The organism is Micromonospora sp. NPDC047740 (assembly GCF_043204735.1).
In the GTDB taxonomy this organism is placed as follows: domain Bacteria; phylum Actinomycetota; class Actinomycetes; order Mycobacteriales; family Micromonosporaceae; genus Micromonospora.
Genome location: NZ_JBIDCT010000019.1, coordinates 115344 through 161586, shown reverse-complemented (window position 1 = coordinate 161586; position 46243 = coordinate 115344). Strand labels below are relative to the sequence as shown.

The following is a 46243-nucleotide window of genomic DNA, read 5'->3' as shown; positions in this document are numbered from 1 at the left end:
TCCGGAAGAGCACGTGACCGCAGGCACGGAAATCTCATGTCCGCCAGCCCGGAGCAAACTGTCCGCCTACCCGGAGCATGCCGTGTCCGCTGGCACGAGTGTCAGTGGGCGCCGATACTCTTCGCCGTGCGGAAGGCCGGGGTCCGAAGGACTTCTGCACCGGGCCGCCCCAGGCAGTGAATCGCCGAGGGCAACGACCCCGGGCCTTCCGTCCAGGCATCTATCCGGGACTCGACCCGGTGCGAGGCGCAGCCCGATTCCCCACAACGGGCGGCGCCCGGCGTTTTAGCGGGTCCGCTTCGCGGCGTACGCCTTGCGCCCTGCGCGGAACCGCTCTCCCGCCGGTCCCCCGGCCGCACTCCGCGGCATGGCATTCCCGTCAGGTACGGCGCTAGTCGGCGCGGGGAAGCATGATAGTGAATGTCGTCCCGGCGCCGACCTCACTCGCGACCGTAATGATGCCCTGGTGATCGGCGACGATCTGCCGGGCGATGGCGAGGCCGAGGCCACTGCCTCCGGTACGGCGGCCCCGTGCGGCGTCGGCCCGCCCGAACCGGTCGAACGCATGCGGCAGCGCGTCCGCCTGCGATTCCCGAGCCGGTGTCGACGACCCGGACGGGCCGGGATCGCTGATCCCGGCCCCTCGCCCGTCCGGCTGACGTCGGCGAAAGATTCTTCCCACCGCCCTCCCGGCGTTCACGCCGCCGCCGCTAACATCGGTGACCATGAATTCACAGAGCATCACCCGCTCGCGATCCGGGCGGTTGGTCACGGCGTTCGCGCTCGCCGTGGCTTTGGCGACCGGCGTCGCAGTGGCAAGCACCTCCGCGTCGGCCGCGACCGCGCTCACCGTCGCCCAGGCGCTGGCTGCCCAGGACGGCCGCACCGCCACCGTCACCGGTTACGTCATCGGTCAACCGACGGCGACGAACACGGTGATCACCTCCGGCTACACCGCCGACACCGCGATCGCCATCGCCGACACCGCCGGCGAGACCAGTACGGGCAGGATGCTCTACGTCCAGGTCACCGCGCCATACCGGAGCGCCTTCGGGCTGCTCACCAACCCGGGCCTGCGGGGCAAGCTGGTCACCGCGACCGGCACCCTGACCGCGTACTTCAGCCACGGCGGGCTGAAGGACCCGACCGCGATGACCCTCGGCAGCACCACCCCCAGCCCGACGCCGACCGCCTCACCCACCCCGACCGGCGGGCCGTATGACTCGACCTACTACGCGAGCGCGATCGGCAAGACGGGTACGTCCCTGCGCGGCGCCCTGCACTCGATCACCAAGGTGCAGACGAAGCTCACCTACGACCAGGTATGGGAGGCGCTGAAGGACACCGACCAGGACCCGGCAAACCCCAACAACGTGATCCTGCTCTACAGCGGCCGCTCGCAGAGCAAGGCCACCAACGGCGGCGCCGCCGACGACTGGAACCGCGAGCACGTCTGGGCCAAGTCGCACGGCGACTTCGGCACCGCCACCGGCCCGGGCACGGACGTGCACCACCTGCGCCCCGAGGACGTCACGGTCAACTCGACGCGCGGCAACAAGGACTTCGACAACGGCGGCAGCGCCGTCGCCCAGTGCCCCGGCTGCTACACCGACGCGGACTCGTTCGAGCCGCGCAACGCGGTCAAGGGCGACGTCGCCCGCATGATCATGTACATGGCGATCCGGTACGAGGGCGACGACGGCTGGCCGAACCTGGAGATGAACAACTCCGTCGCCAACGGCACCACCCCGTACCTGGGCCGACTGTCGGTGCTGCTCGCCTGGCACCAGCTCGACCCGCCGGACGCCTTCGAGAAGCGCCGCAACCAGGTCATCTACGACCGCTGGCAGGGCAACCGCAACCCCTTCATCGACCACCCGGAGTGGGCCACCGCCATCTGGGGCTGACCCCTTCGCCGGGCCGCCCGGTACGTCGCAGGTCACCGGCTCGGGCCGTACGGACCCGACGGGTGACCTGCGACGTCCGACAACCGGGTGGCCCGGCCCGGCCCCGCCGCGCGGCGGCTGCCTCCCACCGGCAGGCGCCTCGATCCTCGGAGATCCGCAGCGAGCTGGCTCTCTTGCTGCCGGGCAGTGCGCCCTTTGACGACCCGACGCAGGTCTCATGCTGCTGTCGGCGCGTTGCCTGTCGCACGGTTACACCGGGCTCGACACGATCGCGCCGGAAGCTCCGGCCAGGGTCGACGTTCAGTAGCACACCGCTGCCGGCCGAGCAGAGTGCCGGTTGTCACGACTGCTCGAACCGGCGGCGTTCGGCATCGGCGTGGTTGCCGAGCCCGACCGCGTTGACCTCGCCATTCCCGATGCGGCGGTGCCTTATTGGCGGTCAGCCCCTCCGGCGCGCGGATCCGGGTCTGGATTCCGTGCTGCGGGACAGGTAACGGGACTTCCGCCGCCGACGTGTGACCCGGCGGCGGCGCCAGTGCGGCGGCGCCGCGGGCGCCCGTAGCCGGCGGCGCCTTTACGGTAGTTCCCGCGCTGCGGGGCATTCGTGCGCCTGGTCACGAGTGGGGCGGTGTCTGGCGCGGGCCGCGATAGGGCAGGGTGGCGCTGTAGACCACGTTGGTGGTGGTGCTGCCGAACGCGGCGAGTTCGTTGACGACCTGTTCGAGGTGTGCCATCGACGTCGCGGCCACCTTCAGCAGGTAGCAGTCCTCTCCTGTGGTGCGTAGGCACTCCAGGATCTCCGGTCGTCGCTCGAGCAGCCGGTGCAGCGGTGCGTGCTGGCTGCCGGGATACTTCAGCCGCACCACCGCGAGTACGGCGAAGCCCGCCTTGGGTAGGTCGACCTCGGCGCGGTAGCCGGTGATCACACCGATCGTCTCCAGTCGCCTGACCCGCTCGCTGGTGGCCGAGGCGCTCAGCTTGACCCGGCGGCTGAGCTCGGTGATCGGCAGGCGGCCGTCGCCCTGCAACTCGGTCAGGATGGACCAATCGACGGCGTCAAGATTCTCGGCCATTACGCCAATCTACCGGCGGATCCACGGCGAAAGCCAGCAAAGGCAGGGAACAAGGTATTCCACGCCGGATCCAAGCTGGCTAGCCTGGGTAACGTGCAAATCGGCGTGAACGTACCGAACTTCGCCCCGGGTACCGACCCCGGCATGCTGCGACAGTGGGCGCAGACGGTCGAGGATCTCGGCTTCGACCTGCTGATGGTCTCCGACCACATCGCGGTGACCCCAGACGTGGCCGAGAAGTATCCCGCGCCGTTCTACGAGCCGTTCACCACGCTGTCCTGGCTGGCCGGGGTGACCCGCCGGGTCCGGCTGGGCACGACCGTGCTCATCGTCCCGTACCGGCACCCGCTGCTCACCGCACGGATGGCGGCGAACCTCAACCGGCTCAGCGGCGGCCGGCTCGTCCTCGGCGTCGGCGTCGGCTGGGCCCGGCAGGAGTTCGAGGCGCTCGGCGTGCCGTTCCGGCGGCGCGGCGCGCTGACCGACGAGTACCTGCACGCCATGTACGAAGCCTGGCGGAACACCGACGACTACGATACGGGCCCGATCCCGATCTGGGTCGGCGGCAACAGCGACGCCGGCATCCGTCGCGCGGTACGGCTCGGTGACGCCTGGCACCCGCTGCGGGTTACGCCCGGATGGCTGGCGGACGCAGCCGGGCGGCTGAAGGCCACCGCCGATGAACTCGGCCGCCCGGTGCCCGCGTTGACGCCGCGCATCAAACTCCTGGAGACCCGAGAAGTGGTCACCGCCCCGGACCGGCTCGCCGGTGTCGGCACCATCGACCAGATCATCGCCGACATCGACCAACTCCGTCTGCTCGGCGCGGAGACGGTGGTACTCGACCCGTTCAACGGCGACTTGACCGAGATCCGCCAGCCCGAACGCGCCTGGCAGACCCTTGCGGCCGTGGCCGTGTACCACAAATCCCAGGAGGACCGATGACCCCCGATGACGAGAAGTTTCTCCGCCGAGCCATTGAACTCGCCAGCAGGGCCGGGGCGTCCGGCGAACGGCCGTTCGGCTCGTTGCTGGTCGATGCGGACGGTACCGTCCTGATCGAGGACCACAACACCGTGGTCTCCGACTCGGACATCACCGCCCACCCGGAACTGAAGCTGGCCCGCTGGGCCGCTCGGGAACTCGCCCCCGACGTGGCGGCCGCCACCACTATGTTCACCAGCTGCCAGCCCTGCCCGATGTGCGCGACCGCGATCGCCCGGTCCGGCCTCGGCCGGGTGGTGTACGCCCTGTCCGCGGAACAGTTCGAGGAGGTCAAGCCAGCCACTCCGCCGCTACCCCCGGTGCAGTACGAGGGGCCGGCCCTGTTCGACGAGGCGCGCCAGCCGATCGACAACTATTACTAGACCGCACGCTCCTACCCAGGGGCGACGCGGTGAGGAACTCGTCGAAGGTGCGGATGGCGCAGCTTGCCCTCGGCGGTGTGGCGCTCGGTGATGTCGGCTAACCACAGCTCGTTCGCCCGCTGGGCGGTGAAGTCCCGGCGCACGAGATCGTCATGCACCGGTGGGCCGACCTTGCCGCCCTTGCCGCGACGCTTCTTCTTGCCGAACGTGCGTGACTGACGAAACAGCGACAGCCCGGAGAACGCCCGGGCTGTCGCTGCCAGGCCGGGCTCACCCCTCCAGCCCCGGTCCGGCGACACCGTGAGCGCCACGCATATGCGTCCGTGCCTCGCCATCGTCGGGCAGCGGGATCGGGGCCCCGGCCGAAGATCAGGCACAACGAATGCATGGGATCTGCGGCAATTGCGAGTCGCTTCCCCGGCGCTGGTCCACCGCCTGGTCCTCTTGCCCAACGTTGGGCAGATGGAGCCTTCAATATGGACACCGTGACGATAGCGTGACAAGATCTCCGATTGAGCTGGCAGGCTCGCATCATCATGGAGCTTTGGTGGGCTATTTCGGCATTTTTGGTCCAGGAGGATCAGAAAACGAGAGAAGGCCATAAAGATCAGGGCCTCCTCATTTTCGCCACGGATGTAGCACTTGGCCGCTGCCACCCCGTCAGCCAGTTGGTGAAAAGTTCAGGCGTTGACTTGTCATCGCCATGCGAGCACCATCAGTGACGCATTCAGAGTCGACAGAACTAGGCGGCCCGGGTAAAGGACCCCGAGAAGTAGAGACACGATCGTTGACAAACGACCTGTCAACACGCTCGCGCAGTTCCTGTCGACACATCCTTCCGTGGGATCCACAACCAGCGGAGGGCAGTGACACCAGATGCCGCTCGGCGCGCATCGTGACCCGATTGCGGAAGCGGCACCGTTCCTTATCCAACGCATACTCCGCGTCCCAGGAACGTTCCGAGGTGAGATCCCGCATCCTGGTCGCCGTCGCGGCCTTGTTCATCCTGCTCGCCACGCCCACGCCCCGCCCCTCGGAATTAGGCGGGTGTGGCCACGTGTCACGACTACGCGAAGTGCGCGTAGCACTCCCATTAAGGAGACCCCATGTCCAAAGCAAAGCGAAGACTCAGAGGAGCGGCATTCACGATTGTCGCAGTAACTGCGCTGACTGCCGCATTCTCTCAGCCGCTCTCCGCAGCAAAGCCCTCATCGACGGCCGCTGTCAGCGGCGCGGCTGCGGCCGCGGCCTGTGACAAGGTGCCGACCGGCGTGCAGGTCAGCGATCACTTTCTGCCCTTCACCGTCCCCGCCGGGCTGATGCCCGACCCGCAGTTCGACGGGCTCTCGGCTGAGCTGCAGGTGCATCGTGTCCAGCCCATCTACGCCCACGGGAAGTGCCACTCGGTGCCCAACCGGGCCGCGGTGCTGATCCACGGCCGTACCGTGTACGGCCCGGCCGTGTTCGACCTTCGACAGCCCGCCCCCGAAGGCGGCGAGCTCAGCATTCAGAAGGCGCTCGCCCGGGCAGGAATCGACACCTTCGCCCCCAACCTGCTCGGCTACGGCCGCTCGACGCGCTTCGCCCACGGCCTGGACGACCCGGGAAACGCAAGCCTGCCCGCCTACAACACCGACGGCACCTGCTCGTACCCGGCGGGATGCGATCGCACGCATGTCCCGGTCTTCCCCCTCGATCAGCAGGGGGCGGCGCAGGATCCGACGTTGTTCACCAATCCGCTTGGCGGGCAGCGGCGGGCCCATTCGAGCAACGTCCGGTTCGCCCGTGTCGACACCTTCGTTCGCGACATCCGTCAGGTCATCGACGACGCCATCGCGCGGGCGCAGCCGTCGGACGGCAAGGTAACCCTTGTGGGCTACTCGGCTGGCGGGCAGCACGTCGGCCGGACACTGTATGCGGCCAACCCGAACCCGCTCCTTCCCCACAGCGACCAGTACATCGCCAAGGTTAACCGCGTCGTGTTCGCGGCGTCGCTGTTCGGTTTCCCGACCGAGGAGACACCGCCGCCGACGGGCTTCGCCACCTTCCCGCTGCACGTCTTCACCGGTGGCGGACCCGGGAACCTGCCGCCCGATCGCGAGGCGGCGTGCACAGGCCGTGTGGTCCAGGGCAGTCGGGAGCAGGTCGCGGCGCAGATCCGCGAGGAGGATCCTGTCGGCGCCCAGTGGGGAGGGACCATCCCCGGGCACCCGACCGGCCTCGGCCGCAGTCCCGTCTTTTCCAGCTACGGCTGGAACACCGAAGTCGTAAGACAGCTGACCACACCCACGCTCGTCATCCACGGTCTTGAAGACGAGGTGACGCCGGTGGCGAACGCGGACACCATTTACAACAACCTCCCGGTGACGAACAAGGTGCTGGTGAAGGTTGCGTGCGGAAGCCACACCTTTGTGTGGGAGGGCTGCTCCGGACACCGCTGCACCCCCACCTCGGGCACCCCCTACGGCGGCGCACCCGGTGCCCCCTGGGCTGGTCCCCATTCCACCATCAAGGCGGCGCTGATCGAGTGGATCAAGAGTGGAACCTTCAATGGCGCCTCTAACGGAAAGTTCACCGTCAACGAGAGCGGGGTGGCGAGCGCCGGGCCCTGAGATCGGCTGGCGTTCGACGGTATGAGGAAGGCCCGGGTCACGATCGGCGATCAAGCCCGTGACCCGGGCCTTCCTGTGAAGCCGCCAACCGAATCGAACCGTCGCCCTACACATCACGATTCCGTCCATGGTTACTGCATTCGAGTTCACCGTTAGCAGAGTCTCTGATGTCATGGGGTCACGCGCTCCCCGGATTGGATCACGGCCGTACCGCCCTTTCAGCCGAGCCGCAGGCTTCGCCGTGCCCGGGTCAGAGCAAGGGGCCTGGCCGCGCGGCCAGTGCGCCGACCGTGTCGTCGACGGACGGCCGCGGGATTTGCCGGAACGCGGCGCTGGCCCGCGGGTGCGAGCACTAGGGTGGGCCTGGAAGGCGATGATCGCCTCTGGCCGGTAGCCAACCGTGTGGATCATGGGGGTGTCCATGCGTGGGCCGAGACGTGGTCCGGTCTGGGCGGCCCAGTTGTGGATGCGCCAGCGCCGGCGCCGGTGGCGTACCCGACGGGAACGGCAAGCCGAGCGGAATCGCCGCCGGCGGACCGACGAGCGGCCCGACCACCGGATGAGCTGGCGGCACCACCGCGGGCTGCGGTGGGGGATCGTCGCCACCGGCGGGGTGCTCGTGGTGTGGACCGTCTTCTCGCTGGTTCTGACGGTCCTCAACATCGAGCCCGATTTTCTGCCGGTGTCGCAGTGGTGTGCGGGGGATCCGCCGAGGTCGTACTACTGCGGACAGGTGGAGGGCTTTGTCAGGGGACCACTTATTCTGGCGTTGGGCCTCGCAGTCTTTTTGTTCTGGCGGTACGTCCCGGTCCGGCGCTGGTACGACCGCAACGCCATGCGCAACCTTCGGATGGTGCTTCCCACCGCCGAACGCGACAGCAGTGCGAGCTACGTGGTGGGCCGGGACGAACTGTGCGAAATGATGGTCCAGCGGCTCCGCGACGAGCACCGCCGACGGCCGCTGCTGCTGGTCGGCGGCATCGGCACTGGCAAGACCGCGACCCTGGTACGTCTCGCGGAGATGCTGATGGCCAGCGACGTCGTGCCGGTCGGGATCGATTTGCGCACCGTCACGGACCCGGCGAAGCTGAACTTCCACCAGCTCGCCCTCGAACAGTTCCAAAGGACCATCGACAGCCAGTTACGCGCCGCCGGCGAGGCCGACAAGGTGTGGCGCCGGCTGTGGCTGGAGAACCGCATCGTGGTGCTGGCCGACGGCCTGGAAGAGGTGCTCGCCGACTCCGACCAGCCCGCCGACCGGGACAGCGTGCTCCGCGAGGCGGTGCGGGGCGCGGTCCGCGAACGGCTCCCTCTGGTGGTCGCCTCACGGCCGGACGATCCGCTGCGCGGGTTGGACGCGCTGCTGCTGCAACTCGAGCCGCTTTCCAACGGTGCCGCGTTGGAGTACGTGCAGGCCCGCAGCCACCGCTCGGACGCTGGCCAGCAGTGGGATCGGATCACTGAGCTGGTCAAGGACGCCGACGTCGCGGACTCACCGTTTTACCTGCGGGTAATCAGCCAGCTCCATGAGGTGGACCGCCTGGACCGGGTTGGGCCAGCGGGCCAGGGCAGATCCGCGCTGCGCTGGTGTCTGCTGGAGGAATGGTGGGCTGCCATCGTCGCCGGGGATCTGTTCGAGGACTACGGGATGCCGCAGACCGAACGGACAGACGCGATCGAAGTGCTCTCCGCGCTCGCCTGCATTGGGTTGCGCGACAACCGGCTGTCGGTGCGTACCACCGAGATCATGAGCGCCGACGGCGCGAAGGACGCTGGCCGGCAGTGGATCCTGGCCGAGCTCCGGGCCCGGCTGCACAAGCTCAGCGCCGACAACCCGCAGGACCTCGGGCTCGCCGAGACCACCGGAGAGGAGCTGAACATCGTGGTGAAGCGGCAGGACGGGGTGCGTTTCCAGAACGGGATGGTCCAGGCGTACCTCGGCTCGCGCTACCTCGCCGCGGCCCTGCGCGACGACGACTTTCTGAAGCACGCCTTCACCGAGAACCACGGCCCTGGGCGGGAGCTGCTCGCCGCCCTCACCCTCTACACCCACAGCGGGGGCGCGTTCGAACGGCTGGACGGGCGGCGGAGGCCACCGGTGCCGCACGGAATCCTCCGGCTCCGGGACGCCCTTCGTCAAACGGTGGGAGCGCCGCCGAGCGCCCGCGACACGAGCACCACCCGGGTCCGGTCCATCGCTCTCGTCCACCGTCTCTGTGCCGCAGCGACCGGGACACGCAACCGCACCCGAGCACTGGAGCTGTTCGCGGCCGCGCTGGAGATGGACGCCGCCAGCGGACACGCGGCGCACCGGAAACTGGCCGAGGCGATCCTCGGCGCCTGGCCGAACTATCAGGGGGACGGCTCGGTCACCGACCGCCCGCTCGAGGACGCCAAGATCGCACTGGTGCATCGGTACGGCGACGCCGCGCGGCAATTGCGGGACCGGCCCCCGGAGCCCACCGGATTCCGGGGACAGTCGCCCACACCGCAGTACCGGCGGCTGTTCCAGATGATGGAGCACGAGACGTCGTACCTGCCCCGGCTGACCGCGGCCCGTCAGATCGCCAGCGGCGGCAACGCCGCCGTCCGCTCCCTGCGCGGCCTGCTCGACCAGCCGCCTCAGGCGGCCGATACCCAGGGCCGGGAGCGCCTCGAGGAGCTGCGGACCTGGCTCGCCCCGTCCCTATTCCTCTTCACCGACGCCGCACACCCTCCCGGCGAACCGGACTGGCAGGGCGTGGCCCGGGGTACCCTGCACCGCTGGGTCGACCGCCTGGCCACCGACTTCCGCGAAGGGGCCCGCGTCTATGAGATCACCCTGGCACAGGGGTTCCGGATGGCGGCCAACTGGCGCACGTATCCGGCGCACCGCAATGTGCTGATCGAGGAAGCCGAGAAGGCGTTGCGGCACTCCCGGTTCTGGTACTCCCACCTGGTGCTCATCCAGGCGCTCACCCTGCTCGCCCTCCCCCGTGATCCCGGCGAGGCGTTGCGCGAACGGGGTCACGGTTCAGACCCGCGCGGCCTGGTGGGCTTCTGGACCTCCATCGCCGGCGGCGGGCTCCGCGCCCCGCAGCCCGGCAGCGGTACAGCCCACCCCCTCGTCCTCGAGGTCGCGGACCTGTGCGTCGAGGCGCTCATCGACCGCCATCCGGAACGGCACTGCTGGCTGGACGAGCGGGAGATCGTCGGGCGGATCGGGTCGGACAGCCCCCAGCCGGGCATTCGCCGGCACCAGGCCTCCTGGCTGCCGCCCTGGCACGGCTGGGCCGTCCTGGAACCGCGGGCCCAACGGCTGCTGGCCGACGTGATGCTGCTGCTCAATCTCGCCGACCGGGGACGGGACAACGACCAGCGGGCCCGCCGGCTCACGCGGGCCAGCCGGGCCGAGCTACCCCCGTGCCTCACCATCGACCGCACCGCCATGCGGGTCAACCTCAGCCGCCGCCAGGCCCACGACGTACTACCCGGGGCGACCTGCATCGACGACTGCCCCTTCCGACTGTGCCCGCTGCCACCAAAGGGCGACGAACTGCCGTACCAGATGGACGAGGCTTTCTGCGCCCACCAGATCGACCTCGTCGGGCGCGCGCTCCGGCCGTCCGGGCGGGCGGACTGGCAGGCGGTCAACCGGCAGGACCTGCGGACGTTCTGGCGGGAGATGTCCGAGCGGATGGCCCCCGCCTGGCGGAAGTAGTCAGACCTAACTTGCGAGCGGCGCTTTACACCGCAGCTTCTCGAAGGATGATGTCCATTGACAGACATCTTTGTGAAAAGGCGCCGACCCTTCGTGAAGATCGACCGGTAGTCGCGTCGGCGCGCCAGACGATTCAACGCTGCGGCCCCGCGCGGTCCCGAGGCAAGCGGGCAGGGCGGGTGCCGATGCGACGGCGGCAAGCGGCACGATGTCAGCCATGACCGTGCCAGCCCGTCCGCCGCTTGCCGTACTGGACGCGGTGCTGGAGCGGTTGACATATGTCAACGAGGAGACCGGGTACACCGTTGCCCGCGTGGCCACCAACCGTGGCAGCGATCTGCTGACCGTGGTCGGGGCGCTGCTCGGCGCGCAGCCGGGTGAGACGCTGCGGCTGCAGGGGCGGTGGTCGTCGCACCCGAAGTACGGTCGGCAGTTCGAGGTCGACTCCTACTCCACGGTGCTGCCTGCCACGATTCAGGGCATCCAGCGCTATCTCGGCTCGGGCCTCGTGAAGGGTATCGGCCCGGTGTTCGCCGAGCGGATCGTCGCCCATTTCGGCCTGGACACCCTGCGGGTCATCGAGGAGGAGCCCGCCCGCCTGGTGGAGGTGCCGGGGCTGGGGCCGAAACGCACGGCGAAGATCACCGCCGCGTGGGAGGAGCAGAAGGCCATCAAGGAGGTGATGGTCTTCCTGCAAGGTGTGGGCGTCTCCACCTCCCTCGCCGTGCGGATCTACAAGCAGTACGGCGATGCCTCCACCGACGTGGTCACCAAGGAGCCGTACCGGCTGGCTGCGGACGTGTGGGGCATCGGCTTCAAGACCGCCGACACCATCGCCCAGGCCGTCGGCATCCCCCACGACAGCCCCCAGCGGGTCATGGCCGGCCTGCAATACACGCTGTCCGAGGCCACCGACTCAGGCCACTGCTACCTACCTGCTCCCGAGTTGGTCGCCGACGCGACGAAGATCCTCGACGTGCCCGCCGACCTCGTCACCCGCTGCCTCGACGACCTTGTCGCCGACGAAGGAGTCGTCCGCGAGACGCTCCCCGCCGGGGACGGGGAGGCGGTGCAGGCGGTGTACCTGGTGCCGTTCCACCGCGCCGAGCAATCCCTCGCCAGTTCCCTACACCATCTGCTCACCACCCCGGCCGACCGGCTGCCTCACTTCACGAACGTCGACTGGGGCAAGGCTCTCACATGGCTGAAGGCACGCACCGGCAACGACCTCGCTGCCGAGCAGGAGCAGGCGGTCCGTCTCGCCCTGACTGCGAAGGTGGCGGTGCTGACCGGCGGGCCGGGCTGCGGCAAGAGTTTCACCGTCCGCTCGATCGTCGAACTCGCCGCCGCCAAGAGAGCCAAGGTCACCCTTGTCGCCCCGACCGGCCGGGCCGCAAAACGCCTGTCCGAGCTCACCGGGCATCCCGCCGCCACCGTGCACCGGCTGCTCCAGTTACGCCCCGGCGGCGACCCCTCCTACGACCGGGACAATCCCCTCGACGTCGACCTGCTCGTCGTCGACGAGGCCTCCATGCTCGACCTGATCCTGGCCAACAAACTCGTCAAAGCCGTCCCACCCGGCGCCCATCTGCTGCTCGTCGGCGACGTCGACCAGCTCCCCTCCGTCGGTGCTGGCGAGGTCCTGCGCGACCTGCTCGCCGCCCCCACTATTCCGCGGGTGCGGCTGACGCAGATCTTCCGCCAGGCCGCCCAGTCCGGTGTCGTGACCAATGCCCACCGCATCAACGCCGGCCGCCCACCCGTGGTTCAGGGCCTGCCGGACTTCTTCCTGTTCGCCTGCGACGACACCGACGCCACCGCCGCCCTCACCGTCGACGTCGCCTGCACTCGCATACCGGCCAAGTTCGGCCTTGACCCGCGCCGGGACGTGCAGGTTCTCACTCCCATGCACCGCGGTCCGGCTGGTGCCGGCGCGCTCAACACGCTGCTGCAACAGCACCTCACCCCGCACCGGGAGGGGCAGCCGGAGCGGCGCGCGGGTGGGCGGGTGTTCCGGGCCGGTGACAAGGTCACCCAGATCCGCAACAACTACGACAAGGGCCAAGCGGGCGTCTTTAACGGCACCCTCGGAATCGTCACCGCGCTCTCCACGGAGGAGCAGACCCTCACGGTGCGTACCGACGAGGACGAGATCATTGACTACGACTTCGACGAACTCGACGAACTCGCCCACGCCTACGCCATGACCATCCACCGCTCCCAAGGCTCGGAATACCCCGCCGTCGTCATCCCCCTCACCACCAGCGCCTGGATGATGCTCCAACGCAACCTGCTCTACACCGCCGTCACCCGCGCCAAACAACTCGTTGTCCTCGTCGGCTCCCGCCGGGCCCTCGCCGCAGCCGTCCGCACCGTCAGCGCCGGCCGCCGTCACACTGCACTCGACCACCGCCTCAGTCGCCTGTGACGGGAGTATCTGGGCGATCGAACGGGCCGCTGGCCTGGACATGGGCGAGGACCTGGACTGCGTGTGGTGGTCGGCGGTCTGGCGCTCGCCGCGTTGGGCTTGGGAGCGCGTCCGACGGCGGTCGCGGATGCCGTTGGGCGGCCAAGGCCCGGCCAGGGGCTTTCAGGTCGTCAGGGTCAGACGGCTGCGCCGGGGCCTGGCAGCGGGTCGATGTCGTTTGCGTGCATCGGCTCGCCGCAGTGGGTGCAGCGCAGGTCGACACCGCTGACTTCGCCGCACGCGTGGTGGCGGTAGAGCACTGGCGGGCCGGTCTCGCCGGCGAGCCATTTGTCTCCCCAACGGGTCATGACCATGAGCAGGTCGACCAACTCGGTGCCCTTCTCCGTCAGGATGTACTCGTAGCGCGGTCGCCGGTCGTAGGGGCGGCGTTCGAGCACGCCCTGGTCGACGAGGTGGTTCAGTCGCTCGGTCAGGACTTTGCGTGAGATTCCGAGGTCGGCCTGGAGCTGCTCGAACCGGTTGAGCCCGACCCATACGTCGCGCAGGACCAGCGGTGACCAGGGCTCCCCGATGACGTCGAGCGTGCGTGCGATCGAGCACGCCATTTTGCTGAAGTCCGTGCGTTGCATGGAACCAGCCTACCAATTGGGGTTCCCTTAGGGAACTGAGGTTGCTATGGTCACAGCGTCTCTTGAAGGAACCCCAGGGAGGATCACGGAGATGAGCAAGGTCATCAGCGCCCACGCGGTGTCGGTCGACGGTTACATCACCGGCCGCGGGCCCGGCGCCGGGCGTGGGCTCGGCGACGGGACGATGCTCTTCGACTGGTACTTCGACGGCGACACACCCAGCCAGGTGTTCGACGGCTTCAGGCTGAGCGAGCCCAGCACACGGGTCTTCGACGCCCTCGCCGGGCGCGTGGGCGCGGTCGTGGCGGGCCGCAACACCTATGAGGACTCCGACCATTTCGGAGGGGGCAGCCCCCACCCGACGGCCCGGCTGTTCGTCCTCAGCCACCGGCCCGCACCGGAGATCAGCGAGCGGCAGACCCTCGTCACCACCGGCATCGAGGACGCGGTCGCCGCGGCGCGCGAGGCCGCCGGCGACAAGGACGTCGGCCTCATGGGCGGCGGCGTCGTAACCGAGGCGTTGATAGCGGGGCTCGTCGACGAGATGGTCCTCCACCAGGTGCCAGTCCTACTCGGCGGCGGCCGGCCCTTCTTCCAGGCGCTGCCCGGGCATGTGCGACTCCGCCTCGTCGACGCCGTTCCGGCGCCCGGCGTCACCCACCTCCACTACAAGGTCGAGCGATGACCCTCGTCACCGGCAACGTCGCGTCGCGCGCCGACAACCACCGCCACAAGCCCACCCAGAACCCACGCCAGGAGATGACCACGATGCTCAACCCCGACGTGCGCCGCGTGCTCGACGGCACCCCGATCGCACACCTCGCCAGCGTCCTGCCCGACGGCGCCCCCCACTGCGTCCCTGTCTGGATCGGCACGCACGGCGACCACATCGCGATCCTCACCGGCCCGAGCACCCGCAAAGCCCGCAACCTACGCCGCGACCCGCGGGTCGCGCTCTCCCTGACGCCCACCGACAACCCGTTCCAGCCGGTCATCATCCGCGGCCGCGTCATCGAGTGGCTCGAAGACGACGCCGCCTGGACGATCGTCGACCAACTGGCCACCAAGTACACCGGCCAGCCGTACCCGCGAGACGAACGGCGGGTCGTTGCGGTTATCGAACCCGAGCGGCAGACGATAGGCGTCGCATGAGCCGACGCGGGTCCGTGGCGACTGTCCATCTCTTCACACGTCCGAGTGAATGCCGGGCATGCGGACGAAGTGGAGGGCAGGGCGTGGTCGGCGCCGTTCGGGTCGCCTCCGCCAAGGGCGGCTGGCTCTTCAAACGCCGCAGACTACCCGGCTCCGCCGCCGTGGCGGGCGGCCGGTCGCGAGTAGACCGGCCGCCGTAACGGCGAATCGGATCAGGCGCGGCGCAGCCAGAACCTCAGGCCGAGGTCGGCGTCCTGGTGCGGCGTGGCTGCCCAGTCCGGCTCGCCGGGGCCGAACCGCACCGCGAGCACCTCGTCGGCGACCATGTCGCGGTGCTCGTCGAGCGCCGCGGCGACGTCGTTCTGGGCCGCTGCGTAGCGCAGCTCGATCCGGTCGGAGACTTCCAGCCCGCTGGTCTTGCGGGCCTCCTGGATCAGGCGGATCGCCTCGCGGGCGAGCCCGGCGCGGCGCAGCTCCGGGGTCAGCTGCAGGTCGAGCGCGAGCGTGGCGCCGGCCTCCGAGGCGACCGCCCAGCCTTGGCGCGGCGTCTCGGTGATGATCACGTCGTCGGGGCCGAGGGTCAGCGGCTCGCCACCGACGATCACGGTGGCCTCGCCGGCCGCGAGGCCCCGCTTGATAACGGCGGCGTCGGCCGCGGCGATGGCCTTGGCCACGTCCTGCACCGCCTTGCCGAACCGCTTGCCGAGGGTCCGGAAGTTCGCCTTAGCGGTAGTGTCGACCAGCGACGCCTCTGAGGCACCGAGCGGCAGGACCACGGCGACGTTGAGCTCTGCGGCAATCTCTGCGATGAGCTGCGGATCCAGGTCGGCGAAGCCCTGTGCCGAGGCGAGCGAGCGGGCCAGCGGTTGGCGGGTCTTGACCCCGGACTCGGCGCGTGCCGTGCGACCCAGTTCCACCAGGCGTCGGGCCACCGTCATCTGCTCACCCAGTCGGGGATCGATCAAGCATTCGTCCACCTCCGGATACGCCGCCAGGTGCACCGACGGGGCGGCCGTCGGGTCCACCGCCACCACGATGTCCTGCCAGACCCGCTCGGTGATGAACGGGATGAGCGGCGCGAGCAGCAGGGTCACCGTTCGTAGCGCCTCGTGCAGGGTGGCCAGGGCGGCCGGGTCGCCGCGCCAGAAGCGGCGGCGGCTGCGCCGGACGTACCAGTTCGACAGGTCTTCGACGAACGCGGCGAGCAGCTTGCCTGCCTCCTGGGTGTCGAACGCGGCCATCGCCTCGTCGACCTGACGCACCAGGACGTTGAGCTCAGAGAGCAGCCACCGGTCGAGCACCGGCCGGTCCGCCGGCGCCGGGTCCTCAGCGGACGGCACCCAGTTCGCGGTGCGGCCGTAGAGCGCCTGGAAGGCGACCGTGTTCCAGTAGGTCAGCAGCGTCTTGCGGACCACTTCCTGCAGGGTCGTGTGACCCACCCGGCGGGATGACCAGGGCGAGCCTGCGGCGGCCATGTACCAGCGCACGGCGTCGGCGCCGTGCTGCTCCATCAGCGGGATGGGCTCGAGGATGTTGCCCAGGTGCTTGGACATCTTGCGGCCGTCTTCGGCGAGGATGTGCCCGAGACAGACGACGTTCTCGTACGAGGACCGGTCGAAGACCAGCGTGCCGACGGCCATGAGGGTGTAGAACCAGCCGCGGGTCTGGTCGATCGCCTCGCAGATGAACTGGGCCGGGTAGCTGCGCTCGAACAGTTGCTGGTTGCGGTGTGGGTAGCCGAACTGGGCGAAGGGCATTGCGCCCGAGTCGTACCAGGCGTCGATGACCTCCGGCACGCGCGTCGCCGTCGCGCCGCAGTGGCAGGTGAGGGTGACGTCGTCGACGAATGGGCGGTGCGGGTCGAGGTTCGACAGTTCCCGCCCGGTCAGCTCGCTGAGTTCGGCGAGCGAGCCGACACAGGTCAGGTGTCGCTGCGGGCAGCGCCAGATCGGCAGCGGGGTGCCCCAGTAGCGGGACCGTGACAGGGCCCAGTCGACGTTGTTGGTCAGCCAGTCACCGTAGCGGCCGTGCTTGATGGTCGCGGGGTGCCAGTTGGTGCGCTCGTTCTCGCGCAGCAGCTGGTCGCGGATCGCCGTGGTGCGCACGTACCAGGACGGCTGGGCGTAGTAGATGAGCGGCGTGTGGCAGCGCCAGCAGTGCGGGTAGCTGTGCTCGTACTGCTGCTCGCGGAACAGCAGGCCGCGGTTCTGCAGGTCGGTGACCAGCGACGCGTCGGCGTCCTTGAAGAACATCCCGCCGACCAACGGGATCTGCGTCTCGAACGTGCCGTCGGGGCGCACCGGGTTAACCATCGGCAGCCCGTAGGTCCGGCAGCTGGCGAGGTCGTCGGCGCCGAACGCGGGTGCCTGGTGGACCAGGCCGGTGCCGCTGTCGGTCGTGACGTAGGTCGCGAGTATGACGAGGTGCGCGTCCGGCACGTCGACCAGGTCAAACGGCCGCCGGTAGGTCCAGCGCTCCAGCTCCTTGCCGGTGAAGCTGTCGCCGGTGCGGGTCCAGCCGTCGAGGACCTGCTCCAGCAGCGGCTCGGCGACGACGAGCCGCTCGGTGCCGTCGGTCGCCACCACGTAGGTGACGTCCGGGTGTACCGCCACGGCCGTATTGGACACCAGGGTCCACGGGGTCGTCGTCCACACCAGTAGTGACGCCTGCCCGGCGAGGGGTCCCGAGGTCAGCGGGAATCGCACGAACACTGAGGGATCCGTGTCGTTCTCGTAGCCCTGCGCCAGCTCGTGGTCGCTCAGCGCGGTCTGGTCGCGTGGGCACCACGGTGCCACCCGGAAGTCCTCCACCAGCAGGCCCTGGTCGAAGATCTGCTTGAGCGACCACCAGACGGATTCCACGTAGTGTGGGTCCATGGTGCGGTACGCGTCGTCCATGTCGACCCAGTAGCCCATGCGCTCGGTCAGCTCGGCGAAGGCGTCCGTGTGTCGGGTCACTGATTCCCGGCATTTGGCGTTGAACTCGGCGATGCCGTAGGCCTCGATGTCCTGCTTGCCGGTGAAGCCGAGTTCCTTTTCCACCGCGAGCTCGACCGGCAGGCCGTGGCAGTCCCAGCCCGCTTTGCGGGGGACGTGGAAGCCCTTCATGGTCTTGTAGCGCGGGAAGATGTCCTTGAACACCCGCGCCTCGATGTGGTGGGTTCCCGGCAGCCCGTTGGCGGTCGGTGGGCCTTCGTAGAAGATCCAGTCGGGCCGCCCCTCGGTCTGCTCGAGGCTGCGCTTGAAGATGCTGTTGCTGTGCCAGAAATGCAGCACCTCATGGTCAAGGGTGGCCAAATCGACCTGCGCGGGCACGGTTCTGTACATCCGGTCGGTCCTCCGTCGGGCGTGCTGTCCAACGGAGGGACGAGGCCGGGCCCCGCGGTACCACCCTCCTTGGTCGCGTGAAACGCACGACCCGCTCATTCGGATGCAAGGTCAGTTCTACTCGGCCCGCGGGCCTTTCTTCCGACGGCTCCGGGGTGATCTTCCCGCCGTGCACGCTCCCGGGCTCACACCGCCCCCGAGTCGCTCCGAGCTGCGTCCGGTGGTACTCGTCCCCATCAACGCCTCTTGCGGCACGAACTTTACAACAGGCCGCTCCGCGCGGTCGTAAACGCCACCAGCCCGGCTGCCGTCCGGCCGTTGTCCTGGCTCTCATGGCCGTCTGCCGTCACTGTCGAGCTCTGTGGCGGCGGCACGGGCAGCCGGATGCGGAGGCCGGGATCTCGCTGGCCGGTCCTACGGGTGTGGGCTACGCCCGCCTAAGTTCGAGCACAGGAATGGTGCGGACTCCAGCAGTTTGGCGTGCATACTCGGCAAAGCCAGGGTAGCGCCGCGCTTGCTCGGCGTAGATGCGGTCGCGTTCAGCGCCGGTCAGTTCGCGGACGGTCACCTTGTATGTCTCGGTTCCGCGTTCGACACTCCCGACACCGGCGGCGGCCAAGTTGTGGTACCAGTCCGGGTTGGTGGGTGCTCCACCCTTGGTTGCGAAGACGTAGATGATGCCCGGCTCGGTGTCGTGCGGGAGGTACATGGTCGGGTTGACGTGCTCCCGCCCGCTTTTGCGGCCGCGGTGATGCAACAGGACCAGCGGAGCGCCCTCGAAGTTCCCGCCAACCCTGCCCTCGTTTGCTCGGAACTCCGCGATGATCTTCGCGTTCCAGTCGAGCGTGTCGCTCATGTCGAACTCCAGTCGTTCACGATCTCGGGAGATCCGCTGAGACCGGATGATGGAGAGGCCCGGCGGCCGTTCCCGGCGATCAGGCCTTTGACCTGGCACTTCATGGTAGGTAGGCCCTCATCCCGGAACTGGGTGGAGACGAGCAAACCGGCCGGCTACGACACCTTTGCGTGGGCGTTCACTGCTCAGATCGTTCGGCGAGGGGGCGTCGGGCGGCACGGCCGCGCCGGCGATGTTCCCGCCCACGTGGGCAACCGACGAGGTGCCCGGGATCAGCATAATGCTCGGCGAGTGCTGCTGCAGCCAGGACCGGACGACCGCGATCGAGGTCGCGCCACCCGCTTGGCGACCGACTCCAGCACGTCGACTGCAGCGGGAGAAGCCGCCGGGCGGGAAGTACGGCACGGACACGATGTGCTGCTCGGGCGTCAACGCCAGCACTGGCTCGTCCGCCCGGTGGTCGTGGCCGAGGTGCCGGGCGACGACGCCGGGGATTGCGTGTATCGCGGGCGTATCCAAAAGTGCATACGCCACTGCAGCGGCCCTCCGTTTCTAACGGGTGCATGAAGCAGAGTGCATCCGTGTCAGCGCCGCCCCGCCGTACGCGCGGGATCGTGCTCGTCAGCCTGCTCTGCCGCTGACTCGACCAGATGGTCAAGAGCATCTTTGCTGCCCGCATCGGCTAGGTGTCGCAGCAGGCCGAGGTCACCGGTTTCGGCGGCTTGTTCGATCAGCAACGCGATGTCGTCATGGCCAAGCGGCTGGTTCATCGGTGTTTTTCCACGGCGGTTGCGGCGGAGCTGGCGTCGAGGCAGTGCCTCAGTCGCCGACATACCGCGATCCACCAACTACCTTGACAGCCACAGTACCGCGACCTACGGTGTAACCCGGGAGGTGAGGTATGAGCACCAACAAGATCACATCCGATCTGCTACGCGGGAACACCGACACGATGATCTTGCGGCTGCTGACGGAGTCCGACCGCTACGGCTACGAGATCGTCAAGCTGATCGCTGAACGCTCGCAGGGCGAGTACGAGCTCAAGGAAGCCACTATGTACTCCAGCGTCCGGCGCTTGGAGGCCGAGGGCGACATCACCTGGTACTGGGGCGACGAGTCTCAGGGCGGACGGCGCAAATACTTCCGGATCACCGACAAGGGCCGCGCGACCTACGCGCACAACAAGACCACCTGGGACTACGCCAAGCGCGTACTGGACACGCTGCTGTAAAGGGGACGAACACCAATGAACGACAGACTCAACGAGTACGTGGACGGCGTCTTCGCCCCTTACGAGGGCACCAAGAGTGTTGGCGAACTGAAGACGGACCTGCTCGCCGATCTGCAGGAGCGATATCGCGAGCTGCTCGCCGAGGGCAAAGATGAGGCGGCGGCGTTCGAGCTGACCGTCGACAGCATCGGCGACATCGAGGAGACGGTGCGGGAGGTGTCGAATCTCTCGCGGGTTCTCGAGCGGCAGGTGGTTACGCGATTCGACGCGAGCGCCCTGGAGGGCAGCGACTTCGCCGGCGTCGCGGCGCGACAGGGAAGGTTCGGAGCGAGCGCGCTGCGCGGCTCCGACTTCTCCAACGCCGACCTCACCGGCAGCAAGTTCAAGAGCAGCGACATGAGAGACGTCAACTTCGACGGCGCCAACCTGACCGACGCGAACTTCACGACGTCCGACCTGTCGGATGCCAGCTTCCGCCGCGCAAAGCTGGTCCGTACCGACTTCAGCATGTCCGGGCTCAACGGCGTCCGGTTCGCCGACGCCGCGCTTACCGACGTCGCGTTCCGCAAGACCGACCTGCGGAAGACCGTCTTCGAACGCTGCACGTTCACCGGCGTGGACTTCTCCGCGTCCGATCTGCGCGGCCTCAACTTCGACGGGGCGGCCTTCACCGGTGTGAAGTTCGACCGGGCAGGGCTTGAGGGCCTGTCGATGCGCGGGGCGATCCTGCGCGACTGCTCTTTCCGCGGCGGCTGGAGCAAGAGGTACTACAAGGCCCTACGCACCGTGAACTTTGACGGGGCGCGCATGGACAAGCTCACCTTCGCCGCGCTCAAGGGCTTCGGCGTCGAACCGGCCAACGTGACCGTCGAATAAGGAGACGTCACCATATGCAAACCCCGCCCCTCGCGATCCAGGTTATGGGATTGCACAAGTCCTACGGCAAGCTCGAGGTCCTCAAGGGCGTGGACTTCGCCGTGGCCAGTGGCAGCATCTTCGCACTGCTCGGCTCCAACGGCGCCGGCAAGACCACCGTCGTGCGCATACTGTCCACGCTACTCAAACCCGATGGCGGCAGCGCAAGCGTCAACGGATTCGACGCCGTTTCCCAGCCCGAAAAGATCCGGGAGTCGATCAGCCTGACCGGACAGTTCGCCGCAGTCGACCAGATCCTCACCGGCCGCGAAAACCTGATCATGGTCGCCAAGTTGCGACAGGTGAAGAACCCCGGCCAGGTCGCCGACGGCCTGCTCGAACGATTCGGCCTCTCTGACTCGGGCGCGCGCCGGGTGGCGACCTACTCGGGCGGCATGCGCCGGCGCCTGGATATCGCCATGAGCCTCATCGGCGACCCGCCGGTCATCTTCCTCGACGAGCCGACCACCGGCCTCGACCCGGAAGCCCGCATCGAAGTGTGGAAGGAGATCAAGAGCCTTGCCGGCAAGGGCACGACGGTCCTTCTGACCACCCAGTACCTGGAAGAAGCGGAGAAGCTGGCCGACCGGATCGCGATCCTGCACCAAGGCACGATCATCGTGTCGGGCACCCTGGCGGACCTGCGCCAGCTGTTGCCGCCCGCGAAGGCGGAACTCGTGGAACGCCAGCCCACCCTGGAGGAGATCTTCCTGTCGATCGTCGGCACCAAGAAGATGCAGCGATGAGCTCGCATGTCGTCAGCAACACCAGCGTCATGCTCGGACGGTCCATCCGCCACGTTACCCGCAGCATGGACACCATCATCACCGTCACGATCATGCCGATCGCGTTCATGCTGTTGTTCCGCTACGTGTTCGGCGGCGCCATCCAGGCCGGTACCGACAACTACACCAATTACCTGATGCCCGGCATCCTGCTCATCGCCATCGCCAGCGGCATCTCCTACACCGGCTTCCGGCTGTTCAACGACATGCAGAGCGGCATATTCGAACGGTTCCACTCGATGCCGATTACACGGTCGTCCGTCCTTTGGGGACACGTGCTGACCTCGATGGTGTCCAATGCCATCTCCGTCGTGGTCATCATCGGGGTCGGGCTCATCATGGGCTTTCGCACCTCGGCCGGTGTGCTGGCCTGGCTTGCCGTCGTCGGGATCCTAGCGCTGTTCACCCTCGCGCTAACGTGGGTCGCGATGATCGCCGGCCTGGCGGCGTCCTCGCCAGACGGAGCGTCCGCCTTCTCCTACCCTCTTGTCTTCCTACCGTTCATCAGCTCGGCGTTCGTCCCCACCGACACCATGCCCGGGCCGGTGAAAGCCTTCGCCGAACACCAACCGGTCACCTCCATCGTCAACACCATCAGGGCGATGTTCGAGCAGCAGCCGGTCGGCAACGACATCTGGATCGCCCTCGGCTGGTGCGCCGGCATCCTCGTCGTCGCCTACGCCTTCGCCATGCGGGCCTACCATCGCAAAATCGCCTGACACCACAGGAAAGATGTCGCCCGCGGCGACCGCCAAGCGGCCGCCGCGGGCCCGGCAACGAGGAGGGGAAGCCGACCATCCAGGCATAACGCACACGGGCCACAACGTCGCCCCCGGCGGGCCGCCAGTTCACCAACTAAAGGTAAGCCGTAGCCGTACCGGTTGGTCAATCTGTAGGGGCGGGTTCTCGATGGCGAAGACGAGCGAATCGTCCGTCGATCGACCCCTCGCTTGTAAGAACTGCGCGCTTCGTCTAGGCGTCCGTCCGCGTCCGTGACCTCGGGCTACGATCCAGGCTCGGTCGCCGCCGACTGTCCTCATCTCGGGCCGTTGCTGTCGCCGTTGCTGTCGGCTTCGGTTATGGGAAGGCGTGACTCGCCCTTCGGATCCTAGAGTGGCGTCCATGTCGGGCCGGCGGGAACGCATGCGTCGGGAGCTGGGTGGCTTCCTCAAGGAGTATGGCCGCAGCTCTCGGTCTCGCAATGGGATGGATCCGAACGATCGCCAGTACAGCCGCAAACTGGAGACCCAAATCAAGCGGATGCGCCCGGAGGACCTCGACCGCCTGATGCGGGACGACGAAGACGACGACCAGTAGCCACAGACCGTCAGGTTTGGAACGTGCGTTGCGTCGCTCTGACCGACGGTTTGGTCGAGGTGCTGACCAGCCACGGCGGCGGACCGGGGCAATGCCTCGCGGTCATGCTGCTGCCATCCAATGTCCCGCTGTTGGCTGGTAGTGACCGCTGCATCGGGCACGGATCGGACACGGACTCAGGTGAGGCCGAGAGGCATGAACCCCTATGCCGCGAGGCGACGGCAGATCCACCGAAATTGGACCCATCGGCACTCTGGCCTGGCTTGCGATCGTCGGTGTCTCTCGACCTTTCGCATGCGTTTCGCTGTCGGCTGCGCCGGATCCGCGTCCGATGCCCTTCGCGGCGGCCGGGAATTTAGCGCATTGTCAGGTGTCGTAGGACCCATCCCATGGCTCGTCAAAGCCAAGGCCCGGATACAGCTCGACCCGGTCGACCTTGTCCACGCCCCCTTTCGGTGCCGCGAGTGGGCACCGTGCACAGTTGGCAGAGGAATTCGAGCATCGTGCACGGTGGCACCGGCAGGAGGCCACGTCATAGCGTCTGCCGCATCACCACCGCGGCTCGCCGAAGGTCCGCCCGGAGCGGGCGTGCCGTGGATCAACCTGTCGATCACCGGGAAGGGACCTCATGAAATCTCGACGCATCCTGTCCGGTCTGGCCGCAGCGGCGCTCGCCGCCGCCGCGTCCCTGACGTTCGCGGCCCCGGCCTCCGCCGCCACCTGGGACCACTGGATGTACACCGATGACGCCGACCCGGGCGGGATCGTTCGCTTCCGCGCCGACGGCGACGTCGTGCAACTCTGCGACATCGAGGCCGACGGGTGGAAGGTCTATATGACGGTCTCCGACTGGACCCAGAACAACCTTCACAAGTACAACCTGAGTGTCGGCGGCAATGGCAACTGCATCGAGGCCCGGGCATCGTTCGGCAGCCCGTACGACCTTCGTGAGGGCAACGTGTTCAGGTTCGCCATCTGGTTGGACAAGGACGGTAGCGTCCCGAGTTACCACGACGTCGCATACTGGTCGAACGTGAACTGACGGGCGCGTGCGACGAAGGGCCGGTCCCAGTGGGACCGGCTCTTCGCAGGGTGGCGGAGGTACGAGATTCGAACTCGTGAGGGTGCTAACCCCACACACGACAAGGCATACAACTCCCGCGCCAACCCACTGCACCTGGCCCGTCGAGGGGGCCGTCAAACGAACGGTGTAACTCGGGTTGTTGACGACTACTTCCGGCCCGCGGACAATCCGGGGCGCTGTCGCGGCCACGGACCTGAATCACGACGGTCACGGCGCTGCTCGGGCACACCGCATTCAGGGGTTGGGATGGTCGAGGAGGCCGTCAGCGTCACTACGCGCGTGTAGGTAGTCGGCGAAGGTGACCGTGCCGCGGTCACCATTGGTGAGCAGGTGGCCACCCACGCCGAACCCCGCGCCCAGCCTGCCCCAGAGGGGGATCTTGATGACTGGGCGGCGGCGCTGTGCAGCGGCGAGATAGGCGCGCATCAGGGCCGCCATCGACTCGACCTTCGGCCCGCCGAGTTCGCGGACGCGGCCTGCCGCAGGCCCCATGACGAGTTCGGCCATTCGATCGGCGACATCGCCCACGTCGACTGGCTGCAACAGTGACTTCCGCGGCACCACGGCGGCCGGACCTTTGGAAAGTCGCGTCAAGTACATCAGCATCAGATCATGGAACTCGGTGGCCCGCAGGATCGTCCATGGCAGCCCGGAGTCTTCGACGAGCCGCTCGTTATCTAGCTTGGCCTGGAAGAACCCGAACCGAACCCGGTCCACTCCGACGATCGAGACGTACACCAGGTGCGGCCGTGCTCCACTTGTCGCATTGAGCAGCTGCCGGAGCTGGGTCACGTCCCGTTGCGGTCGCCGGTAGTCGGCCGCACTCGCGCAGTGGGCGATCACATCCACATCCTCGACCGCTGCGGCCAGGCCATCGCCGGTCTCGAGATCACCCTGGACGAACCCAGGTCCCTGAGATGGGCGACGGCTCAACACCCGCACCTCGGTCCGATCCTGTAGCCGATGTACCAGCTCGCGACCCAGCACGCCGGTGCCACCAGTGACGAGCACCCTGTCTGGACGTGTCATAGCCCCTCCTTACCTTGGAAACGGCTGGCCGGTTTCTCCAGGAAGCCCAGTACGGCGTGAAAGCCGATCGGCCGGTACATCTGAACCCAGGAGCGCAGCGCCGACACCGGTCCCGGGTGGGCAAGCGTCTCCACCGGTTGGCGTCAGGCATGGGGTTCGGCCGCGGTGGAGCGATGCGCAGAGCCGCGTTCGCCTTGTTCACGGCCCTTGGACAGGCCCCGATCCAATACGAATACCAGCACGTACGCCTCGGCGAAGGCGCATACTGCCCACATCGCCCAGGCCAGGACGCTGAGGTTCAGGGGCTGGTGCAGCACGTTGAATGGGCCCATGAACTCGGCGAACACGGTGCCCAGCCACACGATGAGGCCGAGCCGCCATGCCCTGCTGTGCAGGCCCGTCGTCCAAGCAGGAGCGATGGACCGGTAGACGACGGCGTAGCCAATCCCGAACGCGAGCATCCCGCCGAGGATGACCAGCGGATTCTCCAGAACCCGTGGAAGTGGCTCCAGTTCCTTCCACACGGTGATGACCTTGGGATGCTGGGTGTCGGGGTCGAACAACAACCCTTCCGCGCCTGGGCGTGAACCGCCGAGCAGGCGGAATGTGACGAACGTGCCTAGCACGAACGCGATGCCTCCGGCGAGACCAGCAGCGAGTGTTCGCCAGATCGAGATGGTGTGTCGCATCGTTCGCCTTCCTGAGTTGGGCTGCAGTGAAGGAAGCTGCTACCAAGTACCGTGTAGTGCTGCGTGACTGAATGCGTGCTGAATGGGTGATCGCCGGCAGGTCCGCGGCTGAGGGCAGCTACCCGAGCATGAGGCTGGGACGGGCGCGTACGGCACGCTGGAACTTGGTGGGGCGGTCTTCAGGTGGACCCAAGCGAGCGCTCGTGTTCGCTGCGGTCAGACGGTGCGGCGGGAGCGGGCCAGGGCCAGCCAGCCGAGGACCGTGGCGATCAGCCCAACCATGAGGGCCAAGTAGCCACCGGCGATCCCGTTACCGGTGCCGAGACCACCGTCGGCGGTGATCACCACCAGCCCGCCGTTGACCACGGCGACCAGCCCCGCCACCAGCGCCACGATGGCGCCCTTACCTCCGTTGCCGATTCGACTGGCGGGGCGGGCCAGAGCCAGCCCGCCGATGACCACGCCAGCCAGCGCCAGTAGCGCGGCCGCGCTGCCCCAGATTCGTTCGGGGGTCCAGCCGTAAACAGTGGTGGGCTGGGCCAAGACGTGCGCGGCCGCTGGTGTGGCAAGCACGAAAACTCCGAGCAGGGCGGCTGCGGCTGCGGCGAGCAGGTGACGGACGGACATGCGCTGCTCCTTTTCCTCTTAGGACTGGTTGTCGTCTGATCCTGTCCGCCGGACCCACCGCCTGTCGTCCTGCTGGCGCGGGCACTTTACGCTGCCGCAAGCGGTGCATCCGGCTGCCGCGGATGCCGTAGAAAGCCGGTAAGCTACCGCGTTTGCGGTAGGCGCCCGATCATCCGCGCGCACGAGTCGCCCGGGCGGACTTGCGGTTAGGGTGCGCGCATGAGCAGGCGACGGATCGGTGTCAGAGACTGGACGATCGCCGTCAGCGTGGCGGCGATCCTGGTAGTCACCGGGCTATCCGGGCAGCACTCCGCCACCAACCTCGACCGGCTCGGCTACGCGCTGTTGGCGGCCGGCGGTCTGGCGCTGGCCGCACGCCGCCGCGCTCCGGTTCCCGTCCTGGCCGTCACCGGGCTGTTCGCGGTGGGTTACCAGGCGGTTGGTTTTGACGTGCCTGCCGTCGCGTTCCTGTTCGCGGTGTACGCCGCCGTGCGGGCCGGACACCGCACCGTCACGGTGGCGGCGAGCGTGATCATGCTGCTCGCTCTCCTCCTCGCAGCCATGGCCTCGGGCCTGCATGACACGGGCGAGGCGTTCGCGCAGGCCCGCGGTGTCCTCGAGCTGGCCTGGCTGATCGCCGCCGGTGCGGCGGGTGAAGCAGTGCGACAGGCCGAGCGCCGGGCGGATGGGGCCGAGCGCACCCGCGAGGAGACCGCTCGGCGCCGCGCCAACGAGGAGCGGCTGCACATCGCACGGGAGCTGCATGATTCGCTCACCCACCAGATCTCCGTCATCAAGGTGCAGGCCGAAGTCGCCGTCCATCTGGCCCGCAAGCGGGGTGAACAGGTGCCGGAGGCCCTGCTGGCGATCCGGGAGGCCGGTCGTGAGGCGGCCCGGGAGTTGCGAGCGACCCTGGAGGCGCTGCGCGACGACGACAAAAACCCGCCGCATGGGCTCGACGATCTGCCGGACCTGGTGCAACGAGCCCGGGCGACCGGTCTGGACGCGACGCTGACGATCGAGGGAAACCGAAACGATGTGCCGGCCGCGGTGGACCGGACCGCCTACCGGATCGTTCAGGAGTCGCTCACGAACATCGCCCGTCACGCCGCCGCCGCTACGGCGTCGGTTCGGATCGACTACCGGCCCGACGCCCTCGCGATCCGTGTCGATGACGACGGCAGGGCCACGCCGGACACCGCGCCGGTGCCCGGCGTCGGGCTGCTCGGGATGCGCGAACGAGTCAGTGCCCTCGGAGGTCACCTCCGCGCGGAACCGCGCAGCGGCGGTGGCTTCACCGTCCAAGCCGAACTTCCCGTGGACCAAACGTCATGATCCGTGTCCTGTTGGTCGACGACCAGCCGCTTATCCGCAGCGGATTCCGCGCGCTCCTCGACGTCGAGGACGACATCGAGGTGGTGGCCGAGGCCGCCGACGGCAGCGAGGGCCTGGCGCTGGCAAAGGAACACCTGCCCGACATCGCGCTCATCGACGTCCAGATGCCCGTCATCGACGGCATCGAGGCGACCCGGCGCATCGCTGCGGACCCAACCCTGGCCCGGGTGCACGTCGTCATTTTGACCAACTACGGCTTGGACGAGTACGTCTTCAACGCGCTGCGCGCCGGCGCCGCCGGATTCCTCGTCAAAGACATCGTGCCGGAAGACTTCCTCCACGCCGTACGCGTCGCCGCCCGCGGCGACGCCCTGCTCGCACCGTCGATCACCCGCAAGCTGATCAACCGGTACGTCACCCAGCCGCTCCACACCAGCACCAACACGGGGCTGAAAGAACTGACCAACCGCGAACGCGAGGCCGTAGCGCTGGTCGCGCAGGGCCTGTCCAACGACCAGATCGCCGATCTCATGGTGATCAGCCCGACGACCGCGAAAACCCACATCAACCGAGCCATGACCAAGCTCCACGCCCGCGACCGCGCACAGCTCGTAGTCCTCGCCTACGAATCCGGCCTCGTAACCCCGCGCAACTCCTGACACCCACGCGTGAGGACCACCTGAACGTCCCCGTCGCGACCGCATTGGGGAACGCGTGGAGCGAGATGAAGACCGGGAAACAGCGGCCGGCGACGTCAGCCCGGGGTAGCGGTCTGCTTGGATGGCCACCAGTTTCGCTCGCCGAGCAGCACCGCGAGAGCGGGGACGAGCAGGGCCCGGACGAGGAACGTGTCGGCGAGCAGGCCCAGGGTGATCACGAAGCCGATCTGAAACAGCGCCTCCATCGGAACCGCCATCAAGGTCGCGAAGGTGGCGGCCAGCACGAGGCCAGCGGAGGTGATCACGCCGCCGGTTCGCTCAAGGGCCTCCGTCACCGCGCGGCGGGTCTCGTGCTGCCGACGCTGTTCGCTGATCCGGCTGAGGAGAAACACGTTGTAGTCGACGCCCAGGGCGACGATGAAGATGAACGTGTACAACGGCAGGTTTGGGTCTGAGGCCGGCTGGCCGAGGATGTGGGTGAAGATAAGGGAACTGACGCCGAGGGCGAAGCCGAAGGAGAGGATCACGGTCGCGATCACGTAGAGCGGCATCACCACCGCGCGCAGGAGCAGAGTGAGGACAAGGAGGATCAGGGCAAGGCCGACCGGGACGATCAGCCTGGTGTCACGCCTGAGTGCCTGGCGGGCATCGTAGTTCTCGGCCACGGTCCCGCCGATCAGGACGGTCCGACCGTCGGCCGCGCGGTCAGCGATCTCGCGCAGCACTGGGACGGCGTCGGTGGCCCGCTCTGAGAACGGATCCATCCGCAGGTCTGCGTCGAAGATGACCAGGTTTGTCGCGGGCCTTCGCTGGCCTTGCGCCGCCGCACCCAGGAAGCCGCTGTCCGCCCCGACCGACCTGGCCACCGCGTGCATGTCGGCGATGGGTGAGTGTGTGCCTTCGGTGAGAGCGCTCTGGACCTTCCCGCTTGCCTCGTCGGCTACGACGATGCGAAGCGGCGCCGCCCGGCCGGGTATGAAGTGGTTGCGGATCACCTGTTGACCGCGGACCGAGTCCGGCGCCTCGCGGAAGGACGCGGCGAAGTCGAGCGCCGGACGCCCGCCGATGGTGGCCAGCGCGCCCGCGGCGAGGAGAGCGGTGACCGCCGCGGCGATCACTGCGGGGCGTGCGTGAACAAGGCTCGCGACGCGCCCCCAAAACGTGACTGCGGGTGCGGCCTCGGGCTCGTGGCGGGGAATCGCGGGCCAGAATGCCCGTCGTCCGAGGGCGGTGAGCAGCGCGGGCAGGAGCGTCAGACCGGCACCGACCATGATCGCGACGCCGAGGGCGAGGATCGGGCCCATCTCGCGCGTGGCGTTGAAGTCGGCGAGGGCGAGGACCAGCATCGCGCCGACGACGATCGCTCCGGCGGAGAGAATCGCCGGGCCGGTGCGCTGGGCGGCGGCGACCATCGCCTCCTCAACGTCCCGCGCCCGTCGCAGTTCGTCGCGAAACCGCGCCACGATCAGCAGACAGTAGTCGGTGCCGGCACCGAACATCAGCACGATCAGGATCGCGGTCGTCTGGCCGCTAACCTCGGTGAGGCCGGCGGCGACGAGAGCGTAGGCAAGGCCGGCGGCGAGAAGATAGGCGACGGCGACGACGGCCAGCGGTACCAGAGCAATCAGCGGCGAGCGGTAGGTCGCGAGCAGCAGGAGCAGCAGGATGACGACGGTGACCGCCAAGAGGGTCCCGTTGATTCCTTTGAGCGCAGCACTTCGGTCGGCCTCAAAGCCGGCGCGGCCGGTGACGAAGGCCCGCAATCCGCTCTCGTCGCCGGCGGCCGGCGGGACGACCTCGCGGATTGCCGCGACGGCCTGCTCGCTGGCGGGCGTCGAGCCGTCGGTCATCAGGACTGTGCTCAAGATGACGCTGTTGTCGGGTGAGGTGAGTAGCGAGCCGCCCGGGCTCATGTCGAGCGGATCGGTCTTGCCGCATGCGCGCTGGTACGGGGTGGCGACCATCGTCAACTTCGGGATGGCGCCGGACCGGCACAGCGCGCGGGCGTCGGCGTCGGCGCGCTGCCCGTCGTCCGCTGTGATCCCACCCTCGCGGAAGTAGGCGATTACCGCCGCTGTCTCGCCGCCGCGCCGGAACTGCTCGTTGATGATCCGCTTGGCCTCCGCCGACTCGGCCCCCCGGACGAGGAATGTCTGGCTCTCGTCGGCGGCCCGTTCGCTGAGCTTGGCGTGTAGCGGCACCACGAGCATCGCGAGCGCAAGCCACACCGCGATTACGACCCACCGTGACCGCCGACCGGTGGCGACTGCGGAAGCCCCGGTGAGAGTGCGCATCGGGTCGCCGCCCTAGAGTCCGCCACCGACCCCCTCTATGTGGCTGACGGCGCCATGCGCGATGTAGACATAGATCCTCGTCGGGTCGACCTCTATCGGCACGGGCTGGCTCTTGTCGTCCTCGCGCGCAACGACGATCTCGCAGCCGTGGCGGGCCGCCTTCCCACGGGCCTCAGCGAGCTGCATCCCGAGCAGCTCTGCCGTATCGAAGGCATTCTTCGCGGGCCGGTACTGGCTGACGCCGCTGTTCTGTCCCGTCTCCACCATCGGGCATTGAAGCGCTGTCAGGTCGCGCTCCGGCCCCGTCGCCCCCTCGGAATCGTCGCTACATCCCGCCAGAGGCAGTGCTCCGACGGCGATCGCAACGGTGGCCGCAGCGACGCTGAGAAGCCGCCTGTTAACCCTCTGCCCACCCATAGCAGGGACGCTAGTGGAGCGAACCGTCTCGTTCAAGACAACTAACGTCTCTGATCAACAAAAGCAACGTTTGTAGCGAGCAAGCTTTTGCAGCCCACAAGCGGAAGTTCTTGACGATCTACCAAAAGGGGAACATGCTACGTCTTAACCTTCAGGCGGTCGCACCACGTCGCTCCGACCGCGGGGCTGGTAGCCGCCGCATTGGGAGAGGAAGTGAGTGGCATGTGGAACGCCGCGCCCCCTGCGCGGAGTCTGAAGCGTCCTGGAATCGCCCTGATCGCGGTCGCTCTTGGGGCTCAGATGCTCGCCCCGGCGACCGCTGTCCAAGCGAAGAGCACCCGACAGGCTCCTAGTGGCATCCACCCGACGGCTGCTGGCCCATCGACAAGCACCAGGCAAGCTAGCAGCGCCCTCCCTGCGGCTCCTGCCCAGGAGGAGGGCAAGAGGATCCTCATCTACACCGGCACGACCGGGTACCGGCACACCGATGGAATCAACAACGGGCGCCCAGTGGTGCAGGCCGCTCTCACGGCCGCAGGCTACGACGTCGACTGGGAGAACTGCGACAACAACGGCGGCGGCCCGAACAACTGCGACAACCCGGACAAGAACCCGCGGATCTTCACGGACGGGAACCTGGCCCGATACGACGCGATCCTGTTCCTGAACGCGTCGTGGTCGTGGGCCGGCGGCGGGCGGCCCGGACCGCTCCTCGACCATGCCCAGCGCGACGCGTTGATCCGCTTCACCCAGCACAGCGGCGGGATCGCGGCCGTGCACAACATGACTGACGCCGGCGCCGGCGTGTCCGCGTGGGACTGGTGGGACGGCGGGCCGGACAGCGTCGTCGGCACGACGATGCGCGGCCACTCGAGCGGGTCGGCGACCGGCAACGCCGCAACCGTCCAGGTTGCCGACCACAACCACCTCTCCACCAAAGACCTGCCCGACACCTACAAGATCGCCGACGAGCATTACAACTTCGCCCGCAACGTCCGGGGCGACCACCACGTGCTCGCGACCTTCGACGAGCGCACCTACAACACCGGCACCTACTCAATGGGCCAGGACCACCCCACGACGTGGTGCAAGCTCTACGACGGCGGCAACGTCAAGGACGGCACCGGCACCCCGCGGCCCTACAACGATGGGCGGACCTGGCTGACCTCGCAGGGCCACTTCGGCGTGCGTTACACCGAGAACGGCGGCGACAACCCGCTGATCAAGCAGATCGTCGGAGGGGTGCGCTGGGTCGCCGGCGAGGGGAAGAAGACCGACTGCTCCGGCACCGTGTGGTCGAACTTCACCCGCACGACCCTGGTCGACAATGTGAACGGCCCGATGGCTCTCGACGTGGCGCCGGACGGCAAGGTCTACTGGACCGAGATCGGCCCCAAGCAGGGGTACGAGTCCGAGGGCTACGTGAAGATGCACGACCCGAAGGGCCCACCGAACAACTCGACCACGGTCGCGACGATCCCGACCCGCGCCGACCACGGCAACTCTGAGGACGGCGTGCTGGGAATGAGCCTGCAGCCGGGCTTCGACCTGTCGAAGCCGGACAAGAACGACATCTACGTCTACTATTCCCCGCGCAACCCCGGCGACTGGCCGACCACGGGCAACCAGCAGACGGTCGGCTACAACCTGGTCAGCCGCTTCACGCTGAACAAGACCGGCACCGCCTTCGAGCCGGCACCAGGCGGGCCGAAGCACCTAAACCCGGCACATCCATACATGGAGCGGCAGATCTTGCGCGTGCCCAAGGCGAAGATCTCCGGCAAACCCTCGGGCTTCCCGGGTGGCCCCACCGACAACGGCCCCGGCCATGTCGGCGGCGCGAGCCTGGTGTTCGACTCCGAAGGCAACCTCTACGTCGGCGTCGGCGACGACGTTTCCCCGAACGCGCCCGGCCACAACCGCTACACGCCGATGGACCATCGCGCCTCGGAGCGCTGGGACGCGCGCAAGACGGCGGCCAACACCGCCGACCTGCGCGGCAAGATCCTGCGCATCAAACCGCGCGAGGGCCCGCCGCAGACCCCAGGGCGCGCACCCGATCCCGGCCTGGGCAAGACCTATACGGTCCCGAAGGGCAACATGTTCGCGCCGGGAACCCCGAACACCCGACCGGAGATCTACGGCATGGGCTTCCGGCAGCCGTTCACGGTGCACACCGACCCCGCCAACCCGGGTTCGGTCGTCGTCGGCGAGTTCTGCCACGACAACTCGGTGGACCAGCCCGACCGCGCCCCGGCCGGCGTCTGCGAGTGGAACAAGGTCGACGGGCCCGGTTTCTACGGCTGGCCGTTCTGCATCGGTGACAACTCGAAGATCAACACCACCTGGCGCTGGAACTACGAGGCCAACTCCTCGACCGGTCAGCAGTACGACTGCTCGCTCGACAAGCTCCCGTCCGACCTGAACTGGGCGCCGCCGGGCGGTACCAATTCGCAACCCACATTCCAAGGCCTCGATGCGATCCCAGGTCCCGCGAAACCAGCGACGGTCTGGCGCAAGTACCCCGGCAACCCCGGAAGCCAGGATCCGAAGGACTTCGGCGACCTGGGCGCAGGGGGGATGCAGCCGGTCACCGGCCCGGTCTACCGATACAAAGACAGCCGCGGTCCCGGCGCCTTCCCGGCCTACTACGACGGCTCCTGGCTGATCACTAACCGTGGCACCGACAACGGGTTCTGGAAGGAGGTCCGCCTGCGGCAGGACAACAACCAGATGCTCCGGGTCAACGACTGGCTGCCCGTCAACCACTTCGGCACGCCGAACAACAGCTTCGTGATCCCGACCAGGTTCGGGCCCGACGGCGCACTCTACATGGGGCGCTGGACGTTCGGCTGTTGCCGCAACCAGATCAACCCCGAAATGAAGATGCAGCTGATCAAGATCGAGTTCACGCCCGAGGCCGACCAGTGTAAGGAAACCGATGCACCGACGGTCTCGCACCAGATTCAGGGCCAGGCCGATCCCGACCAGCAGAACACCTATATCGACTCGGCCACGCTGAGCCTCACCGCCAACGATGTCGGCTGTGCCGGCGTGGACAAGGTCGAGTATCGCGTCAACGGCGGCGCGTGGACCGCCTACAACGCGCCGGTACCGTTCAAGGACGCGGGGAAGTACACAGTCGACTACCGAGCCACCGATCGCCTCGGGAACGCCTCCAACCCGCAGAGCACCACCTTCACGGTGCGTGACAGCGGCGGGACGCTCCCCACGACGTGCGACATCAACGCCACGGGCACGCAGTGGAGTCCCGACAACTGCAAGATTGCCCGCGGCGGCACCATCACCTGGCACTTCAACGAGGCGGATGCGCGGTTCCCGCACGACGTCTGGCTCGTGCCGCCCGGCGGCAATCCGGACCCGAACGGCGGCGACATCTTCCAGGTCACCAACGGGCCCGTACCGCCGGGAGGTCCGCCGGTCTCGTACACCTTCGATCGGGAAGGGACCTGGACGGTCATCTGCAGGCTCCACGCCGGCTACAGCAGCGGGCAGTGGTTCGGCATGATTGCGACAGTCACGGTCGGAGGAGGATGAGTTAAGGCTTGATGCCCTGGTGGATCGGGCCCGGACACGCCGTCCAGGCCCGACCACCAGGCCCAGGCGGCCAGCAGCACCCGCCGATGTACGGACGACGTCAGCCCGCTGCCACGAATCATGGGCATTGTGATTCGGATAGAGGATCGAGCACGCTGTGAGCCTTCTTCGGATGGGCATGTCATCCGGCCAGGGCGATCTTGGCCTCTCGAGACCCAGCGGCGGACTGGGCAGCTCGGCGGCGCTGGTGGTAGTGAACGGTCAAGATGCCGAGCAGCGGTCCCCAGGCGGCCAGCGGCAGGTAGGCGATCCAGAACGCGACGCTCTGCCAGCCCTCGGTGATCGGCGTGTCCGGGCTGCCGTTGACCATCCGGCCAGAGGCCATCATGGCCAGCGCGTACGGGAAGATCAGCAGGGCGATCGCACCGAGGCTGGCGGGGATGACGGCGGCGAGGGTCGGTACCCGGCGACCGCGCAGGCCCGGGATCCACCTCGGCCACACCTCGCCCCACTCACACACCAACCCGAGGGCGAGGAATGCCAACACCTCGCTGACCAGGCTGAGCGTGAGGATGTACCAGACCCCCTCGAACAGGACCGGACCGTGGCCGAGCGGCGGGGCGTCCATGCGCTTCACGAGCGGAGCCTCGAAGACGAAGGCCGTGATCCGCCAGATGGTGGACGGCAGCGTGGTCAGGGCGGCAGCGTATGCGGCCAGCATGGCCCAGCGGGGCACGCCCACCGCCGTCCGGCCATGCAGCTTCCTCAGGACGGTGCGAGCGGTCATAGGGAAATCTCCTTGTCCAAACGCTGATCGTTGCGGATGGCCATGCGCACCCCCGTGTGCCAGCGGGCAATGCCTAGCGTTGCTGTTTCAAGATCGCAGCCATGCCGAGCCCCACGCATCCCCTCGGGAGGGGACCGGATCACCCGCATGGGGGAAAAGGAACCTGGACCACACGGACGACGGACGAGGCCGAACCACCGTGGACACGAGGCACCGGCACGGCCCGCCTGACGCCAACCGGCTCCCCTGCACAATCGCCTCTCGGAGGATGCGCTCGGCGGGCGAGGCCGAGTCCCGCTGCCCGTGTCCGGCGCCGATCGGCTCGGTCAGCAGAGCCGAGAGCAGATCGCCCACCGGCAGGTGCAGCCCCGTGGTCGCGGCTCGATGTGACCCTTGCGAAACCGGTGCCGCCGCGCCGTCGCCTTGATGGGCCGTCGCCTGTACGGTTCATGATCGCGCCAGTCACATCTTCGCAACGAGCCAGTGCTGGACGGCGACGGGCTATCGGTACCGCAGGCCAGCATGGCGGCGTGAACCGACCCAGCCCCTGCTTCCCTCGCAGCCGGCCTCGCGACCGCCATCGGAGTACTGGTCCCGTTCGACCGGTTTATCGATGGCGTTGCTGGAACAATGGAAGGCGTGGGAACCACAAAAACCGCTATGCCTGCTATCTCGCCACTTGCTGGCGAGCCGATTAAGCGCGCCGATGCGGAGCGCCTCGCGGGAGTGCTGAAGGCATTCGCCGATCCTGCCCGACTGCGGCTGCTCAGTTTGATCCAGTCCGCTCCGGAGGGCGAGGCGTCTGTGAGTGACCTCACGGCGCCGTTGAAGCTCTCCCAGCCGACCGTGAGTCATCACCTTCGGATCCTCACCGAGGCCGGCCTGCTCAAGCGCGAGAAGCGCGGCGTCTGGGCGTACTACCGCCTCGTGCCGTCCGCGATCACGACGATCGCCGACTTGTTGGCGCCACCCCGCAAGCGGGCGACGAAGAGGGCCCGCTGAGCGGCATCCGGTCCATCGCCGCAGCAGCCGAGCCGCGTCGGTAGTAGTGCACGTTCGTGCCGTGCGGGCCGAGGTCCTTGAAGAAGACACCAGTCGAGGCCGTCGGGTCCACCTCGACCAGACTCACGTCCACTCCGGCGGCACCGATCCGTGTGGTGACCAGTTCTCCCAGCGGATCCGCGCCGACCCGGCTGCACCAGGCCACCCGCAGTCCCAATCCGGCCAGATTCATCGCGACGTTCGACTCCGCTCCGGCCACGTCCAGCCCGCATGGCGCCGCCCGCGCAGTGGGCGGGGTAGATCGGGGGTCAGCAGGGCCATCGACTCGCCGACACAGACCACGCCCACCGGTCGCACCGCGCCGGCTGTGCCCGTCATCGGCGATCTCGCATCTGGGGCCGACACATCGTCGACGGGCCGTCCGGCAAGCCGTCGGCGCAGGCGACCGAAGTCTCCGTGGGCGCATAGCCCAGGTCGTTCCGAGCCGCGCTGAGGTCGAACACCTGGCGCGGGTTCGCCGACGTGATGGTGTACGTCCCGAAACGGATGTCGGCCTGCAGCGCGCGTCGCACCGCCTGGCCGAGGTCGGTCACGCCGAGCCAGGTGTCCAGCCAGCCGCGGTGCGGGGGTGCCGGCAGGCAGCCCCCCAGCCGCAGGCAGACCACGGACAGCGGGTACGCGTCGGCGTAGACCCGTGCGGCGGCCTCGGCGAACACCTTCGTCGCGCCGTAGCGGCAGCACGGGTGCGGCGCCCGGTCGTCTTGTACCGGAGGGCCACCAGGCTCGTCGGCGCGCCAGTAGTGGCCGCCCATCGCGTGTACGGAGCTGGCGAGCACGATCCGGGCCACCCCGGCCTGGCTGGCGGCATCGAAAATCGTCGTCACCGCATCGACGTTGGGTCCGCGCAACAGATCCCAGCCGTCGCCTGGTCGGGGGTTGCCGGCCAGGTGCACGATCGCGTCGACGTCGTCGCACAGCCGCGCCGCCACCGCGGGATCGGCGAGGTCACCGAGCAGCACCTCCGCCCCCGCGGTCTCGGCCCCATCGATGGGATAAGGGGCCGGACGGACATCGGTCAGTCGGAGCCGGTGGTGCTCGGCGAGTTGTGGCACCAGCAGCCGGCTTACCCCGCCGGATGCCCCGGTGATCAGGACGCGCATCCGGGTCACCAATTCGTGAAGGAGCCGTCGGGCCGCTGCAGTTGCGGCAACGGCGCCGGGCCGCGTGGCAGCGCCCGCCGTGCGGCGGCGAGGTCGAGCTCGACGCCGAGTCCGGGTCGCTCGGCCGGGGTGATCCGCCCGGCCGCCAGCCGAGGTAGGGCGGTGAACACCTCCGACGGTGGGAACGCCGGCCGGGGCTGCTCCTGCACGGAGACGTTGGGCAGGGCGAGGTTCAGGTGCGCCGATGCCGCGGCGGTGACCGGGCCGAGCGGGCTGTGGGTGGCCAGGTTGATGTGGTGGACCTCAGCCATGGCCGCGATCTTGCGGGCCTCGGTCAAGCCGGTGTTGGCCACGTCCACCCGGGCGTGGTCGATGAGTTCGCCCTCGATCAGCGGCCGGAACTCCCACTTCGTGCCCAGTTGCTCCCCTGCCGCCAGCGGGACGGTCGTCCGCTGGCGCAGCATCCGGTAGCCGTCGAGGTGCTCGCTGCGCAGCGGATCCTCGACGAAGTATGGGCGCAGCGGCTCCAGCTCCCGGCACAGGGTCACCGCCTCGGCGGGGTCGAAGCGGGTGTGCACGTCGAGCAGCAACTCCACGTCGTGACCGAGCGCGGACCGCAGCCGCTGCATTACCGCGACGGTGTGGCGCAGCGCGGCTCGCTGGTCGTACTCGCCGTCGGCTCCCGGGCTGTTCGCCGGGACGCGCAGGTATCGCCACCCGGCCTCGACGTGCCGCTCGCACTCCGCCACCATCGCCTCGGGATCGCGGCTCGTCACGTGCACGTAGCACTCGACGTGGTCGCGGGAGGCGCCACCGAGCAGCTGGTACAGCGGGACGCCGAGGGTCTTGCCGCGGAGGTCCCAGAGCGCCACGTCGATGGCGGCCAGCACGGAACACAGGACGCCGGTCGTGGGGAAGAATCCTGAGCGGAACAGCACCTGCCACAGGTGCTCGATCCGGCTCGGGTCCGCGCCGACGAGCAGTTCGGCGAGGTCGTCGACCGCGCCGCGCACGGTGCGCCAGTGAGCCCGCATGCCGACCTCGCCGACGCCGTACTCGCCGGAGTCGGTGCTGACCAGCACGAGGAGCATGACGTTGGCGCCGTCGGGCACGAACAGCGGTTCCACGTTAGTGATCTTCATGGTCTCCGTCCCAGGTGTGCGCCGGGGCCGCGCTGACGCCGACCTCGGCGGCGAAGATCCGGCCGCTGTCCGGCGCCGCCCGACGGGCCGCATGGTCCAGCCCGATCCAGGCCGAGGTGATGACGAGAACGCCCTCGATCAGGCAGGTGGCGGTGGGCCGCGGCACCGGCAGGTCCACCCGCGCGAGCGGCGTGCCGTCCGGGGCGAAGCGGTGCACGCTCCAGCCGTCCCACATTGCGATCCACAGGCAGCCCTCGGCGTCGACGCACAACCCGTCGGGCGTGGCGTCGGTGAACTCGGCGAGGACACGTTCCTCGGTGGCTGTGCCGGCTGCGGGGTCGTACCGGTAGGCGGTAAGCCGTTGGCGACGGCTGTCGACGTGGTACATGGTCTCGCCCGTCGGGTCGAACCCGAGCCCGTTGGCGCAGCCAACCCCGGTGAGCACGGTTGCCACCGAGCCGTCCGGCTCCAGCCGGTAGAGTCCCCCGGTCCACGGCGGGGCGTCGCCGGTGACCTGGCTGCCGGCCAGGAACCGGCCGTACGGGTCGGCGATGCCGTCGTTCATCACTGTGCCGGGCGCCGCGACCTCGTCGGCCAGGGGCCGCACCGCGCCGGCGGTCGAGACGTGCCGGAAGCCCCGCCCGGCTGCCACCACCCAGCCGCCGCCGGACGCCGCGACCGGTGCCACAGACCCGGCGGCCGCCCCGATGCTGTACGCGGCCAGCACCTCGATCCGGTGGCCGGCGAGCCGCCCGCGCAGCAGCTGGCCGGCCCGGATGTTCACCCACAGCAGTTCGCCGGTACGTGGGTCCAGCCGGGGCCCCTCGCCGAGTTCGTAGCGGCCGGTGGAGACCGGTCGGGCGGCGAACGTTTCAGGACTTGACCGCACCGGCGATTCCCTCGACAAAGGTGCGCTGCAGGAACAGGAAGATGGCGATGATCGGCAGCAGGCTGATCGTCGCGGCCGCCGCCAGCCCACCCCAGTCGGTGGCCTCCTGGCCGAAGAAGCTGTACATGCCCACGCCGAGCGTGCGCAGTTCCGGCCGGCCGAGGGTGAACACCAGGGGGATGAAGAATGCGTTCCACGCGGCCATGAAGTTGAACAGCGCGACGGTGCCGACGACCGGCTTGGCCAGGGGCAGCATGATCCGGAAGAAGATGCGAGGGTAGCTTGCGCCGTCGATGCGGGCCGCGTCTTCCAGTTCCTGCGGCATGCCGGCGAAGTATCCCATGAACAGCAGGATCGGCACGACGTGCGCCGGGCCCGCGGTGGCCAGCACCGCACCGAGTAGACCGGTGTTGAGCCCCAGGCCGTCGACCAGTTTGAAGATCGGAATGATCGTGTAGCCGTGCGGGATGAACATCGTGGTGATGAGCAGCCCGACGATGACCTTCTTGCCGGGCAGGTTGCCCCGGCCGAGCGCGTACCCGGCTGTCGCGGAGACCAGTAGGACGATGATCACCGTGGTGACCGAGAAGACCACGGTGTTGGACAGGTACGCCCCGAAGTGGGCGGTGTCCCAGGCCCGGACGAAGTTGTCGAACGTCCACTCGTCGGGCAGCACGGACAGCCCGCCGAGGAAGACCTCCCGCTCGGACTTGAACGCCGTGGAGACCATCCAGACGAACGGGTAGATCCACACTAGACAGAGCGGGACCAGCAGCAGGTGCCATGGGTTCAGGCGGCGCATCAGCGGCTCCCCTTCAGGTATTGCCGGCGCAGCAGCGGCCCCTGCAGCGCCGTCATCACCAGGGTGATGACCCCGAAGACCACCCCGGCCGCGCAGGCGAAGCCGTACCGTGGCGCATTGAGGTAGGGATCGAAGGCGTACCGGTAGATGTAGGTGGCGACCACGTCGGTGGCGTGGTTGGGTCCGCCCTCGGTCATCGCTTGCACCAGGTCGAAGGGGTTCATGCTCTTCTGGAAGGTGAGCAGCAGGATCACCACGCCGATCGGGGCGATGACCGGCAGCGTGACGTGCCGCAGCGTCTGCCGCCCGTTCGCCCCGTCGATCTTCGCCGCCTCGTACAGGTCATCGGGAACCGTCTGCAGCGCGGCCAGCCAGTAGACCAGCGTGATTCCGAAACCCTTCCACACGTCGACGGCCATCACCGTGGGCAGGGCGTAGGACTCGGAGAGGAAGGTGATCGGCGAGTCGACGAGCCCGACGGAGGTCAGCAGGTCGTTGACGAAACCGCCGGCGGGGTCGAGCATGATCGCGAAGACAATGCCGATCACGGCGGTGGTGGTGACCACGGGCAGGAAGAGCAGGAGCCGGTAGAGGTTGCGCCCGCACAGCCGCCTGCTGTTGAGCAGGATCGCGGCGAGCAGGGCCAGCGGCATCTCGACGCAGATCGCGACGAGGGAGAACAGGAACGAGTTGCCGAACGCGTGCCAGAACGGCCGGCTCTGCAGCACCTCGGCGAAGTTGCTGAAGCCGACCCAATCTGTCGCCGGCCCCACGCCGTCCCAGTCGAAGAACGAGTACCACCAGCTGGCGACCATCGGCCACAGCGTGAACGCCACGAACAGCAGCAGCATCGGGGCGAGGAATACGTAGTGCCAGGCGTATCGGCGCAGCCGGCCGGGCCGTCGCCGCCGAGCGGCCGCGACGCGCCGGGGTGGCGCGGCCGGCTCGGCCGCGCCGCCCGGGACGAGGGTAGGCGTGCTGGTCACTTCTGGCCCGGGGTGTACGGCTCGAGTGGGTTCCAGGTCGGGAAGGTGAGATCGGCGCGGGAGGCCGTGATCCCCTTCCCGGACAGCGCCTTGATCTGCTCGTCGATGAACGCGTCAAGCTTGGCGTTGAGCTGCGTGGCCGGCCCGGCGAAGGGCTGGTTGCGCAGGATCGACTGCTGTGCGGTGTCTGCCCACTTGAGGTCCTGCTTGCCGGTGATGGCGTTCCACAGCTCCTTGCCGCCGGCGCTGGCCAGGATCGGGTTGGGCCCGCGGCGGAGGGCCTCGGCGGCCACGTCGATGATCGCCTTCTGGTCCGGGTTGGCGGCGGCCTTGTCCTGCCAGGCGCTCTCCAGGGCGGTGAGCGTGCCGAACTTCTCGTAGTAGGCGAGGTGGAAATCCTTCGACGCTAGGAAGTCCATCACCTTCCACGCCTGGTCGGGGTGTTTCGACTGGGCGGACATGGACCACAGTGGGCTGAAGTTGCTCCGCTGACCGGAGTATCCGGTCCGACCACTGGCCGGCACCGGGATCGGCACGATCGACATGTCGATCTTCGCGTTCAGCTTGCGGACCTCGTTGACCTGGAACGGAGACGCCGGGTACATGGCGAGTTGCTCCTTGGCGAACGCCGTGTAGATGCGGGCGGTGTCCGTCCAGGTCTCCCAGCCGGGCATCATCACCTTGCCCGCGTGCAGCCGCCGCAGCAGTTCAACTGCCCGGCCGAGCGATGGATCGGTCACGGCCGCCTTGCCGGTGCGCAGGTCCACCCCCAACTCGGCGATCGACCACGCCCCGGCGGTGGGCTGGAACATCTTGATCACGTCGCCCTGGTTCCACATAGCGGCGAACCCGAAAACCTTGCCGCCGCCGGCCTGCGTGATCTTTGTGGCGGACTGCTCCAGCTCCTCCCACGTCTTCGGCACGGCGGCTATCCCGTGCTGCTTCAGGATCGCGTTGTTGACCAGCAGCATCCGGACCGACGACCATTTCCCCCACACCAGGGGCAGGGTGTAGAGCTTGCCGTCGCGGTGCAGGCCGGAGGTGGCCGGGTCGAGCGAGCCGGCCGGGAAGCGGGAGGTGAACTCGTCGGTGACGTACTGGTCCAGCGACGCCGTCCACCCGCGCTCGAACATCCGGTCGAAGCCGTTGTCCTGTGCGCGGAACACGTCCGGCGGGTTGCCCTGCTGGAACATCAGCTCGACGGCGTTGAGCTGCTGCAAGGACGGGTTTTCGATGATCTCGATCTTGATGCCCGGGTTCTTCTGCTCGAACAGGTCGAACTGTTGCCGGTAGAACTGCGAGGCGCCGGAGGGGTCCGGGGTGAGGGCGACCTTGATCGTCGCCTTGTCGCCGCTGGATTTCTCGCTGCCGCCGATGAGGTTGCAGGCGGAGGACAGGCCGCCCACCGCGGTCGCCGCCGCTCCCGCACCCACCAATCGCAGTAGCGACCGACGGGACAAGTCCACGTTGTTCATGCTCTGCTCCTAGTTCGGTCTGCGGCCGGCAACCGGTCGGCCGACGAAGAAGAAGGTCAGGTTTCGAGAATGTCAATGAGTTGTCGAGGACTGTAGCTCCGGCGACCATCTTGTGCAATGGCCATCCGCAATGTGGGTAGCGTACGCACGGCGGCACGCCGCACGGGCCTCGGCGCGGGGCCCGGACCCCCTCGTCAACCGGCCAGCGCCTTGGCCACGAACCGGATCTGGTCGGCCTTCTGGACGTCCCCGCCGCCCTCGTGCCCGTTGTACGGCCATACCCGGATGTCCTTGGACCCGGCGTAGTGGTTGTATGCCGCGAACACCGTCGAGGGCGGGCAGGTCGCGTCCATGAGCCCCACGGAGAACAGGGCCGGCGCCGTGGCATGGGCGGCGAAGTTGACCCCGTCGAAGTAGCGCAGCGTCGCGAAGACGTCCTCCACCTGGCTGCGATGGGTGGCGCAGTAGGTGGTCAGTTCCGCGTACGGCGCCGCGCCGGTGATCTCGGTGGCCCGGCGGTAGTGGCAAAGGAAGGGCACGTCGGCGACGACGGCCGCCAACCCGTCGACCAGACCCGCCGCCGCCAGGGCGATACCGCCACCCTGGCTGCCGCCGCACACCACCACCCGATCCGGGTCGACACGGGGATGCGCGCGGACCGTCTCGACGGCCCGAACCGCGTCGGTGAAGACGCGCCGGTAGAAGTACGTGTCCCGGTCGGTGATGCCGCGGGTCAAGAACCCGGCGGTGGCCGGTCCCCCGGCCGGCGCGGGATCCGACGTGTCGCCCGCCAACGATCCGTTGCTGCCCTGGCCCCGCGTGTCCATGACCAGGTGGGCATAGCCGGCCGCGCTCCAGGACAGCCAGTGGTGCGGGAGGCTGCGGCCGCCGCCGTACCCGATGAACTCGACGACGCAGGGCAGCGCGTCCCCGATGCCGCGCGGAGTCAGAAACCAGCCGCGGACCGGATGGCCCCCGAAGCCGGCGAACGTCACGTCGGACACGTCCACCGTGACCAATCCGCTGTCGTACGGCTCGAACCGCGCCGGGAACGCCTGAGCACGGGCCTCCGCGACCGTTCGGCGCCAGAACTCACGGAAGTCGGCCGGTTCATCCCGGTCGGGCCGATAAGTCCGCAGCCGATCGAGCGGCCAATCGACGAACATGCGTATGCCTCCCATGGATTCTCTTGACATCGTCCGACTTCACATTAACTATCTGCAATATGGATGTGAAGCCCACCACTTCGTGGCAACATCACCTCAAACTCACCCTCGTCTTGATCCTCGCGGTCGCCCTGCTGCCTGCCCCCGCCACGGCGGCACCGCCCCGGGTCGCGAGCGACCAGGCCCCGTTCGCCGCGCCGCTGCGCACACTCGACAAGCCCGACCTCCGGATCGAGCAGGTCGCGACCATCGAAGGCACCCACCACCGGATGACCTTCCACCGTGCCACCTGGACCGGCGGCCAGACCTACCTGCGTGACATCGCCGTCCGTACGCCCGGGGGCTGGTTACCGGTCACCGACCACGAGCGGCGGTTCGACGAGCAGTGGCTGGTGCTCAGCGGCACCGGCGGCACCCCGAGCGACTACTACAGCTCGATGAACCCGGGCTGGGTCGGCTTCACCGGCCTGCGCCGCGTCAACGAGCGCACCGTGGAGTTGAGCACCGCCGCGGCGGGAGGGTACGAGCTGACCGTGCGCTGGTCGGTCGCCGGCGACAACCCTGAGGCGTCGTGGACGCTGACCGCCCGCCGCGCCGACGACTTCGTCGTCGGCTACCAGGCGCTGGACATCACCGCGTTCGACGACGTCGACGAGGTGCTGTGCGGCAGCCGCCAGCACGCCCGGGTCGTCTACGGCGCCGAGTCGCTCGGCGCCTGGGAACTGATGACACCCGCCTGCCTGCTGGAACGCACCGTCGCCGGGCGGCAGGTCACGGCCGGCGTGTACGCCCCGGCCGAGGTGATCCCGTTCGAGCACCAGCGCGAGGTCGGCCCGGACGGCCAGCCGTTCGGGATGAGCCTGCGCAACGAGGCCGGCAACGTGCAGCCGGTGGTCTTCGCACCACAGGTCGGCCGGAAGTCGCCGCTTGCAGCCGGGCAGCGGCATGCGTTCACCTTCGGCGTCTACGCCCGCCCCGGCACCATGTACGAGGCGTACACGGCCCTCACCCGCGACGAGTACGACTACACGGACTACCGGCACAACGTCTACGACACCTCCCTCACCGAGACGGTGCACAACCTGGTCGACCTGACGATGCAGGACTCGACGGCCGACGACAGCGAGACCTACCAGAAGTCCTTGTCGGGCTGGTGGGACCGCGCGAAGAGCTTCGTGGACACCGAGAACGACCGGGCGGTACGGACGGCCACCAGCGGCGTGCTGCTCGGTGCCTACTACCTGACCGGCAACCGCGACCTGTATGACAAGCGCGCCCGCCCACTGCTGGAGTACCAGGTGTCGCGCAACGGGATCGGCTGGACCCCGATCAAGGAGAACCCGGTGTACGGCAACACCGACTCCTGGCGCATCGGCAGCGTCTCCGGTGACGCCTCCACCCTGGTGCCGCTCTACCAGCAGACCCGGGGCCAGGTCGCCGGCCTGCACGAATTGGCCCTCAAGGCGATCGAGGAACGCCCGCGCAAGGACAACCGCACCCCGGTCAGCACCCCCCTGGCCGCCTGGCGACTAACCGGCAACCCGGCATACCTGGCGGAGGCGAAGGCCGAGGCGGACCGATACATCACCGCCCAGATCGACCCTCCGTACACCACCAACACCGGCGAGAACGAATTCCAGTTCAACCACTCCAAGGGCTGGTTGGAGTTGCTCGAGCTGTACGAGGAGACCGGCGAGGCGCGCTACCTGAACGCCGCCTACACCGAGGCAAAACGGTTCGTCACCCAGACCATGGTGCGCCCCGTGCCCGACAACGACATCACCGTCAACGCCACGGGCTGGATCGACGCGCAGGTGGACCGCTGGAACGGCGGGGTGACCTAC

39 protein-coding genes and 1 pseudogene (1 of these 40 running past the window's edge) are annotated in these 46243 nt (G+C 68.2%); 19 read left to right on the top strand and 21 right to left on the bottom strand.

All coding sequences use genetic code 11. The features are described 5' to 3' along the window. Positions 1–391 precede the first annotated feature (391 nt). Positions 392–850: an ATP-binding protein gene (locus ACGF4F_RS29780; RefSeq protein WP_393082442.1), complete on the bottom strand. Its 459-nt coding sequence runs from the start codon at positions 848–850 to the stop codon at positions 392–394. Between ACGF4F_RS29780 and ACGF4F_RS29775 the strand changes: the two genes are divergently transcribed. Further along, positions 813–1907 carry an endonuclease gene (locus tag ACGF4F_RS29775; protein WP_357447218.1) on the top strand — a complete coding sequence of 365 codons (1095 nt, stop codon included), beginning with the start codon at positions 813–815 and terminating at the stop codon, positions 1905–1907. The two genes, ACGF4F_RS29780 and ACGF4F_RS29775, sit on opposite strands and share 38 nt — an antisense overlap. A gap of 614 nt (positions 1908–2521) precedes the next feature. Here the strand turns inward: ACGF4F_RS29775 and ACGF4F_RS29770 are convergent. Beyond that, on the bottom strand, positions 2522–2980 hold the full coding sequence (locus ACGF4F_RS29770; RefSeq protein WP_357447215.1) for an Lrp/AsnC family transcriptional regulator: 459 nt from the start codon (positions 2978–2980) through the stop codon (positions 2522–2524). A 93-nt stretch (positions 2981–3073) separates the two neighbouring features. Between ACGF4F_RS29770 and ACGF4F_RS29765 the strand changes: the two genes are divergently transcribed. Both ACGF4F_RS29765 and ACGF4F_RS29760 read left to right on the top strand, forming a co-directional pair. Continuing rightward, positions 3074–3925 (top strand): TIGR03619 family F420-dependent LLM class oxidoreductase, encoded by an 852-nt coding sequence (locus ACGF4F_RS29765; protein WP_357447212.1) that lies wholly within the window; start codon positions 3074–3076, stop codon positions 3923–3925. Next, positions 3922–4347 carry a nucleoside deaminase gene (locus ACGF4F_RS29760; protein WP_357447209.1) on the top strand — a complete coding sequence of 142 codons (426 nt, stop codon included), beginning with the start codon at positions 3922–3924 and terminating at the stop codon, positions 4345–4347. Before ACGF4F_RS29765 ends, ACGF4F_RS29760 begins: the two co-directional genes overlap by 4 nt. Positions 4348–4406: 59 nt before the next feature. Here the strand turns inward: ACGF4F_RS29760 and ACGF4F_RS29755 are convergent. Next, positions 4407–4541 (bottom strand): annotated as a pseudogene (locus ACGF4F_RS29755) (IS3 family transposase); the annotation flags it as partial. Between the two features lie 912 nt (positions 4542–5453). Here ACGF4F_RS29755 and ACGF4F_RS29750 point away from each other — a divergent pair. The 3 genes from ACGF4F_RS29750 (at position 5454) to ACGF4F_RS29740 (ending at position 13087) form a co-directional block, all read left to right on the top strand. Continuing rightward, positions 5454–6959: an alpha/beta fold hydrolase gene (locus tag ACGF4F_RS29750; protein WP_357447206.1), complete on the top strand. Its 1506-nt coding sequence runs from the start codon at positions 5454–5456 to the stop codon at positions 6957–6959. A gap of 409 nt (positions 6960–7368) precedes the next feature. Next, positions 7369–10659: an NACHT domain-containing protein gene (locus tag ACGF4F_RS29745; protein WP_393082436.1), complete on the top strand. Its 3291-nt coding sequence runs from the start codon at positions 7369–7371 to the stop codon at positions 10657–10659. Positions 10660–10867: 208 nt separating this feature from the next. Then, positions 10868–13087 carry an ATP-dependent RecD-like DNA helicase gene (locus ACGF4F_RS29740; protein WP_393082434.1) on the top strand — a complete coding sequence of 740 codons (2220 nt, stop codon included), beginning with the start codon at positions 10868–10870 and terminating at the stop codon, positions 13085–13087. Positions 13088–13263: 176 nt separating this feature from the next. On the opposite strand, the gene ACGF4F_RS29735 is transcribed toward ACGF4F_RS29740, so the two are convergent. Continuing rightward, complete coding sequence (locus tag ACGF4F_RS29735) at positions 13264–13716, bottom strand: helix-turn-helix domain-containing protein (RefSeq protein WP_357447048.1); 453 nt, start codon at positions 13714–13716, stop codon at positions 13264–13266. Positions 13717–13807: 91 nt separating this feature from the next. On the opposite strand from ACGF4F_RS29735, the gene ACGF4F_RS29730 reads away from it, so the two are divergent. Both ACGF4F_RS29730 and ACGF4F_RS29725 read left to right on the top strand, forming a co-directional pair. Further along, positions 13808–14401: a dihydrofolate reductase family protein gene (locus tag ACGF4F_RS29730; RefSeq protein ID WP_357447045.1), complete on the top strand. Its 594-nt coding sequence runs from the start codon at positions 13808–13810 to the stop codon at positions 14399–14401. Further along, on the top strand, positions 14398–14868 hold the full coding sequence (locus ACGF4F_RS29725) for a PPOX class F420-dependent oxidoreductase (protein WP_393082431.1): 471 nt from the start codon (positions 14398–14400) through the stop codon (positions 14866–14868). Before ACGF4F_RS29730 ends, ACGF4F_RS29725 begins: the two co-directional genes overlap by 4 nt. Positions 14869–15080: 212 nt before the next feature. On the opposite strand, the gene ileS is transcribed toward ACGF4F_RS29725, so the two are convergent. The 3 genes from ileS to ACGF4F_RS29710 all read right to left on the bottom strand — a co-directional run bounded on the left by ileS (position 15081) and on the right by ACGF4F_RS29710 (position 19820). Then, complete coding sequence (ileS, locus tag ACGF4F_RS29720; RefSeq protein WP_393082428.1) at positions 15081–18194, bottom strand: isoleucine--tRNA ligase; 3114 nt, start codon at positions 18192–18194, stop codon at positions 15081–15083. A 427-nt stretch (positions 18195–18621) separates the two neighbouring features. After that, on the bottom strand, positions 18622–19050 hold the full coding sequence (locus tag ACGF4F_RS29715; protein ID WP_357447036.1) for a nitroreductase family deazaflavin-dependent oxidoreductase: 429 nt from the start codon (positions 19048–19050) through the stop codon (positions 18622–18624). 584 nt (positions 19051–19634) lie between these two features. Continuing rightward, positions 19635–19820: a hypothetical protein gene (locus ACGF4F_RS29710; RefSeq protein WP_357447033.1), complete on the bottom strand. Its 186-nt coding sequence runs from the start codon at positions 19818–19820 to the stop codon at positions 19635–19637. 131 nt (positions 19821–19951) lie between these two features. Here ACGF4F_RS29710 and ACGF4F_RS29705 point away from each other — a divergent pair, with 131 nt between their 5' ends. The 6 genes from ACGF4F_RS29705 (at position 19952) to ACGF4F_RS29680 (ending at position 24340) form a co-directional block, all read left to right on the top strand. Continuing rightward, the gene (locus tag ACGF4F_RS29705; protein WP_357447030.1) at positions 19952–20281 is read left to right on the top strand and encodes a PadR family transcriptional regulator; all 330 of its coding nucleotides are present in this window, start codon (positions 19952–19954) and stop codon (positions 20279–20281) included. Positions 20282–20320: 39 nt separating this feature from the next. After that, positions 20321–21157, top strand: coding sequence for a pentapeptide repeat-containing protein (locus tag ACGF4F_RS29700; protein ID WP_393082423.1), 837 nt, complete (start codon positions 20321–20323; stop codon positions 21155–21157). Positions 21158–21171: 14 nt separating this feature from the next. Continuing rightward, positions 21172–21942 (top strand): ABC transporter ATP-binding protein, encoded by a 771-nt coding sequence (locus ACGF4F_RS29695; RefSeq protein WP_393082420.1) that lies wholly within the window; start codon positions 21172–21174, stop codon positions 21940–21942. After that, positions 21939–22700: an ABC transporter permease gene (locus tag ACGF4F_RS29690; RefSeq protein WP_357447020.1), complete on the top strand. Its 762-nt coding sequence runs from the start codon at positions 21939–21941 to the stop codon at positions 22698–22700. The genes ACGF4F_RS29695 and ACGF4F_RS29690 overlap by 4 nt, the downstream gene beginning before the upstream one ends. A gap of 403 nt (positions 22701–23103) precedes the next feature. Next, positions 23104–23298, top strand: coding sequence for a hypothetical protein (locus ACGF4F_RS29685; protein ID WP_357447017.1), 195 nt, complete (start codon positions 23104–23106; stop codon positions 23296–23298). A 628-nt stretch (positions 23299–23926) separates the two neighbouring features. Next, the gene (locus ACGF4F_RS29680) at positions 23927–24340 is read left to right on the top strand and encodes a hypothetical protein (protein ID WP_393082416.1); all 414 of its coding nucleotides are present in this window, start codon (positions 23927–23929) and stop codon (positions 24338–24340) included. Between the two features lie 276 nt (positions 24341–24616). Here ACGF4F_RS29680 and ACGF4F_RS29675 read toward each other — a convergent pair whose 3' ends face one another. From ACGF4F_RS29675 to ACGF4F_RS29665, 3 genes are all read right to left on the bottom strand, one after another. Then, entirely contained in the window at positions 24617–25411 is a 795-nt protein-coding gene (locus ACGF4F_RS29675; RefSeq protein WP_393082413.1) for an SDR family oxidoreductase, read from the bottom strand. A 143-nt stretch (positions 25412–25554) separates the two neighbouring features. Further along, positions 25555–26100 carry a hypothetical protein gene (locus ACGF4F_RS29670; RefSeq protein WP_393082409.1) on the bottom strand — a complete coding sequence of 182 codons (546 nt, stop codon included), beginning with the start codon at positions 26098–26100 and terminating at the stop codon, positions 25555–25557. 216 nt (positions 26101–26316) lie between these two features. After that, positions 26317–26727, bottom strand: coding sequence for a DUF6223 family protein (locus ACGF4F_RS29665; protein WP_357446990.1), 411 nt, complete (start codon positions 26725–26727; stop codon positions 26317–26319). 219 nt (positions 26728–26946) lie between these two features. On the opposite strand from ACGF4F_RS29665, the gene ACGF4F_RS29660 reads away from it, so the two are divergent. Both ACGF4F_RS29660 and ACGF4F_RS29655 read left to right on the top strand, forming a co-directional pair. Beyond that, complete coding sequence (locus ACGF4F_RS29660) at positions 26947–28062, top strand: histidine kinase (RefSeq protein ID WP_357446988.1); 1116 nt, start codon at positions 26947–26949, stop codon at positions 28060–28062. After that, positions 28059–28721, top strand: coding sequence for a response regulator transcription factor (locus ACGF4F_RS29655; protein WP_357446986.1), 663 nt, complete (start codon positions 28059–28061; stop codon positions 28719–28721). Before ACGF4F_RS29660 ends, ACGF4F_RS29655 begins: the two co-directional genes overlap by 4 nt. A 95-nt stretch (positions 28722–28816) precedes the next feature. Here ACGF4F_RS29655 and ACGF4F_RS29650 read toward each other — a convergent pair whose 3' ends face one another. Both ACGF4F_RS29650 and ACGF4F_RS29645 read right to left on the bottom strand, forming a co-directional pair. Beyond that, complete coding sequence (locus tag ACGF4F_RS29650) at positions 28817–30949, bottom strand: MMPL family transporter (RefSeq protein ID WP_393082404.1); 2133 nt, start codon at positions 30947–30949, stop codon at positions 28817–28819. Between the two features lie 78 nt (positions 30950–31027). Continuing rightward, positions 31028–31432 carry a hypothetical protein gene (locus tag ACGF4F_RS29645; protein ID WP_393082401.1) on the bottom strand — a complete coding sequence of 135 codons (405 nt, stop codon included), beginning with the start codon at positions 31430–31432 and terminating at the stop codon, positions 31028–31030. Positions 31433–31654: 222 nt separating this feature from the next. Here ACGF4F_RS29645 and ACGF4F_RS29640 point away from each other — a divergent pair, with 222 nt between their 5' ends. Then, positions 31655–34990, top strand: a complete 3336-nt coding sequence (locus ACGF4F_RS29640; protein WP_393082454.1) for a ThuA domain-containing protein — start codon at positions 31655–31657, stop codon at positions 34988–34990. 181 nt (positions 34991–35171) lie between these two features. Here ACGF4F_RS29640 and ACGF4F_RS29635 read toward each other — a convergent pair whose 3' ends face one another. Continuing rightward, on the bottom strand, positions 35172–35777 hold the full coding sequence (locus ACGF4F_RS29635; RefSeq protein WP_393082398.1) for a hypothetical protein: 606 nt from the start codon (positions 35775–35777) through the stop codon (positions 35172–35174). Positions 35778–36407: 630 nt separating this feature from the next. Between ACGF4F_RS29635 and ACGF4F_RS29630 the strand changes: the two genes are divergently transcribed. Continuing rightward, on the top strand, positions 36408–36779 hold the full coding sequence (locus ACGF4F_RS29630) for an ArsR/SmtB family transcription factor (protein ID WP_393082395.1): 372 nt from the start codon (positions 36408–36410) through the stop codon (positions 36777–36779). On the opposite strand, the gene ACGF4F_RS29625 is transcribed toward ACGF4F_RS29630, so the two are convergent. From ACGF4F_RS29625 to ACGF4F_RS29590, 8 genes are all read right to left on the bottom strand, one after another. Next, a complete protein-coding gene (locus ACGF4F_RS29625) occupies positions 36718–37011 on the bottom strand; it encodes a PfkB family carbohydrate kinase (RefSeq protein WP_393082451.1) in 294 nt (97 codons plus the stop codon). The two genes, ACGF4F_RS29630 and ACGF4F_RS29625, sit on opposite strands and share 62 nt — an antisense overlap. Positions 37012–37153: 142 nt before the next feature. Beyond that, on the bottom strand, positions 37154–37939 hold the full coding sequence (locus ACGF4F_RS29620; RefSeq protein WP_393082392.1) for an NAD-dependent epimerase/dehydratase family protein: 786 nt from the start codon (positions 37937–37939) through the stop codon (positions 37154–37156). 5 nt (positions 37940–37944) lie between these two features. Beyond that, on the bottom strand, positions 37945–39081 hold the full coding sequence (locus ACGF4F_RS29615) for a mandelate racemase/muconate lactonizing enzyme family protein (RefSeq protein ID WP_393082389.1): 1137 nt from the start codon (positions 39079–39081) through the stop codon (positions 37945–37947). Next, positions 39068–39970, bottom strand: a complete 903-nt coding sequence (locus ACGF4F_RS29610; protein WP_393082386.1) for an SMP-30/gluconolactonase/LRE family protein — start codon at positions 39968–39970, stop codon at positions 39068–39070. The genes ACGF4F_RS29615 and ACGF4F_RS29610 overlap by 14 nt, the downstream gene beginning before the upstream one ends. Continuing rightward, positions 39954–40772, bottom strand: coding sequence for a carbohydrate ABC transporter permease (locus ACGF4F_RS29605; protein ID WP_387280487.1), 819 nt, complete (start codon positions 40770–40772; stop codon positions 39954–39956). The genes ACGF4F_RS29610 and ACGF4F_RS29605 overlap by 17 nt, the downstream gene beginning before the upstream one ends. After that, positions 40772–41758, bottom strand: a complete 987-nt coding sequence (locus ACGF4F_RS29600; RefSeq protein WP_393082383.1) for a carbohydrate ABC transporter permease — start codon at positions 41756–41758, stop codon at positions 40772–40774. The genes ACGF4F_RS29605 and ACGF4F_RS29600 overlap by 1 nt, the downstream gene beginning before the upstream one ends. After that, positions 41755–43233, bottom strand: a complete 1479-nt coding sequence (locus tag ACGF4F_RS29595; RefSeq protein ID WP_393082380.1) for an ABC transporter substrate-binding protein — start codon at positions 43231–43233, stop codon at positions 41755–41757. The genes ACGF4F_RS29600 and ACGF4F_RS29595 overlap by 4 nt, the downstream gene beginning before the upstream one ends. A gap of 194 nt (positions 43234–43427) precedes the next feature. Beyond that, positions 43428–44399, bottom strand: a complete 972-nt coding sequence (locus tag ACGF4F_RS29590; protein ID WP_393082377.1) for an acetylxylan esterase — start codon at positions 44397–44399, stop codon at positions 43428–43430. 59 nt (positions 44400–44458) lie between these two features. Here ACGF4F_RS29590 and ACGF4F_RS29585 point away from each other — a divergent pair, with 59 nt between their 5' ends. After that, positions 44459–46243 carry the start of an NEW3 domain-containing protein gene (locus tag ACGF4F_RS29585; RefSeq protein ID WP_393082374.1) on the top strand. 2907 nt of this gene lie beyond the right edge of the window, so 1785 of the gene's 4692 nt are visible here — the first part of the coding sequence; the start codon lies at positions 44459–44461; the stop codon falls past the right edge of the window.

Excerpts from the sequence above, each read along its gene's own strand:
- ACGF4F_RS29770 (WP_357447215.1), bottom strand. The coding sequence starts at position 2,980 with ATGGCCGAGAATCTTGACGCCGTCGATTGGTCCATCCTGACCGAGTTG.
- ACGF4F_RS29760 (WP_357447209.1), top strand. The coding sequence starts at position 3,922 with ATGACCCCCGATGACGAGAAGTTTCTCCGCCGAGCCATTGAACTCGCC.
- ACGF4F_RS29750 (WP_357447206.1), top strand. The coding sequence starts at position 5,454 with ATGTCCAAAGCAAAGCGAAGACTCAGAGGAGCGGCATTCACGATTGTC.
- ACGF4F_RS29745 (WP_393082436.1), top strand. The coding sequence starts at position 7,369 with ATGGGGGTGTCCATGCGTGGGCCGAGACGTGGTCCGGTCTGGGCGGCC.
- ACGF4F_RS29740 (WP_393082434.1), top strand. The coding sequence starts at position 10,868 with ATGTCAGCCATGACCGTGCCAGCCCGTCCGCCGCTTGCCGTACTGGAC.
- ACGF4F_RS29735 (WP_357447048.1), bottom strand. The coding sequence starts at position 13,716 with ATGCAACGCACGGACTTCAGCAAAATGGCGTGCTCGATCGCACGCACG.
- ACGF4F_RS29730 (WP_357447045.1), top strand. The coding sequence starts at position 13,808 with ATGAGCAAGGTCATCAGCGCCCACGCGGTGTCGGTCGACGGTTACATC.
- ACGF4F_RS29725 (WP_393082431.1), top strand. The coding sequence starts at position 14,398 with ATGACCCTCGTCACCGGCAACGTCGCGTCGCGCGCCGACAACCACCGC.
- ileS (WP_393082428.1), bottom strand. The coding sequence starts at position 18,194 with ATGTACAGAACCGTGCCCGCGCAGGTCGATTTGGCCACCCTTGACCAT.
- ACGF4F_RS29715 (WP_357447036.1), bottom strand. The coding sequence starts at position 19,050 with ATGAGCGACACGCTCGACTGGAACGCGAAGATCATCGCGGAGTTCCGA.
- ACGF4F_RS29710 (WP_357447033.1), bottom strand. The coding sequence starts at position 19,820 with ATGAACCAGCCGCTTGGCCATGACGACATCGCGTTGCTGATCGAACAA.
- ACGF4F_RS29705 (WP_357447030.1), top strand. The coding sequence starts at position 19,952 with ATGAGCACCAACAAGATCACATCCGATCTGCTACGCGGGAACACCGAC.
- ACGF4F_RS29695 (WP_393082420.1), top strand. The coding sequence starts at position 21,172 with ATGCAAACCCCGCCCCTCGCGATCCAGGTTATGGGATTGCACAAGTCC.
- ACGF4F_RS29690 (WP_357447020.1), top strand. The coding sequence starts at position 21,939 with ATGAGCTCGCATGTCGTCAGCAACACCAGCGTCATGCTCGGACGGTCC.
- ACGF4F_RS29685 (WP_357447017.1), top strand. The coding sequence starts at position 23,104 with ATGTCGGGCCGGCGGGAACGCATGCGTCGGGAGCTGGGTGGCTTCCTC.
- ACGF4F_RS29680 (WP_393082416.1), top strand. The coding sequence starts at position 23,927 with ATGAAATCTCGACGCATCCTGTCCGGTCTGGCCGCAGCGGCGCTCGCC.
- ACGF4F_RS29675 (WP_393082413.1), bottom strand. The coding sequence starts at position 25,411 with ATGACACGTCCAGACAGGGTGCTCGTCACTGGTGGCACCGGCGTGCTG.
- ACGF4F_RS29670 (WP_393082409.1), bottom strand. The coding sequence starts at position 26,100 with ATGCGACACACCATCTCGATCTGGCGAACACTCGCTGCTGGTCTCGCC.
- ACGF4F_RS29665 (WP_357446990.1), bottom strand. The coding sequence starts at position 26,727 with ATGTCCGTCCGTCACCTGCTCGCCGCAGCCGCAGCCGCCCTGCTCGGA.
- ACGF4F_RS29660 (WP_357446988.1), top strand. The coding sequence starts at position 26,947 with ATGAGCAGGCGACGGATCGGTGTCAGAGACTGGACGATCGCCGTCAGC.
- ACGF4F_RS29655 (WP_357446986.1), top strand. The coding sequence starts at position 28,059 with ATGATCCGTGTCCTGTTGGTCGACGACCAGCCGCTTATCCGCAGCGGA.
- ACGF4F_RS29645 (WP_393082401.1), bottom strand. The coding sequence starts at position 31,432 with ATGGGTGGGCAGAGGGTTAACAGGCGGCTTCTCAGCGTCGCTGCGGCC.
- ACGF4F_RS29640 (WP_393082454.1), top strand. The coding sequence starts at position 31,655 with ATGTGGAACGCCGCGCCCCCTGCGCGGAGTCTGAAGCGTCCTGGAATC.
- ACGF4F_RS29635 (WP_393082398.1), bottom strand. The coding sequence starts at position 35,777 with ATGACCGCTCGCACCGTCCTGAGGAAGCTGCATGGCCGGACGGCGGTG.
- ACGF4F_RS29630 (WP_393082395.1), top strand. The coding sequence starts at position 36,408 with ATGGAAGGCGTGGGAACCACAAAAACCGCTATGCCTGCTATCTCGCCA.
- ACGF4F_RS29625 (WP_393082451.1), bottom strand. The coding sequence starts at position 37,011 with ATGAATCTGGCCGGATTGGGACTGCGGGTGGCCTGGTGCAGCCGGGTC.
- ACGF4F_RS29620 (WP_393082392.1), bottom strand. The coding sequence starts at position 37,939 with ATGCGCGTCCTGATCACCGGGGCATCCGGCGGGGTAAGCCGGCTGCTG.
- ACGF4F_RS29615 (WP_393082389.1), bottom strand. The coding sequence starts at position 39,081 with ATGAAGATCACTAACGTGGAACCGCTGTTCGTGCCCGACGGCGCCAAC.
- ACGF4F_RS29605 (WP_387280487.1), bottom strand. The coding sequence starts at position 40,772 with ATGCGCCGCCTGAACCCATGGCACCTGCTGCTGGTCCCGCTCTGTCTA.
- ACGF4F_RS29595 (WP_393082380.1), bottom strand. The coding sequence starts at position 43,233 with ATGAACAACGTGGACTTGTCCCGTCGGTCGCTACTGCGATTGGTGGGT.
- ACGF4F_RS29590 (WP_393082377.1), bottom strand. The coding sequence starts at position 44,399 with ATGTTCGTCGATTGGCCGCTCGATCGGCTGCGGACTTATCGGCCCGAC.